Genomic DNA, 57027 nt, shown 5'->3' on the forward strand with positions numbered 1-57027 from the left:
GCCATGACGGTCACGAGATCCGCCGGACAGGCCCTGGCGGCCACTTCTCCGATCCGGCGGTGCGCAACGGGTTTTGGGAACGCTTTACGCGACACACGCAACTGCGGGCCGCGCCCGTGATGTCTGACTGGGCGTCGGGCCCGTCAGGGCCGGAGAGCGAGAGAGCGGGGCGGGTCGTGGGACGGCGCATGGGCGGCATAGGGATCGCAGTCGTCACTGGTGCGATGCTGGTGGGCGTGAGTGCCTGTGGCGCGGGCGGCAGTGGAAAAGCGGGCGGGGACGACGCGAAGGCGCCGGGCAAGCAGAGTGCGAGCGCGTCTCCGTCGCCGACGAAGCCCGCGGGCCCCCCGATGCTGCTGGAGACGATCACCCCGCAGACGGGCACCAAGGTCGGCGTGGCCATGCCCATCTCGGTGGTCTTCACCGACCCGGTGGCGGCGAAGGCTCGGGCCGCGGTGGAGAAGCACATGAAGGTGAGCGCGTCGCAGCCGGTGGCCGGCGCCTGGCACTGGTTCGGCGACAAGCGCGCCGACTGGCGGCCGAAGACGTACTGGCCCTCCGGTACGAAGGTGAAGATCGACGCCGACCTGACGGGTGTCAGCAACGGCAACGGGCGCTACGGCGTGCACGGCTACACCCACACCTTCACGATCGGCGACGACGTACGAGCGGACGTCTCCGTGACCGGCCACACCATGAAGGTGACCCGGAACGGCAAGCCGGTGCGCACCCTGTCGATCAACGCGGGCAGCCCCCAGTATCCGACGTGGAACGGCACGATGGCCGTGATCGACAAGCAGGAGAAGGTCCACATGACCTCCTGCAGCGTCGGCATCAGCTGCGACAAGGGCAGCCCCAACTACTACGACCTGACGCTGCCCTGGGACGTGCACCTGACCCAGTCCGGCACGTACGTGCACTACTCGACCGGCGACCCGAACCCGGGCAGCGGCAGCGCCCGCGGCTCGCACGGCTGCGTCCACCTGTCCATGTCGGACGCCAAGTGGTTCTACGGTCAGGTGAAGCAGGGCGACCCCGTCACCATCACCGGCTCCTCCCGCGCCAAGGCCCCGGCGGACAACGGCTACGCCGCCTTCAATCTGGACTGGCAGCAGTGGCTCTCGGGCAGCGCCACCGGTGAGGGCACGACCGGGACGCTGTGAAGCACCTCCGGCGGCGGGCAGCCCGGCCGTCGCCGGGCCTGACATCGTGATGCCGTGACCTGGCGCCCCGGTCCTGTCGAGGGTTGGGCCGGGGCAAGGGTGGTTCCCTGGCATCGAGGCCACGACCGGTCTCGGCATCGACACCGCCGTCCTCAACGCGACGCACCGCTCGATGGCAGAGCCGGGAACAGGCGAGGAACAGGAACCGGACGCCTGGAACGGCGGCGTCGCGACAACGTGGAGCCGCCCGCGGTTGCACATGCCGGGCGGCTCCGCCGTTCCGTGGCGCCTACTGCCTGGGACGACACGGGCAGCCCGGTCGCGCGCCGCTGAAATGGTTGAACCGTCATCCCGGCCGGGCGTGCGGCCGGTGGCGCCTTCGCGCAGGTCGTGGCCTCCCCCGCCCCGCAAGGACCGGCCTGTCCGGAACACGCGCCGGATGTTGCGGTGCACGCCCGCCACTGGAACCTTCAGGTCCTGAACACACCAAGGGCTCGTTCACGGCGAATGCCCAGAACCGTGTTGACTTTCCGGACACACTCTCACGGAGCCGATCCATGAAAAAGCGGATGAAGCACGCCCTCCTGACCGCCAGTGTCGTCATTGCTTCAAGCATCCCGCTGACGCTCGCGGCACCCACCCCGGCCGCGGCCCAGACCCTGTCACCGGCCCCCGCCTGCGTCTCCCTGTACGAGAGCTGGCGGTACGTCAACGCGTCCAACGACTGCGCCGACACCGTGAGCGTGGCGACCGTCTACCAGGACGGCGCGACGGGCCTGTGCTACACGCTTCCTTCCGGTGCCTTCAGTACGGTCGGCGAGGGATACCTCGGCCTGCACGGCCACGCGGACCACCTCGCCCTCTGCCAGCCGTGACCGGCAGGTCGGCAACGAACGACGCCTGAGTCTGCCGGACTACGGCATGCTCCCGCCGGGACGGACCTGCGACCATACGGGCGACGCGATCAGCGGTGTCGATCCGAGGAGCGGCTGTGGCGTGGTTCGTGGGAGCCGGCGTGGCACTCGGGGCGCTGCTCATCGCCTCCGGGATCGCCTCCCTGCGTACGGGGTGGGTGCCGCCCTGGGTACGCCGTCGCGTCACCCGTCCCCGGCTCTTCGGCGTGGGCGCCCTGCTGGTGGGCACGCCCGAGGTGGTTCAGGGTCTGCTCTACTTCCAGAGCGCGTTCGCGCTGTCCTGGGAGGTCCGTTTCCTGGGCGGCAACCTCCTCACCTTCGCCGGACTGGCGCTCCTGGTCGCCGGCCACATGCTGCCGCCGAAGGCAGCCGGCCACCGGGACGGTCACTGATCGGCTGACGTCCGGTCACCTGGCGACACACCCGGCGTGTCACTGTCCATTTTGAGCTATTTTCACTCTAATCTCCACAGCAGTCGGTGGATGATCTGTGACGGAACACCATCCACGCTCACATTTTGGAGATTTCATGCGCAAGCTTCGCAAGGCTGCCGTCCTGGTCGCGGCCCTGGGTACCGTCGGGCTGCTGACCGCCGGAACCGCACACGCGGGCGAGGGGGGCAAGGACGGCGGCAACCACGTCCTGCAGAGCACCAGCTGCAAGTCGCACGACTTCAACCTCGACCTCCTCGGCGAAGTCGGTCTGCTCGACGGCGCGCTGGGCAACGCGCTCAACGGCGAGGGCAACCCCGGCGCGCAGAAGACCCACAACGGCTCGACCATGGGCTGCAGCAACAGCGCCTGGTAGGGGGCCGGTTCGCGCCCATCGATGGTGGAGAGGCCGAGCGGGGCCCGGAGGCTACGATGCCTCCGGGCCCCGTCGGCCGCGTCTGCCTCCCTGTGCCCGCGACTGTTTGACGGATCTTCACTTCCCGGCACCTGAAGACCTCCGGAGTGGACCCCTACGCTCCTTCCTGCCCGAGCAGAAGGCGACCGCCCGAGGAGAGACACCTCCCCGCGGTCGGCACCGCTCCCACAGGAGGTCCACCGTGTCCCTGCTGTCCCGCATCAAGCGCTCGCGCCAGGCGCTCGGCCTCGTCGCCGCCCTCCCCGCCGCCCTGGTCGGGGTGTGGGCCGCAGCCCCGGCGGCGCAGGCCGCCGCGCTGCCGACCCCCGACCACGTGGTCGTGGTGGTGTTCGAGAACCACTCCTACGAGCAGGTCATCGGCAGCTCCAGCGCCCCGTACCTGAACAACACGCTGAAGGCGGGCGGCGGGAACCTCACCAACGCCTACGGCGTCACCCACCCCAGCCAGCCGAACTACCTGGACCTGTTCTCCGGCAACAACCAGGGCGTCACGACCGACAACTGCTACATCCCGCAGTTCAGCAGCGCCGCGAACCTCGGCTCCGAGCTCATCGCCGCCGGCCGGACCTGGGGCAGCTACAACGAGGGCCTGCCCTCCGCGGGCTCCACGGTGTGCACCAACTCCGCGACCAAGTACGCCCGCAAGCACAACCCGTGGTTCGCCTTCAGCAACGTCCCGCTGAGCACGGCGCACACCGTGGCCCAGTTCCCGACGGACTACACGACCCTGCCCAAGGTGTCGTTCGTCATCCCCAACCTCTGCGACGACATGCACGACTGCTCGATCACCACCGGTGACACCTGGCTGAAGAACAACCTCGGCGCCTACGCCTCCTGGGCCCAGACGCACAACAGCATCCTGGCCGTCACGTTCGACGAGGACGACAGCTCGCACAGCAACCACATAGCCACCGTGCTCTACGGCGCGCACGTGGCTCCGGGCAGCTCCACCTCGACGCATTACACCCACTACGACACGCTGCGCACCCTCGAGGACCTGGCCGGGCTGACGAGCCACGCCGGGGCCGCGGCCGGCGCCTCCGACATCAGCGGCATATGGAACTGACGGCCGGTCGACCCGCACACCGGGCCCGGCCGCGACACTGACCCGCCGCCGGGGAGCGCCCCCTCGCCGGAGGCGGCGCTCCCCGGTGTACGGCCTCAACCGGCGGCGGTGCCGAACCACTTGGGCAGCTGACGGAGCAACTCCCGCCGGTCCTCGCCGGCCCACACCACGTGGCCGTCCGGCCGCAGCAGCACGGCGGGCACGTCCAGTTCCTCACTGACGTCGACGACATGGTCGACCCGGTCCGTCCAGCCGGCCACCGACAGCCGGCCGGTCTGGTCCAGCAGGATGCCGCGGCCGCCGTGCATCCGCTCGTAGAGACTCCCGCGCTTCAGACCCACGTTCCGCAGCCGCCGGCCGAGCAGTCCGTGGCCGTCGCCCAGGTCGTAGCGGACGCCGATCGCGATGATCTTCTCGATCAGACAGCGGTTCACGTCCTCGAACTCCATGAGTTCCGCCAGCAGCCGGCGCACCGCCTGCGGGCCGGGCTCGGTGGACATCAGCTCCATCTGGGCGCGGGTGTTGTCCAGCACGTCGGCGGCCACCGGGTGCCGTTCGGCGTGGTAGCTGTCCAGGAGGCCCTCCGGTGCCCAGCCGGCCACCTCGGCGGCCAGCTTCCAGCCGAGGTTGAAGGCGTCCTGGATGCCGAGGTTGAGGCCCTGGCCGCCCGTCGGCGGGTGGATGTGGGCCGCGTCGCCCGCGAGCAGGACCCGGCCGGCCCGGTAGCGCTCGGCCTGCCGGGTGGCGTCGCCGAAGCGGGAGAGCCAGCGAGGCGAGTGCACGCCGAAGTCGGTGCCCGCGTACACCCGCAGCTGCCGCTCGAAGTCCTGGAGGGTCGGCGGGACCGAGCGGTCCTCGGCCACTCCCCCGGCGGGCACGACGACCCGGTACACCCCGTCCCCGAGGGGGCCGAGACCGAACCGCTTGTGGGTTTGCCGGACTTCGGCGACCACGGCGGCCACCGTCTCCGGTGGCACGGACACCTCCATCTCGCCCAGCAGCGTCTCCACCCGGCTGGGCTCGCCGGGGAAGCCGATGCCGAGCAGCTTGCGCACCGTGCTGCGGCCGCCGTCGCAGCCGACGAGGTAGCGCGACCGCAGCCGCGAACCGTCGCCCAGCTCGGCGGTCACCCCGTCCTCGTCCTGGCTCAGCCCGGCCAGTGCGCAGCCGCGCCGGATCTCGACGCCGAGCTCGGTGGCGCGCTCGGTCAGCAGGCGCTCGGTGACGGGCTGCGGGATGCCGAGGACGTAGGGATGCGTGGTGTCCAGGCGTTCGGGCGCGGGCCTGGTGATGGCGGCGAAGAAGCCGCCGAGCGGGTACTGCCGGCCGTGTGCGAGGAAGCGCTCCAGCAGACCGCGCTGTTCCATCACCTCGATGCTGCGCGCGTGCAGGCCGAGCGCGCGGACCACCCTGGTCGGCTCCGCCTCCTTCTCCAGCACGAGCACGCGCACGCCGTGCAGGCGCAGCTCGCAGGCCAGCATCAGACCGGTCGGTCCGCCACCGGCGACGATCACGTCGAACATCCAACCCCCATGGGAAAAGGTCACTCCGCGACAAAGGCGCGCATACCGCGTGGATCGAGGAATTCCGCAGGTTCTGGCCTCGGGCGGAGATTCTGTGGCATGACGGGGGTCTTGCCGCAAGGCCCCATGTGCGCTATACGTTGAGAGTGGCAAGGAGTGGACGACTCCTTGCCTTTGTCTTTGTCCGGCCGTGGGGCGTCAGGAATCCGCAGCGAGGTCGATCAGGTGCCGGGCCGTTCCCGCGGGGTCGACGATCTGGTGGAGGTGGGCGCCGGGCAGGTGTGCCACGCGCCAGCCGCGGTCGCGCGCCTCGGCGGCGCAGCCGTCGTACGGCGGGCCGAACAGCAGGTACGAGCAGGGGTGGTCGTCCCAGCCGTCGGGGACCGGGATGTGCTGCTCGTAGTAGGACAGCGGCAGGCTGGGCTGCTCCTCGGTGACGGTCCGGCGCACGACCGGGTCGGAGAACATGGGGGCGACGTCCGCCTCGTCCCACCAGTCCGTCCAGCGCGGCAGCCTGCCGTTCACCGCCAGCGGTGACAGGAACTCCAGCAACTCGGGCGGGGCCACGGGGGTCGGCCCGACCCGGGCCGGCAGCGGGGCGTCGACGAAGACCGAGCCGGTCACCGGACGGTCGAGGGCCGCGCGGACGACCGGGAGGAAGAGGCCCGCGTTGCTGTGTGCCACCAGCGTGACGGGGTGGTCGGCCGGGACCTGCCGGAGATCGTCGCGGACGGCGTCGGCGACGCGGGGCCAGAAGGGCGGGTCCCCGGCGCCGATGTGCAGCAGGGACGGCACCCGTACCCGGAATCCCGCCGCCGTCAGGTGCTCTGCCACGGAATGCCAGCTGGAGGGGCCCATGGACGGGCTGTGCAGGAGAAGGAAGAGCGGTTCCATGGGGTGAGCCTGCCGCGTCCGCGCTCCCCGATGCCACCGTCTCGGCCGACGGCAGAATCGCGTGGCCGGATCGGGACGGTGGGGCCATCAGGGTGGCTCCAGGCCGTGTCGGGCGGCCGGTGCGGGTCCGGTTCGCCATGCTGGCCCGGAGCGGGACCCTTCCAGCGACAAGGAGCACGGCATGCCGACGGACCCGGTCGCACGATTCCTCGCGGCCCTGGACCCAGCACACCGGGAGGCCGTCGGTGCCAGACCGCAGGAGGAACAGCGGCAGCTCGCGGCGGCGTGGGAGCGCGAGCTGGAGGCGGACGACGAGCTCGACACCCTCGACGAGCTGTCCCCGGCGGCGGCCGAGGCGGAGGCGGCCCGCCGCGTCCTGGACCGCGAGGCAGGCTGACCGGCGCCGCCCGCTCCGGCGGGCGGTGCCGCGCTTCGTACGGTGACGGGTGGCGTCCGGACCATGCCGCTGTTCGCGGTGTGCGCCGGGTACTTCATGGTGATCCTGGACGTGACCGTCATCAACGTGGCCGTGCCGGTGATCGGCCGTGAACTGGCCGCCTCGCTGACCGGAATCCAGTGGATCACCGACGGGTACACGCTCGTCCTCGCCGGGTTCCTGCTCACCGCCGGAGCACTGGGCGACCGCCTGGGCAACCGGCGCGTGTTCTGCTGGGCGCCGGGGTGTTCGTGCTGGCCTCGGCCGGGTGCGCGCTCGCGCCGAACGCCGCGTCCCTGGTGGCGGCCCGGCTGGTCGAGGGGCTCGGCGCGGCGCTGATCGTGCCCGGGTCGCTCGCGCTGCTCCAGCAGTCCTACCCCACGCCGGCCGCGCGCTCACGGGCCTTCGGGTTGTGGGGTTCGATGGCGGGCATCGCCGCCTCGGCCGGGCCGCTGCTCGGCGGGCTCCCGGTGTCGACGATCGGGTGTCGGTGGGTGTTCCTCGTCAACCTGCCGGTGGGTGCCGCCTGCCTGGCGCTGACCCTGCGGTGCGTCGCCCCGTCGCCGCGGCGCGCGGACCGGGCCCTGGACGTGCCGGCTCAGGGTGCGGTCGTGGCCGCGGTCGCGTTGCTGACGGCCGCTCTGAACGAGGCCGGGCGGCGGGGGTGGTCCGACGCCGCCGTGCTCGCCGGACCGGGCCTGGCCGTGGTGGCCGCCTCCGCGTTCGTCCTGCGGGAGCGGCTGGCCCCGGCCCCCGCCCTGCCCCCTGGGCCTGCTGCGCTCGCGCGCGATGAGCGGCGGAGCGGTCATCGGCATGCTGTTCAACTTCGCCTTCTACGGCATGGTGTTCACCGCCAGCCTGGATTTTCAGCAGCAGCGCGGGTACGGCGCGCTGCGCACCGGGGTGGCGCTGTTCCCCGCGGTGGCGATGACCACGTTCGCCTCGGTGCTGTCCGGGCGGCTCGCCCGGCGGACCGGGGACCGGCCGCTGGTGACGTCCGGCATGCTGCTGGCCGCGCTCGGGCTGGCCGGCTGGGCCGCGGCCGGCGTCGACCCGGCGTATCCGCTGCTCGTGGCCCCCATGATGGCGGCGGGGTTCGGTACCTCCTTCGCCCTGACCGGCTCGACCGCCACCATGATGGGTGCCGCGCCCGCGGCCTACTCGGGTACCGCCTCGGGGCTGTTCAACACGGCGCGGCAGATCGGCAGCGCCTGCGGGGTGGCGCTCGGCGGCAGCCTCCTCGCGACGGCGCACGGCTACGGCAGCGGGCTGCGCACCAGCATGGCGGTCGGCGCGCTCGCCTACCTGACCGCCGCGGGCCTCGCCTGGTTCTGTGTGCCGGCCAGGTCCACGCCGCCGTAGCGCGGGCGACGGCGTCAGCGGGCCGCCAGGCAGGACACGGTGGTCGTCGCGGCGGAGACGGCGAGCAGCGCGCACGCGCAGAGGGCGTGGCGTCTGAGCAGGGCCCCGCGCAGTTCGGCGTAGCGGGCCTCGTACTCCCCGCGCAGGCGCTTGGCCCGGTCGGCCGTGGCCTGGAGCGCCTGCCGGGTCAGGCCGAGGCGCTGCTCCAGGTAGTGGCGCGTCAGGTCCTCGGCCTGACCGTCCGTGAGCCAGGGCAGGCGGGCGCACAGGGCGGCGGCCTCGTGCTGTGCCTGCTCCCGCTCGGCGTGCAGGAGCAGGTAGCCCTCGACCTCGTTGGCGAGTGCGCCGGCCTGCCGGTCCAGCGGTGTGTCCCGGCCCGTCCCGGGACCGGGACGGTTCGGGGTGGTCACGGCCGGTCGCCTTCGCGCCCCGTCCGCTCCACCGGGCCACGGGCGCCGGAGTAGGCCTCGTGTTCGACTTCGGCGATCTCGGGGTGGTGCAGGTCGAACGCCGGGGACTCGCTGCGGATGCGCGGCAGGGTGACGAAGTTGTGCCGGGGCGGCGGGCAGGACGTCGCCCACTCCAGCGAGCGGCCGAAGCCCCAGGGGTCGTCGACGCCGACCGGCTTGCCGTACTTGGCCGTCTTCCACACGTTGTAGAGGAACGGCAGCATCGACAGGCCCAGCAGGAAGGATCCGATGCTGGAGACCGTGTTCAGGGCGGTGAAGCCGTCGGCCGCCAGGTAGTCGGCGTACCGGCGCGGCATGCCCTCCACGCCCAGCCAGTGCTGGACGAGGAAGGTGGTGTGGAAGCCGACGAACAGCGTCCAGAAGGTGATCTTGCCGAGGCCCTCGTCCAGCATCTTGCCGGTCATCTTCGGCCACCAGAAGTGGAACCCGGCGAACATCGCGAAGACGACCGTCCCGAAGACCACGTAGTGGAAGTGGGCCACCACGAAGTACGAGTCGGACACGTGGAAGTCCATGGGCGGCGAGGCCAGGATGACACCGGTGAGACCGCCGAAGAGGAACGTGACGAGGAAGCCCAGCGCCCACAGCATCGGGGTCTCGAAGGACAGGGAGCCCTTCCACATGGTGCCGATCCAGTTGAAGAACTTCACTCCGGTCGGGACGGCGATGAGGAACGTCATGAAGGAGAAGAACGGCAGCAGCACACCGCCGGTGACGAACATGTGGTGCGCCCACACCGTGGCGGACAGGCCGGCGATCGAGATCGTGGCCGCGACCAGACCCATGTAACCGAAGATCGGCTTGCGCGAGAAGACCGGGATGATCTCGGTGATGATGCCGAAGAACGGCAGGGCGATGATGTACACCTCCGGGTGCCCGAAGAACCAGAAGAGGTGCTGCCACAGCAGTGCGCCGCCGTTGGCCGCATCGTAGACGTGGGCGCCGAACTTGCGGTCCGCCTCCAGCGCGAACAGCGCGGCGGCCAGGACCGGGAAGACCAGCAGGACGAGGACCGCGGTCAGCAGCACGTTCCACACGAAGATCGGCAGCCGGAACATCGTCATGCCCGGGGCCCGCATGCAGATGATCGTGGTGACGAAGTTGACGGCGCCGAGGATGGTGCCGAAGCCGGAGAACGCCAGACCCATGATCCACAGATCGGGGCCCAGCCCGATGCTGTGTTCCGCGTCCGACAGCGGCGAGTAGGCGAACCAGCCGAAGTCGGCCGCGCCGTCCGGGGTGAGGAAACCGCTCACCGCGACGAGCGAGCCGAACAGGTAGAGCCAGTAGGCGAACATGTTCAGCCGCGGGAACGCCACGTCGGGCGCGCCGATCTGCAGCGGCATGATCCAGTTCGTGAAGCCGGCGAACAGCGGGGTGGCGAACATCAGCAGCATCACGGTGCCGTGCATCGTGAACAGCTGGTTGTACTGCTCCTTCGAGATGATCTGCAGGCCCGGCCGGGCCAGTTCCGCGCGGATCAGCAGCGCCATCACGCCACCGATGAGGAAGAAGGCGAAGGACGTCGCCAGGTAGAGCGTGCCGATCGTCTTGTGGTCGGTCGTCGTCAGCCACCTGACCACGACGTTGCCGGGCTGCTTGCGCCTGAGGGGCAGCTCGTTCTCGTACGAGTCCTCAGCCGTCGGGGCACCCTGGGGTTCGTTGAGGATACTCACCAGTCGCTTCTCTTTCGGTGGTCGCCGTTCGCCGACGTCAGTCACCGGCCATCGTTGCGGTACCGGTGGCAGGGCCCACCCCCGGAACGAGCGACACACGGCCGATCGGATGACACAGCCACACCAACGGAGCAGTCCGGCCGGTACCTCCCGTGCCGGCGGGCGCCTCGTCCTCCGATCCGTCGTCGGCGCCGGTGTGTGAGAGCCTGGTGACAGGGTCTGCCGGAAAGGGGACCAGGTGATGGGCGTGTCGGGCCTGCCTCACAGCGACAGCGTGACTGATCCGTTCGACCTCGCGACCGCCGCGCTGGTGATGGTGGATGCGTCGGGGCTGATCGAGTGCTGGACCCCGCAGGCCGAGAAGCTGCTCGGCCACGCGGCGGCGGACGTGGTCGGCCGACCGGTGTCGGCCGTACTGCCCAGTCCGGAGGGGTTGTCCGCGCTCCTCGACGGGCGGCTGGTGGCCGACGGCTGGGAGGGCCGGGTCACGGTCCGCGACCACGGCGGCCACGACGTCCCGCTGGGCCTGCGGGTGCGCGCCGTACCGGCGCGGGACGGGGACTGCCACTGGCTGGTCGCCCTGTGCGGGGCGGACGCCCTGAACCGCTGGGAGCTGGGCCAGGCGGCCCTGCGCGGGCTGCTCACCCAGTCGCCGATCGGTGTCGCCGTACTCGACACCGGACTGCACTACGAGTGGCTCAACGAGGTGCTCGCCACCATGGAGGGGGTGCCGCAGGAGGACGGCGGCACCCGGCCGGGCCGGGAGCGGGCCCCGCTCGGGCCCGTCGAACGGCAGGCGGGGCGGGCGCTGACGACGGGGCACGCCCTGTCGTCCGTCGAGCACGTGGCGCCCCTGCCCGAGACCGCCGGGCAGCCGGGCGCGGACCATCTGCGGCTGCGCTCGTCGTTCCCGCTGCACACCAGGAGCGGTGCCACCGTGGGCGTGTGCCAGACCGCCGTGGACTTCACCGATCACGACCCCTCGCGCAGGCGGCTGCTGCTGGTGAACGAGGCCAGTGAGCGGATCGGCACGACGCTGGACCTGGGCCGTACCGTCCAGGAACTGGTGGAGATCCTGGTGCCCCGGATCGCCGACTTCGCGGCGGTGGACCTGCTGGACGGCCTCGGCCCCACGGCGGATCCCGCCCGCCGGACCCGCAGCGGCGGCGGTCTGTACCGGGCGGCTCATCTGTCGATCCGGCCCGACCACCCCGAAGTGGTCGTGACGACCGGTGCACCGGCGCGCTACCCGGACCAGTCACCGCAGAACCGCTGCCTGGCCACGGGCCTGACCATCCGGGACGCGGCCCTCACCACCACGACGCCCTGGCTCGCCGCCGATCCGCTGCGCCGGCGCAAGCTGCTGCCGCTGGGAGTGCACTCGCACATGGTGGTTCCGCTGCGCGCGCGGGGTGTCACGGCGGGCGTGGTCACGCTGCTGCGCTGGGAGACCCCCGAGCCGTTCGACGACGACGACCAGCTCCTGGTCGAGGAGCTGGCCGCCCGGGCGGCCGTGTGCGTCGACAACGCCCGGCGGTTCGCCCGCGAGCACAGCGCGGCCCTGGCGCTGCAGACCAGCCTGCTGCCGCCGGTGCTGCCGGACCTGAGCGCGGTCGAGGTCGCCTACCGGTACCTGCCGGCCGACGCCGAGGCCGGGGTCGGCGGGGACTGGTTCGACGTGATCCCGCTGTCCGGCGCGCGGGTCGCGCTGGTGGTGGGTGACGTGGTGGGCCACGGCATCCACGCGGCGGCCAGCATGGGCCGGCTGCGGGCGGCCGTGCAGACGCTCGCCGACATCGACCTGCCGCCCGAGGAGCTGCTGACCCACGTCGACGACCTGGTCCTGCGGCTGTCGGAGGAGGCGGAGGCGGCCCAGGACGGCCCGCTGGTCATCGGCGCCACCTGCATCTACGCCGTGTACGACCCGATCGTGCGCAGGCTGCGGGTGGCGCGGGCCGGGCACCCCGGTCCGGCGATCGCGCACATGAGCGAGCCCGTGGAGATCCTCGACGTCCCGGCCGGCCCGCCCCTCGGGCTCGGTGGCCTGCCGTTCGAGTCGGCCGAGTTCGAGGTGGAGGAGGGCAGCGTCATCGCCCTGTTCACCGACGGCCTGATCGAGGCGTCCGACCACGACGTGGACGCCGGGCTGGAGCGGCTGTGCTTCGCCCTGGCGCATCCGGACCGGCCGCTCGAGGAGATCTGCGACACGATGGTCCGCACGCTGCTGCCCGACCGCCCGCCCGACGACGTGGCCATCCTCGTGGTGCGGGCCCGCAGCCTGGACGAGGAGCGGGTGGCCTCCTGGGACATCCCGACGACCCCGTCGGCGGTCTCCGAGGCCCGCCGCGAGGCGGTGGAGCAGCTCGCCCGGTGGGGCCTGGACGACATGGTGTTCACCACCGAGCTGATCGTCAGCGAGCTGGTCACCAACGCGATGCGGCACGCGCACGGGCCCATCGGCCTCAGGCTGATCCACGACCGGATCCTGGTCTGCGAGGTGTCCGACGCCAGCAACACCTCGCCGCGGCTCAGGCGGGCCCGCTTCTCCGACGAGGGCGGCCGCGGGCTGTTCCTGGTGGCCCAGCTCGCGCAGCGCTGGGGGACGCGCTACACGACGCACGGCAAGACCATCTGGGCGGAGCAGCCGCTGCCCGCCCGGGCCGTGAACCTGCTGGACTGCCCCGGCCCCGACCCCGCCCCGGGGCCGCTCTGAGAAGAGCGGTCACGACGGCGGCCTCGTACATTGGACACGTGGGCGTCACAGCAGCCGAGGGGCAGCCGACCGCGGAGCACATCGACTACGCGGCCCTGTTCGCCGCCACGCCCAGTCCCTACCTGGTGCTCAGTCCCGACCTGCACATCGTCGGCGTCAACGAGGCGTACTGCCGGGCCACCGGCCGCGACCGCGACGACCTGCTCGGGCAGTTCCTCTTCGACGCCTTCCCCGACAACCCGGCCGACCCGCAGGCCGACGGGGTGCGCAACCTGTCCGCCTCGCTGCGGCGGGTGCTGGCCCGGCGGGAACCGGACACCATGGCCGTGCAGCGCTACGACATCCCCGTCGCCGGCCGGGCGGGCGGCTTCGAGAAACGCTGGTGGTCCCCGGTCAACACCCCGGTGCTCGGGCCCGACGGGCAGGTGGCGTGGATCATCCACCGGGTCGAGGACGTGACCTCCTTCGTCAGCGAGCGGGAACAGCGGCAGCCGGACGGCACCCGGCCGCCCCGCACCCGGCGGCTGAAGGGCATGGAGGCCGAGCTGTACGCCCGCGCCAAGGAGCTGGAGCGCCTGAACGAGGAGCTGCGGCGTGCCCACGCCCGCGAACGGCAGGTCGCGATCACGCTGCAGGAGGCCATGCTGCACTCCCCCGACCTGGCCCGGCACTCCGACGTGGCGGTGCGCTACCTGCCGGCCGTCGGCTCGCTGAACGTGTGCGGGGACTGGTACGACACCGTGGACCTGCCCGAGGGGCGGTTCGCCCTGGCCGTCGGTGACGTGGTCGGCCACGGCCTGGGGGCGGCCACCGTGATGGGCATGCTGCGCAGCGCGCTCTCCGCGGCCAGCAGGGCCGTCGCGGGCCCCGCGCAGGCCCTGGAGGTGCTGGGCCTGTACGCCCGCTCCGTCGAGGGTGCGCTCGCCGCCACCGCCGTGTCGGTGCTGGTCGACCCGCGGGCCCAGGTGGTCGTGTACTCCAGCGCGGGCCACCCGCCGCCGGTCCTGATGCATCCCGACGGCACGTGCCGGCTGCTGGACCAGGCGACCGATCCGCCCCTGGGCGCCCGGCCGGTCCATGTCTCGCGTCCGCAGGCGGGCGTCCCGTACCGCTCCGGTGACGTGCTCGTGCTCTACTCCGACGGCCTGATCGAACGCCGGGACGAGGACATCGACGTCGGCCTGCACCGTCTGACCAGCACGCTGGCCGGGTGCCTCGGGCTGGATCCGGAGCGGCTGGCCGACACCCTGCTGGCGCGGCTGGGCCTCAGCCAGGGTGCGCCGGACGACATCGCTCTGGTCGTCGTCCAGTTGTGACTCCTGCCGTGGAGGGCCGCCGATCGGGTGATTGGTGGCGGGCCGCGCTGCCGTGGAAAACCGGAAAACACCGGGTCACCGGGCGTTTGGCAATCGCTTGGTGATCGATTCGAAGTGGCAGGCCGACGGTGGCGGGCCGAAACTGAATCCGGCGGTTCGTGATCGGGAATGTGCGTCCGCCCCGAGTTTTCCATGGCTCGGCAGCCGTTGGTCCGATGCATCCGCCGGCGGCCATCGGCGATTCAGGAGCCCTTCGGGAGGTCCCATGGCGGAGCAGTCCTCCGGAGTCCATTCCGAGGTCCCTTCAACGGTCCCCTCCGAGGCGGATTCCGAGGTCGGCACAAGCGGTCCGGACGACGGCGCCGTCGCCGCACGGATCGGCGCCGGCGCGGCGGGCACGGGGACCGAGCGGGAACTCGCGGACATCCTCGCGGACGTGCTGGGCACCGAGCGGGTGCCGGGTGACAGCCACTTCTTCACCGACCTCGGCGCCAACTCCCTGGTGATGGCGCAGTTCTGCGCGCGGGTCAGGAAGCGGACCCACCTGCCGTCGCCCTCCATGAAGCACATCTACCGGCATCCCACGATCCGGAGCCTGGCGGCGGCCCTCACGGAGACGGCCGCGGAGACCCCCGCCGCTCCGGTGCCCGACGCGCCGTCGGCGGGGGCCGTGGAACCGGCCGCGGTGCCGCGCACGGGCCGGCGCGCCCATCTGCTGTGCGGTACGGCGCAGTTGCTGGCTTTCCTGGCCTATTCGCTGGTCGCCGGACTCGTCACCTCCCGCGGATACGAATGGGTCGCGGCCAGTCCGGGACCGGTCGACGTCTATCTGCGGTCGACGCTGTTCGGGGGCCTGGCATTCCTTGCCCTGTGCGCGTTCCCGGTCGCCGCCAAATGGCTGCTCGTCGGCCGCTGGAAACCGGGCGAATTTCCGGTGTGGGGGCTGACGTACTTCCGTTTCTGGTTCGTGAAAGTGCTGCTCCACGCGAATCCGATGATCCTCTTCGTCGGAAATCCCCTGTACGTGCTGTATCTGCGGGCGCTGGGCGCCCGGATCGGCAGGGACGTCACGATCCTCTCCCGCTCCGTGCCGGTCTGCACCGACCTGCTCACCGTCGGCGCGGGGACCGTGATCCGCAAGGACTCCTTCTTCCTCTGCTACCGGGCCCACGCGGGGCGCATCCAGACCGGCCGGGTCACGCTCGGCCGGGACGTGTACGTCGGCGAGAAGACGGTGCTGGACATCGACACGTCGATGGGCGACGGCGCGCAGCTCGGGCACGCGTCGGCCCTGCACCGCGGCCAGGGTGTCCCGGCGGGCGAGCGCTGGCACGGGTCCCCGGCCGAGCACACGAGCACCGACTACGTCCGGGTCCCGCCGGCCGGGTGCGGCACAGCGCGCCGGGCCTGGTTCGCCGCCGTCGCGCTCGTCCAGTTGTTCCTCGTGTACATCCCGCTCGGTGTGGGCGGGACGTACCTGCTGTTCACGGCGGTTCCGGCGATCGGCGAGCGACTGGATCCGCGGGCGAACTCGCTGACGGCGGCGCAGCTGCTGTCCGACGCGCTGCTCCTGTCCCTCGTCCTGTTCTTCGGCTTCGTCGTCGGGGGCCTGCTGGTGCTGTGCACCGTGCCCCGGCTGGTGGGCCTGGTCGTCAGGCCGGACCGGGTGTATCCGCTCTACGGATTCCACTACGCGCTGCACCGGGCGACGGCGGGCCTGACGAACGTCAAGTTCTTCGCGTGGCTCTTCGGCGACAGCTCCTACGTCGTGCACTACCTGCGCGGCATCGGGTACGACCTGTCGCGGGTGGAGCAGACGGGGTCGAACTTCGGCACCGAGGTGCAGCACGAGAGTCCCCTGCTGGTGTCCGTCGGCAGCGGCACGATGGTGGCCGACGGGCTGTCCGTCGTCAACGCGGACTTCTCCGCCACGTCGTTCCGGCTGTCCCGGGCGTCGATCGGCCCGCGCAACTTCCTGGGCAACAACATCGCGTATCCCGCGGGCGGCAGGACCGGCGACAACTGCCTGCTCGCGACGAAGGTGATGGTGCCGCTCGACGGGGAGGTCCGCGAGGGCGTCGGCCTGCTCGGTTCGCCGTGCTTCGAGATCCCCCGGTCGGTGGAGCGGGACACGCGGTTCGACCACCTGCGGACCGGGGACGCGCTGCGCCGCGCTCTCGCCGCGAAGAACCGCTACAACCTGCGCTCGATGGCCCTGATGCTGCTGGTGCGGTGGCTGCACACCTTCGTCCTCACGGTCTTCGGACTGGCGTCCGTGGACCTGTACGGCGTGCTCGGGCACGTGGTGATCGCCGGGTACCTGGCCCTCACCCTCGTGTTCAGCACCGGCTACTTCGTCCTGCTGGAGCGGTGCATCGCGTCGTTCCGCGCGCTGCGGCCCCGGTTGTGCTCCATCTACGACCCCTACTTCTGGTGGCACGAGCGCCTGTGGAAGGTGCCGGACCACTACCTCGACCTCTTCAACGGAACCCCGTACAAGGCGCTGGTCTGGAAGCTGCTGGGCGTGCGGATCGGCAGCAGGGTGTTCGACGACGGCTGCTACCTGACGGAGCGTTCGCTCACCACCATCGGCGACGACTGCACGCTCAACGTGGGCAGCAAGCTCCAGTGCCACTCGCAGGAGGACGGCACGTTCAAGTCCGACGGCACCACGCTCGGTGCCGACTGCACGCTGGGCGTCGGCGCCCATGTGCACTACGGCGTGACGATGGGCGACGGCGCGGTCCTGGCACCGGACTCCTTCCTGATGAAGGGCGAGGAGGTACCGCCGCACGCGCGGTGGGGCGGCAACCCCGCCGTGGAGATGCCGGACACCGACGACCGGCCGGGCGGCGGCGGGCGCGCGGCGAGCGCCGCCGCGGTGACGGTGAGCTGAGGAAGGCCATTCGATGGGAGCGCGCGTGGAAGCGGACCGGGAGTTCTGGAGCCGGGTGCTGACCTCCGGCGGTGTCACCGCGGTGCCGCGGTGGACCGGGGAGCCGGCTCCGGGCGTGGCCGGGCACGAGGTGCCGGTGCCGGACGAGGTGGCGGCCGGGGTGCGGGACCTGGCGCGGCGCTGCGGCGTACCGGTCAGCGCCGCGCTGCTGGCCGCGCACGCCAAGGTGCTGGCCGCGCTGTCCGCCGAACCGGAGGTCGTGACCGGGTACGTGGCCGGGGAGCGGGGCGAGCCGCTGCCGTGCCGCCTGGTGGTGCCGGCCGGGTCCTGGACCGCGCTGGTGGCGGCCGCCGCCGCGGCCGAGGCGGAGCTGCTGGCCCACCGGGAGTTCCCCGTGGAGCCGTTGCGCCGGGAGCTGGGGCTGACGGAGCCCTCGTACGAGGTCGTGTTCGCACCCGAGGACGGGGAGGCGGCGGGGGACGCTGTGCTGCGGGTGTGCTGGTCCGACCGGGACGGGCGGTCGCGACTGCGGCTGCGGTACCGCACCGATGTGCTGGACGCCGCCTGCGCGGAGCGGATCGCCGGCTACCACCTGACGGCGCTCCGCCTGATGACGGCGGACCCGGACGCCGGGCACACCGGGCAGAGCCTGCTGTCGGCCGACGAGGTGCGCGAGCAGCTGGAGGGCCTGGCGGGTCCCCACCGGCCGCTGCCCGACGCGCGGGCGCACGAGCTGTTCGAGCAGCGGGTGCGGGAGCATCCCGACCGGGTGGCGGCCGTGCACGGCGCACGGCGGTGGACGTACGGGGAGCTGAACGCGCGCGCGAACCGACTGGCGCGGGCGCTGCTGGCCCGCGGCCTGGGACGCGAGGACGTGGTCGCCGTGGTCACCGAACGCGGCCTCGACTGGCTGGCCGCGACGCTGGCGGTGTTCAAGGCGGGCGGCGCGTACCTGCCGGTCGAGCCGGGCTTCCCGGCGGGCCGCATCGCCGCGATGCTGGCCCGGGCCGGGTGCCGGCTGGTGGTGACCGAGTCCGGCAGCTCCCGGTCCCTCGACGAGGCCCTGGCCACGACGGCGGGCATCGAGAAGGTGCTGATCGAGGCGGCGTACGCGGAAGAGCACGGCGACGGCGATCCCGGCGTGCGGGTGGACGCGGAACAGCTCGCCTACATCTACTTCACGTCCGGCTCCACCGGTGAGCCGAAAGGGGCGATGTGCGAGCACGCGGGCATGCTCAACCATCTCCACGCCAAGATCGACGACCTGGGGATCGGCGAGGGGTGCGTGGTGGCGCAGACCGCGCCGCAGTGCTTCGACATCTCGCTGTGGCAGCTGGTGTCCGCGCTGCTCGTGGGCGGGCGGACGCTGCTGGTCGGCCAGGACGAGATCGTGGACGTGGAGCGGTTCGTGGACACCCTGGCGCAGGGCCGGGCCGCGGTGGCCCAGCTCGTGCCGTCCTATCTGGAGGTCGTGGTCTCGTACCTGGAGCAGCATCCGCGGGCCCTCGCGGATCTGCGGTGCGTGTCGGTCACCGGTGAGGCGCTGAAGCGGGAGCTGGTCCAGCGCTGGTTCGCCGTCCGGCCGGGCGTCCGGCTGGTCAACGCCTACGGGCTGACGGAGACCTCCGACGACACCAACCACGAGGTCATGGACGCGGTGCCCGAGCGGGTGCTGCTCGGGCGCGCGGTCAACAACGTGCGCGTCCTCGTCGTCGACGAGGACCTGTCGCTGGTGCCGCTGGGGGCGCCGGGGCTGATCGCCTTCTCGGGCGTGTGCGTGGGCCGGGGGTACGTCAACGATCCCGAGCGGACCCGTGAGGCGTACCGGCAGGACCCGTACCGGCCGGGCGAGCGGCTCTATCTCGGGGGCGACTGGGGGCGCTGGCATCCCGGCGGGAAGCTGGAGTTCCTGGGCCGCCGGGACAACCAGGTCAAGATCCGCGGCTTCCGCATCGAGATCGGCGAGATCGAGAACGCCCTGCTGCGGGTGGCGGGCGTGCGCGACGGCGCGGTGGTCGTGGCGGAGCTGGCCGGGCAGAGCAAGCACCTGATCGCGTTCTACACGGGCCGGCGGATCGAGGAGCGCGCGCTGCGCGAGGAGTTGGGGGCGGTGCTGCCCGGCTACATGGTCCCCTCGGCCTTCCACTGGGAGTCCGCCCTGCCGCTGACCGGCAACGGCAAGATCGACCGGAAGGCGCTCGCCGCGTCGGCACGGCGGACCGGGGCGCAGGCGCCGGTGTCCGGCGACCGGGGCCCGCTCAGCCCGGCCGAGCGGAAGCTGGCGGCCGCCTGGGCCGGGCTGCTGGGCGTTCCCGAGCACGGGATCGGCCGCGGGGACGACTTCTTCGCCCTGGGCGGCACGTCGCTGACGGCGGTCAAGCTCACCCTCGCGCTCGACCGCGCGGTGTCCCTCAAGGACATCACCCGGCACCCGGTCCTCGCCGACCTGGCCGCGCTGCTCGACGGCGCCGCCGGGCAGCGCGCGGAGCTGCTCCAGCCGCTGTCGGACGCGGGCGGGGCGGGGCAGGGCGTGCTGGTGTGCTTCCCGTACGCGGGCGGCAACGCCGTCAACTACCGGCCGATGGCCGCCGCGCTGGCGGACAGCGGCACGGCGGTCCTCGCCGTCGATCTGCCCGGTCACGACCTGGCCGCCTCCCCCGAGCCGTTCGCGCCGATCGAGCAGGTGGCGGAGCGGGTCGCGCAGGAGATCGCCGCGCGCGGGCTGACCCGGGTGATGCTGTGGGGCCACTCCTCGGGCGCCGCGCCGGCCCTGGAGACGGCCCGGCGACTCGAGGAGCGCGGTGTGGAGGTGGCGCGGGTGTTCCTCGGCGCGCAACTGCTCGGCACCGCGGGCGAACGGCACGCCGCCGCCGGCGAGCTGACCGCCCGCAGCGACGCCGAGATCGCCGCTCGGCTGACCGCGGACAGCGGATACACCGAACTCGCCGAGCTGAACGCGCGCCATGCCGAGCACATCGGCGCCGCCTACCGGCACGACTGCGTGGCCGCGCACCGCTGGTTCTGCCGCGCCCTGGAGACTCCCCCGGCGGCGAAGCTGTCCGCACCGGTCACGGTGGTCGTCGCCGCCGACGACCCGCACACGGCCGGCCACGCCGACCGCCACCGCGACTGGCTGCTGCTCGCCGAGCACGTGGAACTGCACGAACTCACCGACGGCGGCCACTACTTCACCCGGACCCGGCCGGACGCGGCCGCACGCGCCGTGCTGGGTGCCGTGGCACCGGTCGCGTCCTCCTGATCGTTCACCCCCTCGCTCAACCTCGCGCACCACTTCCCGAAGGGAGAACCGAGATGCCGTCCTCACCCGTGGCAGCAGCCCTCGACGTGGAGCTGCGGCCCGACCGGCCCGCGGTCCTGCACGTCGAGCCCCCAGGCGACCCGGCGAGCTGGGCGGCCGCACACCGCGAGTCGCTGCGGGCCCAGGTCACCGAGCACGGGGCGCTGCTGGTCCGCGGCCTGGACCTGCGGGAGACCTCCCGGGCCGGTGCCGTCTTCGACCGGCTGGCCGGTGAACTCATGCCCGAGCGCGAGGCGTTCGCCCCCCGTGAGGCGTACGGTCCCGGCCTGTACGGCTCCACGCCCTGGCCGGCGAACCAGCCGATGTGCATGCACCACGAGCTGAGCTACGCGCTGGAGGTGCCCGGGCTGCTGCTGTTCGCGTGCCTGACCGCGCCCGGCGAGGGCGGGACGACCGCGGTGGCCGACGCGGAGGAGGTGCTGCGGGCGCTGCCCGCCGCGATGGTGGAGCGGTTCGAGCGGGAGGGCTGGCTGCTGACCCGCACCTACAACGACGAGATCGGGGCGTCCCTGACGGAGTCGTTCGGCACCGACGACCGCGCGGAGATCGAGCGCTACTGCCGGGCCCACGCCATCGACTTCACCTGGCTGGCAGACGGTTCGCTGCGCACCGAGCAGCGCCGCGGCGCCGTGGTGCGCCACCCGCTCACGGGCCGGCGCTGCTGGTTCAACCAGATCGCCTTCCTCAACGAGTGGACGCTCGACCCGGAGGTGCGCGCGTACATGGTGGACGTCTACGGCGAGGAGGGGCTGCCGTTCAACACCCGCTACGGCGACGGCAGCCCGATCGGCGAGGAGGTGGTCCAGCTGCTGAACACCACCTACGAGGAGCACACCCGGCGCGAGCCGTGGCAGGCCGGCGACCTGATGCTCGTCGACAACATCCGCACCGCGCACAGCAGGGAGCCCTTCGGCGGCGAGCGGCACATCCTGGTCGGCATGGCGGAGCCCCACCGCCTGGCGGACTCCGCCCCGATGCCGGAGGCGAGCCGGCGATGAACCCTTCGTCGTCCGCCCCCGCCCGGCCGGCCGCGCGTCCCCCGGCCGACGTGCCGACGTTCGCGGTGATCTCCGGCGCCCAGGTGCAGCAGCTGCTCAGCGGGCGCGAGAAGCAGATCGTGGAGCTGGTCGAGGCCACGTACCGGCTGCACGGTGCCGGGGACTCGGTCAACCCGCCGTCGTACTTCCTGCGCTTCCCCGACCGTCCCACCGCGCGGATCATCGCGCTGCCGGCCTCCGTCGGCGGGTCGGTGCACGTGGACGGCCTGAAGTGGATCTCCAGTTTCCCGGACAACGTGCGCTCCGGGCTGCCGAGGGCCTCCGCGGTCCTCATCCTCAACGACCCCGCCACGGGCTACCCGTTCGCCTGCCTGGAGAGCTCGGTCATCAGCGCCACCAGGACCGCGGCGTCCGCCGCGCTGGCCGCCGACTGGCTCAGCCGCGGCCGGACCCGCCCGACCCGGGTCGGGTTCTTCGGCACCGGACTGATCGCCCGCTACATCCACACCTTCCTGGCGGGCACCGGCTGGTCGTTCGACACGATCGGCGTGCACGACCTGTCCGCCGACAGCACCGGCGGCTTCTGCGGCTACCTGCGGCAGGCGGGAACCACGGCGCGGGTCGTCGTGCACGACGACGCCGAGGACCTCGTGCGCTCCAGCGACCTGGTGGTGTTCGCCACCATCGCCGGTGAACCGCATGTCACGGAGCCGGCCTGGTTCACCCACAATCCGCTGGTCCTGCACGTCTCCCTGCGCGACCTCGCCCCCGAGGTCCTGCTGGCGTCGGCCAACTTCGTCGACGACGTCGAGCACTGCCTGAAGGCCGACACCTCCCCGCATCTGGTCGAACAGCGCACCGGCAACCGGGACTTCCTGAACGGCACGCTCAACGACGTGATGCTCGGCAGGGCCGCGCCCCCGGTCGACCTTCCGGTGATCTTCTCCCCCTTCGGACTCGGCGTCCTCGATCTCGCGGTCGGCAAGTACGTCTACGACGAAGCAGCATCGGCGGGCGACCTCCGCCTCATCGACGACTTCTTCCACGAACTGCGCCGCTACGGCTGAGGCCACAGCCCCGGCCCTGGCACCAGGAGGCCCACGTGCCCGTCATCTCAGCTCCCCATGAGTTCAACGAAGAACGGCTCTTCGTCGACCTGGAGTCGATCGTCGGACAGCCCTTGTATCTGAAGTGCGAGGGCTTCAACTTCGCCGGCTCCATCAAGCTGAAGGCCGCGAACGAGATGGTGGAGAGCGCCGAACGGGACGGAGTCCTGAGGCCGGACTCCGTCCTCGTCGAGTCCTCCTCCGGGAACCTGGGCGTGGCGCTCAGCATGATCGCCGCGAGCAAGGGCTACCGGTTCCTGTGCATTACGGACGCCCGGTGCAACCTGTCGACAAGGCTCCTGATGGAGGCGCTGGGCAGCCAGGTGCACGTCGTGGCCGACCTCGACGCGAACAACGGGTTCCTGGGCACGCGGATCGCGTACGTCCGCGAGCTGTGCGCCTCCGACGACCGGTACGTGTGGCTCAGCCAGTACACGAACCCGGGCAACTGGCGGGCGCACCACCGCACGACGGCACCGGAGATCGCCGCCGACTTCCCGCAGCTGGACGTGCTGTTCGTCGGGGCGGGCACCGCCGGCACCCTGATGGGCTGCGCGCGCTACTTCCGCACCTGGCACCGGCCGGTGCACATCGTCGCCGTGGACGCCGTGGGCTCGGTGGCCTTCGGCGGGGAACCGGGCCGCCGGATGATCCCCGGGCTGGGCATGAGCATGCGCCCGCCGCTGCTGGACGAGTCCTACGTGGACGAGGTGATCCTGGTGGAGGAGGCGGACACCATCCGTACCTGCCACCGCCTGGCCCGCCGCGGCTTCCTGTTCGGCGGCTCCACCGGGACGGTCGTCAGCGGCGCGGCCGAATGGCTGGCGCGGCACGGCGCGCGCGACCTGACGGCGGTGGCCATCGCCCCCGACCTCGGTGAGCGCTACCTCGACACCATCTACCAGACCAACTGGCTGCAGGACCTGTACGGCGATCTCGTCCTCGACGACGAGCGGATGAGCACCGCCGCCCGCACGGACGAGGCCGCCACCCGCACGCCGGACCGGCAGCGGCGTGCGTGACGGCCGGGTCAGGGCCTGCCGGCGTCCAGCCCGGCCCTGTCGCAGGCCGGCCGGACGGCGCGGGTGCAGATCTGGGCGACGGTGTACACGCCGTCCTTGACCAGGGTCTGCCGGACGGTGGCGGCCGTCACCTCCCGCGGGGTGAGCAGGCGCGCGGGGATGTGCCGGGTGGTGGGGCTGTCGACCGTCGTCGTGGCGGCGCCGCCCGGGCGCCCGCCGCGCGCGAGGGCGACGGCCATCTCGGCGGCCGCGGCGGCTTCCAGCCGGAACGGTTTGTAGACCGTCATGGTCTGCTCGCCCTTGACGATGCGCTGTACGGCCTCCAGGTCGGCGTCCTGGCCGGTGACGGGCGGCAGTCTGCGGACGCCGGCGCTCTTGAGGGCGGAGACGACGCCCGCGGCGATGGCGTCGTTGGCCGCCAGGGCGCCGTCGATCCCCCGCGGGCCCAGCGCCGCTATGGCGGCGGCCATGGCGGCGTGCGCGTTGTCGGTGCTCCAGCCCGGGGTGTCGTAGGACCGGGCGATCCTCACCCGGCCGGTGAGGACGGACAGCGCGCCCTGCCGGAACCAGGCCGCGTTGGGGTCGCCGAGGTCGCCGTTCATCATGACGATCCGCCCCCCGCGCGCCCGGTCGCCCATGGCGGTGAGCAGGGCCCTGCCCTGGAGCCGCCCGACCTGGCCGCCGTCGAAGCTGACGAAGCCCGAGACCGGGCCCTCGGCGAGCCGGTCGTAGGCGACGACGGGCACCCCCGACCGGTGCGCGTCCCGGATGGAGGAGCGCAGCGCCCTGGTGTCGGCGGCGTCCAGGACGATCACCTTCACCCCCTTGGTGATCATCGAGGTCATCTGCTGCCGCTGCCGTGCCGGGTCGTCGTCGGCGTTGGCGTACTCCACGGCGCAGCGGGGGCACAGCTCCTTCACCCGCTTCTCGATCAGCGGTCTGTCGGCGTGCTCCCAGCGGGGCAGGATCCGGCTCGGGAGCAGCACGCCGACGGTGAAGCTGTCCGCGCCGGTCCGTTCGGTGCCGGCGCAGGCGGCCGCGGGCAGCGCCATGAGCCCGGCGGCGAGCGCGGCGAGGAGGTGGCGTGTACGGCGTCTCATGGCACGTCCCTCTGGTTCGGGCGGGGCCCCGGGTCCGAGGGGGACGGCTCGCGCCGGGGTACGGCTATCTCGCTCCACACCTGCTTGCCGCTCGCGACCGGCACCGAGCCGAAGGACTCCGACATCGCCTCGACCAGCAGCAGCCCCCGGCCGCCGGTCGCCTCCCAGTCGTCGATCACCGGCTTGGCGGGGGCGCGCGGCGAGGCGTCGCTCACGCTGACGCGGACGCGGTCCCCGCGGAGCGTGAGGTCGACGTGGACGGGGCCCTGGGTGTACACGAGCGCGTTGGTGACCAGCTCGGACACCACCAGCAGGACGGCGTCGGCGACGTCCTCGACGTGCCACCGGCGCAGCGTGCGGGCGGTGAACCGGCGGGCGTGCATGACGGCGTCCGGCAGCCGCCACACCGTCCAGCCGGCGCGGATCGGCCGGGTCGTCATGCCGTCGTAGCGCAGGAGCAGCAGGGCCACGTCGTCCTCGCGCCGGCCGGCGGCGCCGAGCAGCTGGTCGGCCACCCGGCCCGGATCGGACGGATCGGCGGCGGCGAGCGCGCTGCGGACGCGCCGCATGCCCTCGTCCACGGGCAGGTCGGCGGCCTCGACCAGGCCGTCGGTGACCAGGGCGAGCAGGGCGCCGGGGGCCAGGGCGACGGCGGTCATGGGGAAGTCGGCCTCGGCGGAGATGCCGAGCGGCAGGGCGCCCTCGACCGACACCTCCTCGGTGCCGCCGTCGGGGTGGCGGACCAGCGGGGCGAGGTGCCCGGCCCGCACGAACAGGGCGGTGCCCTCCTCCAGGTCGAGTTCGGCGTAGCAGCAGGTGGCGAAGAGGTCGGTCTCCATGCCGACGAGCAGCCGGTTGGCGTGCGCGACCACCACGTCCGGCGGGTGTCCCTCGACCGCGTACGCCCGGACCGCGGTGCGCATCTGGCCCATGATCGTGGCCGCTCCGGCGCTGTGTCCCTGCACGTCGCCGATGACGAGGGCGACCCGGTCCTCGGCGAGGGCGATGGCGTCGTACCAGTCGCCGCCCACCTGCAGCCCGCGCCGGGCGGGCAGGTAGCGGGCGACGGCCGTCGCGCCGGACAGGTCGGGCAGGCGCCGGGGCAGCAGGCTGCGCTGCAGCATGGTGGCGAGTTCCTGCTCGGCGTCGTGGGCGTGGGCGCGGGTGAGGGCCTGGCCGACCAGGGCGGCGGTGGCGGTCAGCAGGGACCGCTCCTCGGCGGCGAACACGTGCGGCTGGTCCCAGCCGATCAGGCAGAGGCCGGCGGTCCGGCCCTTGGCGGGCAGCGGCAGGACGGCCAGGCCGCCGGGGCCGACGCCGGCGAGCCCGGGTTCGAGGGCGGTGCCGGCGGGCCACAGCTCCATGCGCCCGTCCCGCAGCGCGGACCGCAGCGTGGGCAGGGCGCCGACCGGTGCGTCGGGGCCCTCCGCGCGCCGTTCGGCCTGCCACGCCGACGGCCAGGCGGCCGCGTCCGGCGGGTCGAGGACGGCGACCTGGAGCCGGTCGTCCCGCAGCTCCGCGAGTGCCACCCGGTCGGCGCCCAGCGGCTCGCGCAGGGCGGTCACCACGACCCGGCCGACGTCGGCGACCGTGGTGGCGTCGTCGAGGGCGACGGTCAGCCACTGGATGCGGGAGACGTCGTCGGTGCTCCGGGGCAGCACCGGGGTCGCCGTGACCACGCCCAGCACCTGCTCCGGCCGGCCCGCGGCGCCGGCCACGGCCCGGCAGTGCAGGCTCAGCCAGCGGGTCCCGCCGCTGGGCCGGCGGACCCGGAACTCCAGCCTGCGGCCGCCGAGCACCCGGGGGGTCGGCTCCAGGACCGACAGCAGCACGTGCATGTCCTCGGGGAGGGCGTGCGCCAGCAGGGTGTCCACCTTGCCGTCGAAGTCGTCGGGCGCGATGCCGACCAGCTCCAGCAGGGTCCGGTCGGCCTCGATCAGACCGGTGTCGGGCACCAGGGCGAACGAGCCGGCGCGCAGACTGCGCAGGGCGGGGCACAGCAAAGGCGGGGACGCCTGTCCCCCGCCGGTGCCGGCGGGGAGCAGGCCGGTGACGGCGTCGGCGTAGCGCTCCAGGAAGCGCTGCTGCTCGGGGTCGAAGCCGTCCGCGCCCTCGCCGACGACGACGAGACAGCCCAGCGCCCCGCCGCCCCTGCGCAGGGGCAGCGCGCCGAGCGACGCCTGCGCCGGTGGTGTGGGGGCGCCCTCGGAGAAGGCGGCGAGGGCGGCGTGGTTGAGCCACAGAGGCCTGCCGGTGCGGACGACGTGGGCGGCGGGTGAGTCGCCGGACAGCGGCAGGCGCTCCGGCAGGGCGTACGCGGCGACGGCGGAGCCGGTGATGTCCGCCAGACGGAGTTCGCCGGAGGGGCCGGGCGCGTAGACCGCCGCCAGGGCCGCTCCGGTGAACGCCAGCACGCGGACGCTCGCGGCGGCCTCCGGCACCGGGGGCGGGGTGCCGGAGGCACCGGGACCGGCCCCGGTGGCGCGTGGCTTGGCGACGCGGGCCCGGGCACTGCCGTCGTGAGGCATCGTCCGCACCTACCTCCCGTCCAGGCCGAGGTGCGACAGGTCGAGCTGAGGGCCTTGTCCCAGAATCGCACACGGGGACATAGGAGACAGAGCGGCTCGGGCGCCGTCACCGGCGGGTCCGGGCGGCGCGTTCGCGGATCACCGTGGCCGGTGTCACACTGACGACGTGCCGCCCGGGTTCCCACGCGCGTCTTCCCGCCCGGCCCACGTCGTTGCGGGCCTGTGCCGGCCGCGCCGTTCCGGCCGGAACCGGCGGACCGGGGGCCCGCGGCGCACGGGACGTGAGGACGAGGGAGGTCCGTCCCATGAAGGCCCTCGCACGGCAGGCGGTCCTGGTGGTGGCGGCGGTCTCGACGACCGTGGCCGTCGTGGCCTGCGGTACGGACGCCCGCCGGAGCGTGGACGGCCCGCGCGCGCCGAGGATCGGCGTGCTGCTGCCGGACGCCGTCACGGCCCGGTGGGAGACGCGGGACCGTCCCCTGCTGGAGAACCGGATCAGGGAGCTGTGCGGCACCTGCCGGATCGAGCACGCCAACGCCCGCAACGACGTGGCCCTGCAGCAGGAGCAGATGGACTCGCTGATCACGAAGGGGGTCGACGCCATCCTGCTGGTCGCCGTGGACGCCAAGTCGCTCGGCCCGTCGGTGCGCAAGGCCCATCAGGCGGGCATCCCGGTCATCGCCTACGACCGGCTCGCCGACGGCCCGATCTCGGGCTACGTCTCCTTCGACGGCGAGGAGGTGGGCAGGGAGCAGGGCAGGGCCCTGCTGACGGCCATGGGCGACCGGGCGCACGACGGACGGATCGTCATGATGAACGGCGACCTCAGCGACCCCAACGCGGTGGCGTTCAAGCGCGGCGCCCTGTCGGTGCTGCGGGGCAGGGTGCGGATCGCCAGGTCGTACGACACGGAGCAGTGGAGTCCGGAGGCGGCGAACAAGAACATGTCGGCCGCCATCTCCGCGCTCGGCGCCGACGCCATCGACGGGGTCTACGCCGCCAACGACGGCCTCGCCGGCGCCAGCATCTCCGCCCTCAAGGCGAACAAGGTGCGCCCGCTGCCCCCGGTGACCGGGCAGGACGCCGAACTCGCGGCCGTCCGGCGCATCGTCGCCGGCGACCAGTACATGACGGTCTACAAGCCCTTCGGGCCCGAGGCCGCGGCCGGCGGCGCCCTGGCCGTGGCCGCGGTCCGCGGGGACAGCATCGCCCGGGCGGCCACGGACACGGTGCGCACCAGCGACGGACGGACCGTGCCCGCGGTCATGCTGACCCCGGTGCCCGTCACCGTCTCCGGCATCAAGGACACCCTGGTGAAGCGCGGCGCGTACACGGTCCGGCAGATCTGCACCCCCCAGCTGAGGGCCGCCTGCCGGCGCGCGGGGCTGACCTGACCGGCCGGCGCCCGGCACGGACCGGCCCCGGGAAGGAGATGGTTGTCGTGCCGACCCCCTTGCTGGCGCTGCACGGCGTGTGGAAGCGCTTCGGCGTGGTGGAGGTGCTCAAGGACATCGAGCTGGAGATCCACGCCGGCCAGGTCCTCGCTCTGCTGGGTGACAACGGGGCCGGCAAGTCCACCCTGGTCAAGGTGATCTCCGGGGTCGCGCCCGCCGACCGGGGCGCCCTGGAGTGGGAGGGCCGGCCCGTGCAGATCAGGCGCCCCCACGACGCCCGCGACCTCGGCATCGCCACCGTCTTCCAGGACCTCGCGCTGTGCGGGAACCTCGACGTCGTCGGCAATCTCTTCCTCGGCCGGGAGATCCGCAGGTTCGGTCTCCTCGACGAGGTGGAGATGGAGCGCCGCAGCCGTCAGCTGCTGGAACGCCTGACCCGGGGCATCCGCGACCTGCGCGGGCCGGTGGTCTCCCTGTCCAGCGGCCAGCGGCAGACCGTCGCCATCGCGCGCTCCCTGCTCGGCGACCCGCGGGTCCTGCTCCTGGACGAGCCGACCGCGGCCCTGGGGTTCGAGCAGACCACCGAGGTGCTGGACCTGGTGGACCGGCTGCGCGACCAGGGTGTCGGCGTCCTGCTCATCAGCCACAACCTGGGCGACGTGAAGGCCCTCGCGGACCGGGCGGCGGTGCTGCGGCTCGGGCGCAACAACGGCTTCTTCGACGTGAACACCGCCTCCCAGGAGGCGATCATCTCCTCCATCACCGGTGCGACGGAGAACGGGCCCCGCCGGACGGCCCACCACGAGGCGAGGTGAGGAAAGCGATGCACGACATGGCGGACAACACGCGCGCCGCGCCCCCCGCGCCCCCCGGACCGGGCCGGCGCCTGCGCGCCGGGGCCGCGGGCCGCGCCGTGGCCGGCTGGGCCGCGTCGTTCCGGCACAGGCTGCGCGCCGGCGAAGCGGGCTCACTGCCCGTCCTGCTCGTCCTCGCGCTGGTCTGGATCGTCTTCCAGTCCCTGAACCAGAACTTCCTCTCCCCCCGGAACCTGTCCAATCTCGGCGTGGACATCGTCGGGACGGGACTGATCGCGGTCGGCGTCGTCTTCGTGCTGCTGATCGGCGAGCTGGACCTCTCGGTGGGCTCGGTCAGCGGTCTGGCGGCGGCGGTGTTCGCCGTGCTGAACGTGTACCACGGCGTGCCGGAGTGGCTGGCGCTCGTCGTCGCGGTGCTCGCCGGCACGGCGGCGGGCACGGTCCAGGGGTTCTCCTTCGCCCGCACCCGGGTGCCGGCGTTCGTCGTCACCCTCGCCGGGCTGCTCACCTGGAACGGCGTGATGCTCGCCGTCCTCGGGACCAGCGGCACCGTCAACCTCGACGAGAACGGGCTGGTGGCGATGCTGACGAACTACTACTTCACCGACGACGCCGTCGCCTACGCGGTGGCGGCGCTCGCCACGGGCGCGGTCTTCCTCTCCTCCTACCTGGAGCGGCGGCGGCGCCTGGCCGTCGGCATGCCGCACCGCTCGCTGCACGACATCATGGTGCGCACGGCGGGGGTGGCGGTGCTCGCGTTCGCCACCGCGTACGTGCTCGACCGGTTCCAGGGGCTGCCGCTCGCTCTGCTGATCTTCCTCGTGCTGGTGGCCGGGCTCGACGTGCTGCTGCGCCGCACCCACTACGGGCGGCAGGTGTACGCCCTGGGCGGGAGCGTCGAGGCGGCACGGCGCGCCAGTCTCAGCGTGGCCCGGGTGCAGACCGCCGTGCTCGCCGCCTCGGGCACCCTGGCCGCGTGCGGCGGCATGTTCCTGGCCTCGCGGATCACCTCGGTCAGCCAGAGCTCGGGGTCGGGCGTGCTGCTGCTGAACGCCGTCGCGGCCGCCGTCATCGGCGGCACCAGTCTGTTCGGTGGGCGCGGGACGACCTGGTCGGCGGTGCTCGGCATCCTGGTCATCCAGTCGATCGCCTCCGGCATGGCGCTCACCGACACGCCCACGGCCGTACAGCTGGTGATCACGGGCGGGGTGCTGTTCGCCGCGGTGGTCATCGACTCGCTGTCGCGGCGCTCGCAGGAGGCGCACGGCCGGGCCTGAGGGGCGCGGCGGTCAGAGCTTGGCGCCGAAGTCCTGGGTCCACCAGGGGCCGCCCGTGCCCCGGTGGACGCCCACGCCGATGTCCTTGAACGCGCAGTTGAGGATGTTGGCGCGGTGGCCGGGGCTGTTCATCCAGGAGTCCATCACGGCCTGCGGGGTCTGCTGGCCCTGGGCGATGTTCTCCCCGTAGGTGGACCAGCGGTAGCCCGCTGCGGTGATGCGCTGCCCGGGGTCGGCCCCGTCCGGGTTGGTGTGGTCGAAGAAGCCGCGGGCGGCCATGTCGTCGGAGTGGCCCTGCGCGGCCTGCTCCAGCTGGGGGTCCTCCGTGAGCGGACCGCAGCCGGCGGCGGCGCGTTCCTTGTTCACCAGCGCGACCACCTGCGTGACGGTGTCCGAGGGGGTCGCGCTCAGCAGGGCCGTACGGGTCGGCCGGGGAGCCGACGGCGAGGTGGAGGGCTGCTGGGCGGCCGGTGCGGTCGCCTTCTTCGTGGGGCGGTGGGTCTTCGCGGTGGCGGCCGTCTTCCTCGCCGCGGGCGTGGACGGGGCGGGCGAGGCGGGGGCCGACGGCGGGCTCGTGGCGGCGCCGGACTCGGAGAGGTCCACGACGGGGTCGCCGGCGGTGCGTGTGGCGGCCGCCCCCTCACCACCCGCGCCGGCATCCGTGCCGAAGTACCACAGGCCGCCGCCCGCGACACAGGCCGCCACGACGGCGCCGCCGACCGCCCGGCGCCGCCGGGTGCGCCGGCGCCGGCGGGCCTCCCCGCGGGTGGCCGACCGGCCGCCGGACGCGCGGTGACCGGGCGACCGGCCCCCCTCGGCGGCGCGCCCGGACGGGTCCGGCCGGGACGCCGAGCCGGCCGCGGACATCCGGCCGGCGCCCGGGCCCGTCTCGGCCAGGAGCGCGGGCGACACGGCGACCAGGGCCAGGCCGGCCAGCAGGCCCTCCGCGGGCACGAGGCCGCTCCACAGGCCGGAGCAGCGTCCGCAGCCGCGGGCGTGCCGGGCTATCCGCTTGCGCCACAGCGCCGAGGGCCGGCCGTCCCAGGGAAGCAGTACGGTCCGCAGCTCCTCGCACGGCGGTTGCGCGTCGAGCGCGCGCACCACGACGCGGGCCGCCTCCAGTTGCGCCTTCATCCGCTGCACCCGGACGGCCGTGTGCTGCGGCGACAGCTCCAGCGCCGCGGCGACCTCGCCGCGGGTCAGCTCACCGGCGCACTCCAGCCACCACAACGACAGCAGGCCGCGGTCGTCGGGCTCCAGCCAGCGGGTGGCGCGGGCCGTCTCCCGGCGCTGGCCGGAGAGCTGGAGCTGCACCAGGGTCAGGTCGACGAAGTCGGCGCCGGGGTCGGCGAGTTCCTCGGCCTCCTCCACGGTGCCGGGGGCGAACCGGCGGTCCTGGCAGTGCGCCCGGACCTGGTTCATGGCGATGGCCACCAGCCAGGAGCGGAAGCTCGCCGGACTGCGCAGGCCGCCCAGGCCGTCCAGGGCCCGGAGCATGGTGTCCTGTACGACGTCGTCGACGTCGACCGAGCCGTTCAGAGCACGTCCCACGATGTTGTAGACCAGCGGGAGGTAGGCGCTGACCAGGGCGTCCTGCGCCTCCGGGTCACCTCCCCGGGCAGCGCTCACCAGTGCCGCCGGGTCCACCGTGTGCTGTGTGCTCATCTCAAGCTTCCCTGTCGTCGATACCGAACGGTGCTGTTCGATCTGGGAGACCGTTCGGCGAGCCCCGGATAACAGTTCTTCGGGAACCCGTTCGACGAGAGGTTGGTCGTACGAGGTGCGGCGCCGCAAGGATGAAGGTCACAGCGGGGCCGGTGAGGCCCGTCCGGGATCGGCGGGCGGGGCTAGCGGCAGAGTGCGTCGCCCAGGGACGTGCGGCGGTAGCGGACCGTGCGGCCGGCGCGGGTGCGGCTGAGCAGGCCAGCGTCGTAGAGGACCGCCAGGTGCTGGCTGACCGCCCCGGGGGTGACGTCCAGACGGTGGGCGAGTTCGGTGGTGGAGGCCGGTTCGGCCAGCAGGCTCAGTAGCCGGGCCCGGGGGCGGCCGAGGAGGCGTACCAGGGCGCGGTCGGTGACCGGCGGCGGGGCCTCGGAGAGGACGGCGCGGCCCCGGGCCGGATACACGAGCATCGGCGGGCGCGACGCGTCGATCACCGTCTGGGCGCCCCGCGCGAACAGCGTCGGGATCAGCACCAGCCCGCGTCCCGCGATCCGGATGTCGGCGGTCGGCCAGGGGGCCGTGTCGCCGTGCCGCTCCAGCAGCAGCTGGTCCCCGGTCCACACCAGCCGCGGGTCCAGTCCGGCGAACAGCGCCGCCGCCCCCTGTTCGGCCAGCACCCGTGCCTGGTGGGCGAGATCGGCCTCCAGGATGCTCTGCACGCGCGGCCACCAGCCGTCGCCGAGGCAGGTGTGCCAGTAGGCCTCGAGGGCGTCGGCGACGCGGTCCAGGAAGGCCGCCGGGTCGGCGATGCCCCGGGCGACCACCGGCGGGAGCGCCTCGTCGGTGCGGTAGGTGGCACGGAAGTCGGCGGCGACGGTCCCGGGCGGGGTACGGCGGACCGCGCGGAGCTCGTCGGCGAATGCCGGGCGGGCCCGCGACGGGCGCGGGGTGAGGAAGTCGGGCACCCACAGCCAGGGCGCGACGAGCGCGGTGAGCAGTTCGCGGTCGAGGCTCTCCAGGCGCGGCCGGAAGCGGCGCAGCCACGGCCGGTGGTGCGGGTAGCGCGCCGGATCGTGCAGGCAGCGCAGCGAGAACACCGCCTCCTGCAGCGGCGAGTAGGCGAAGGAGGTGCTGGCGAGGTCGTCGACGACGAACCTGAACTCGATCATTGAGCGCCACGCTAAATCATTGTCGGCCGCCGCAGAAGACCGAGTTGGCTGTCGGGCATGACCACGACACCCGTTTCGCCCGCTCCCGGCAAGCCCGGCAGTGCCGGACCGGCCCGCGCCACCCGCGCCGGCGGCCTGCTGCCCGCCGACCCGGTGCTGCGCCTCGCCACGGTGCTGACCGCCGTCAACTCCCTCGGCAACGGCCTGTACTTCCCGCTCGGCGTCCTGTACTTCACCCGGATCGTCGGCCTGGACCCGACCGCGGTGGGCCTCGGCCTGACAATCGCGGGCCTGGTCGGCGTGGCCGCCGGGGTGCCCGCCGGGCGGGCGGCCGACCGGTGGGGCGCCCGCCGGGTCGGGGCGCTGCTGTGGGGCGGTACGGGGATCGCGACGGCCGCGTACACCCTGGTGCACTCCTACGCCGGGTTCCTCGCGGCGGTGATCTGCGCGACGGGGCTGCAGATGGCGAGCCGCGGGGTGCAGGGCGCGCTGTACGCCGATGTGCTGCCGGCGGCGACGCGAGTGGAGGCGCGGGCCTACCTGCGGACGGTGACGAACATCGGCATGGGGCTGGGCGGCGCGCTGGGCGCGGTGGCGCTGCAACTGGACACGCGGGGCGCCTATGTGACGGTGATCCTGCTCGACGCGCTGTCCTTCGCGGGTCCCGCCCTGCTGCTGCCGCGGCTGCCGCTGGCGGAGCATGTCCGCGAGCGCGCCCTCGCGGAGGCGGGCGCCCCGGCCGCCGGCCGCTGGCGCGCGGTGCGTGACCTGCCGTTCCTGGCGGTGACCGTGCTGAACGCGGTGCTGGTCGTGCAGTACACGCTCGCCGAGGTCGGACTGCCGCTGTGGATCGTGGAGCGGACCGGGGCGCCGCGCTGGACGGCGGCCCTGCTGATGATCGTCAACTGTGCGCTGGTGGCGCTGCTCCAGGTGCGGGCCGCCCGCCGCGCCTCGCAGGTGCCCGGTGCGGTGCGGGCGATGGGCTGGGCGGGACTGCTGCTGGCGGTGTCCTGCGCGGTGTACGCGCTCTCCGCGGGCCTGTCCCCGGTATGGGCGGTGGTGGCGCTGACCGCCGGTGCGGTGGTGCAGGTCCTCGCGGAGGTGCTGTCGGCGGCCGGCGGCTGGACCCTGGGGTACGAGCTGGCCGACGCCCGCGCGCACGGCGTGTACCAGGGGGTGTTCGGCGCGGGCATGTCGGCGGGGATGACGGCGGGGCCGGCGCTGGTCACGGTCACCGCGATCGCCCACGGCGCGATCGGCTGGGCGGTGCTCGGCGCGGTGTTCGCCGCGGCCGGTCTGGCGGTGGCACCCGCCGTGCGCTGGGCCCGGCGGGACGGCGACTGGCGCGGCGAGCCGGCCGCCTGAGGGCGGCCGGCTCGCCGTACGTCGAAGCGGGGTTTCGTCAGCCGGTGGCGAGCATGCCTTCGCGCAGGCGCTTGAGGACGCGGGAGAGCAGCCGGGAGACGTGCATCTGGGAGACGCCGAGCCGCTCCCCTATCTGCGCCTGGGTCAGCTCCTCGACGAAGCGCAGGTGCAGGATCAGCCGGTCCCGGTCGTCGAGTTCGCTGATCATCGGGGCCAGGGCGTGGAAGTCGTCCACCAGGGACAGCGCCGCGTCCTCGGTGCCGATGAAGTCCGCGAGCGCGGCCTCGCCTTCCTCGCTGCCGTTGATGGTGGCGTCCAGGGATGCCGAGTTGTAGCCGTTGGCCGCGAGGCGGGCCTCGATGACCTCCTCCTCGGACAGGCACATCAGCTCGGACAGCTCCCGGACCGTGGGGGTGCGGCCGAGCCGGCTGCGCAGTTCCTCGGTCGCGCGCGCCAGCTGGACGCGGGCCTCCTGGAGCCGGCGCGGCACGTGCACGGCCCACGAGGTGTCGCGGAAGAAGCGCTTGATCTCGCCGACGATGTACGGCACGGCGAACGAGGTGAACTCCACCTCACGGGTCAGCTCGAACCGGTCGATCGCCTTGATCAGCCCGATCATGCCGACCTGGACGATGTCCTCCATCTCCTCCGGACCCCGGCTGCGGAACCGGGCCGCGGCGAAGCGGACCAGGGACATGTTCATCTCGATCAGCGTGTTGCGGGCGTACTGGTGCTCCCGCGTCCCCTCCTCCAGGACCGCCAGCCGGTCGAAGAACACCTTCGACAGCTGCCGGGCGTCCTGGGGAGCGACACTCGCGGGGTCCGCGACCTCCGGCAGCCCGGCTGCGCGCGTGTGAGTCGTGGCCGTGGTGACCGCCGTCATGCTGTTCCCCTCCTGGACCCGGTGAGCCGTTCCTGGCGCGCTTACCCGGAACCTCGCGGGGCATGCACCTCAGTGCGGAAAAAAACCCTGCCGGTCCCGTGAGGGTCCGGCAGGGCTGTTCCCCGGCGTGGGTGGTGTCACCCGCGGCGGCCCGCCGGGTCCTGGGGGACCGCGTCGTGGTCCTCCCCGGCGGAGGCGGGGCCGGATCCGGTGGACCCGGGTCCCGTGCCGGCCTCCGTACCGGTGGCCCGGTCGCCGTGTCCGGGCCACCAGGCCGCGTGGCCGATCAGCGCGGTGAGGCTCGGCGTGAAGAACATCGCCATGACGAAGGCGGCGACGGCGATGCCGAAGGAGACCGCGAAGCCCATCTCCGACAGCAGCGAGTTGCCCGCCAGCATCATCGTGGCGAAGGTCGCCGCCAGGATGAAGCCGGCCGCGGCGACGGTCGGTCCGGCGTGGCGCAGGGCCATGCCGGCCGCCTCGCGGGGTTCGCGGCCCTCACGGGCCTCCTCCCGGAGCCGGGCGATCATGAGGATGTTGTAGTCGGTGCCGATGGCGACCACGAACAGGTACATGATCACGGGCAGCATGAACATCAGGCCGGAGTGCCCCTGCGCCTCCTGGAAGATCCAGACCGTGGCGCCCAGGGTGGCGCCGAAGCCGAGGCCCACCGAGGCGATCAGGTACCAGGGGGCGACCACGCTGCGCAGCAGCAGCCCGAGGATGACCATGATCAGCAGGGCGGCGACCGGGAAGACCGTGCGGTAGTCGTGGGACACCGCGGCGTCGATGTCCTTGAAGATCGAGGACATGCCGCCGACGAGGGCCTCGGTGCCGTCGGGGGCGTCCGCGTGGGCCACGTCCCGTACCTCGCCCACGACGTCCAGCGCCTTGTCCGAGGAGGCCTCGTACTTGAGCGTGACGGTGAAGTCGGCGGTGGTGCCGGCCTTGTTGAGCTGGGTCATGCGGGCGTTCGCGACGCCGTCCACGGCGCCGAGCCTCTTCGCGTACCCGTCGAAGGCGGCCTTGTCCAGCGGCTTGCCGTCGGTGCTGGACAGGTAGACGTCGGTGGGTGCGGCCGCGCCCGCCGAGTAGGCCTTCTGCATCTCGTCCTGGACGACCATGGACTCCTTGGTCTTGGGCATGGAGCCGGAGGCCAGGTCGAAGGTGGCGTTGAAGCCGAACGTGCCGAGCGAGAGCACGAGCAGGACGAGGCCGGACAGGGCCGCGGTCAGCGCCGGGCGGCGCTGCACGCCGCGGCCGAGCGCGGCGAACCGGGCGTTGGCCGGCTCGTGCTGCCAGGACTTGGAGGGCCAGAACACCTTGGGGCCGATGAGCGAGACCACGGCGGGGATCAGGGTCAGGCCCGCGACCAGGGTGGCGGCGACGGCGATGGCGAGCGCCGGGCCCATCTGCTTGAGGAAGCCCAGCGTGGACAGCACCAGCGCGAGGAAGGCGATGATGACCGCACCGGCGGCCGAGGCGATGGCCTCGCCGACCCGGCCGACCGCGTTCACCATGGCTTGTTTCGCCTCGTCGCCGGCGCGCAGGCGTTCGCGGTAACGGAACATCAGGAACAGGAAGTAGTCCGTGCCGACGCCGAAGAGCACGACGATCAGGATGGACGAGATGGAGCTGTTGGCCTGCAGGTCGAACAGCTTGGTGGCGTAGGCGATCAGCCCGTTGGCGACGGCGGACACCAGGCCGATCAGGATCAGGGGCAGCACGGCGAGGATCGGCGCCCGGAAGATGATCAGCAGGGTCACCAGGATGATCGCGAAGGTGCCGAACCCGATCAGGGCCTGGCCGCGTTTGGAGGAGTCCTGCTGGTCGAGGGCCTGTGCGGCGGAGCCGCCCAGCTTGACGTCGAGGTGCGTGCCCTTGGCCAGCCGCTTGACGTCCTCGCGCAACACCTTGGCGGCGTCGGCCTGTTTGGGCTGCCCGGCGTTCTTGCTGTCCATCTGGACCAGGGTCATGGTGTACCTGCCGTCCTTGGACGGCTGGCCGGGGACGACCTTCTGCACCTGGTCGATGTGCTTCCGGCCCAGTTCCGTGGTGATCCGGGCGACGTCCTTCTGGTCGGCGGCGGTGAGCCTGCCGCCGTCGGTGCGCTGGTAGAGCGCGATCGCGGACGGCGTGAAGGCGCTGGGGAACGCCTTCTGCTGGAGGTCCGCGGCCTTGATGGACTCGTAACTCTTGGGCAGGAAACTGCTCTCGTCACTGTTGGAGGGGAGGCTGGGAGCGGTGGCGACGATCGCCACCGCGGCGATCAGCCAGGCCACGATCGTCCAGACCGGATGCCGGACGACAGCGTTGCCAATACTTCGGAACATGCGGGAGGGTCCTCCTGGGCAGGAAGATCACCGCAGCCCGGGGAGCGGTCCCTGGCATCGGCGACCCCGGGCGGCCCGCACCGAACGGGCCGCCCGAATGGTTGTCTTGGTGTCACATCGTAGTGACTCGCCGGAAGATCATTTCATTTCGCGGCGCGTCGGCACGAGCGGTTTTGCGGCAGATGCGGCCTACACCAGGAAGGCGTTGACGCGGCCTGCGGCGATCTGCTTCTTGCCGGTGACCGGCTGGGCGACCGCCGGCTGCGGCGTGGCGGAGTTGACGCTCCACCGGTATCCGGCGAAGAGGTCCGTGCCGGGGTCGGCGTAGAAGACCATGTGGCCGTACCCGACGCCGCTGTGCTCGGTGTACGTGCTGTTGTCGTCGGCGATCTCGGCCCGGCTGTCGGGGTAGGCGCGGTAGCGGTCGATGCTGCTCTGGCTGGCCAGGTCGGGGCCGCCGTGCGGGCTGTTGGTGCAGTCGACGATCTGGAAGAGGTGCGGGACCACCCCGGTGATGCCGAGCTTGCTGTCCACCGAGGAGGAGAAGGTGCCCAGGCAGGAGCGGATCATCACCGTGTGACCGGTGTACGGGGTGCTCTTGACCGCCGGGTCGTAGTCCCAGGCGACGATGTCGCCCGGGCGCAGGTTGACCGGCTTGGTCACCGGGTCGAAGTGCGGCACGGCGGAGGCGTTCAGGAACCCGGCCTGCAGGTCCTCGGCGTTGGGGTACGAGGAGGTGCGGGTGGAGCCGTCCTTCGGCGGGAAGTACTGGTCGAAGTATGCGGACGTGGCCCAGCCGTACGCGGTGCCGGTGCCGTAGGAGTGCTCCAGCAGGGCCGTCATGAAGGACGCGCACTGGGAGAGGTTCTCGAACTCCTCCGGGTGTCCGGCACGGCCCCAGGTGACCTGGGTTCTGCCGAGGTTCTCCCCGTCGGCCTGCTCGACGTTGTACCGGTTGTGGTCCCACTGGCCGGTGCGCAGCCGCAGGTACTCCACCAGCGTCTCGGCCTCCAGCAGGTGCGGCGGCTTGAGCTTGAACAGTTCGGCGGTCGCGGGTTCGGCCGCGGCGGCGCGCGTCGGTGACACCAGGGAGGCGGCGGACGCGGCGAGCGCCAGGCCGGCGCTCCCGGCGAGCAGGTGACGGCGGGACGGGCGTGCGGAAGAGGCGGACAACGCGGCTCCTGGGATCGGGCTTCCGGTACGGCGCGGGGGAGCCTGACCCGACGCGGTGCGGGACCGGCCCGGGGCGTGCGGCCGCAGGGCGCGCCGAGGCGCGCACCGGTGCCGTGCACGGCCTGCCATGGACCCCCGTCCGTCGCGTCGACTCCCCGCGGTCTCCCCCGTCCCGCGGTGAGTGCCGGCGTCCGCCGGAGCGGACCGCCGCCTGATCAACATACGCGGTGTCAGCGGGAGTCGGCCCGCCGGGGCAGGTTCCGCCCGAGGTGGACGCCCACGGCCGCGACGAGCAGGACGGCGCAGCCGGTGAACACCAGCCCGGCCACGCGCAGGCCCAGCGTCACCGCCATCGCTCCCACGCCGACCACGGGCAGGGAGATGCCCACGTAGGCGACGACGAAGAACGCCGAGATGGTGGCGCCCCGGTGCTCCGCCGGCGCGGCGCCGCCCACCTCGGTCAGTCCGGCGCGGAACGCCATCCCCTGCCCGACGCCGCCGATCGCCGCGCCGGCCAGCAGCACCGGGAACGACTTCAGGTACAGGGAGGCGCCGATGAGCAGGAGCCCGGCGACGAGCACCGCGCAGCCGAGCGGCAGGGACCGTCGCGCACCCACGGTCGCCATGAGCATCTGCCCGCAGGTGGAGGCGCAGAACACGGTGAAGACGACGGCGCCGGCGACCGCCAGGTTGCGCTCCCCCAGCGTCCGGGCGAGGAAGGCCGGGGCGACGGCGGTGAAGAGGCCGAGCATGGAGAAGCCGGCGAAGGCGGCCAGGGCGCACGGGGCGAACACCCCGCGCACCTCGGGTGGCACCGTCATGCCCTGCGGCCTGAGGGAGGGCCGGGGGCCGGTGTGGTGGACCGTCTCGGGGAGCAGGAGCAGGACCACCAGGGCGACGGCCAGGAGCACCAGGTGGACGGCGAACGGCAGCTTCAGCGGCCACGGCGCGTACTCGGCCAGGATGCCGGAGACCAGGGGGCCGAGCCCGAGGCCGCCCATGTTGGCCGCGGTCGCCGCGAGGCCGGCCCGTCCGCGCCGCCCGGGCGGGGCCAGGTCGAGGACGGCCGCGGTGCCCGTGCCGCTCAGCAGCCCCGCCGACAGGCCCGAGAGCACCCGGCCGGCGTACAGCAGCGGAAGACCGCTCTCGCACAGGAAGCACACGGCGCTGAGGGCGGACAGGCCGAGCGCGGCCGTCAGCACCGGCCGCCGGCCCAGCACGTCGGACCAGCCGCCGGCGACCAGGAGGGCGACGATGACGCCGACCGCGTAGGCGGCGAAGACCACCGTGACGATCAGTTCGGAGAACCCGATCTGCTGCCGGTACAGGCCGTACAGCGGTGTGGGCAGTGTGGTGCCCATCATGCCCACGGCGAAGACGCCCGCCGCCGCCTTGTACCCCGGCCGTCGTCCGCGCCGCCGGCGCGGCTCCGTGTCGCTGCTGATCACACCCCACCATAGGCATCCGCGTCGCGCACGGTGCGCGACCGGGGTACCGCGCTGAGCGGTCACCGTGCGCCGGCCGTCGTCCGTGGTGCTTCGGGCGCACGCTTGGCTGTGATCCCCGCCGGGGCATATCGTCCTGGTACGGCTGCATTGGCACCAGGAGTGAAAGGGACTGCCGCGAGGGAAGCGGAGGGCGCCATGGGGCCCCGGGATCTGCCGGACGCTGGTGGATCACTGGACGACGCGCTCGGGGCGGGCCTGACCGATGTCATGCGCCGCACCGGCGCCTCGATCGGCGGGCTGTTCCTGATCGAGGAGCCGGTGCCGAGGCTGCGCCTGGTCGCCCTGTGCGCACTGCCGGCCGAGTTCGCCGAGCCGTGGCTGCGGCTGCCGCTGACCGCCCCGCTCCCCCACCGCGACGCGATCCGGGACGACCGGCTGGTGTGGATCGGCAGCCAGGAGGAGATGACCCGCCGCTACCCGCGGGCCGCGGCCGTCCTGCCGTACGACTTCGCGCTCGCGGCGATCCCGCTGAGCGGGGCGCGCCGCTGCTGGGGCGCCATGGTGCTGCTGTGGCCCGGCGACCACCCGTGCGAGGCGTCCCCGCGCGAACGCGGGGAGATCACCGCCGGCGCCCACCGGGTGGCCCGGCTGCTGGACGAGTCGTCCCGGCCGCCGGCGCTTCCCGAGCGGCCGCTGCTCTTCCCGCTCGAGACCGTGCGCCACCCCGCGCAGACCGGTATCGCCGCGCTCGACTACGTCGAGCGTCTGCCCGAGGGTGCCGTCGCCCTGGACCTGGAGGGCCGGATCACCTTCGTCAGCGGCACCGCCGCCCGTCTCCTCGGCCGTCCCGCGCAGCAGCTGCTGGGCACCCGTCCCTGGCGGGCGCTGCCCTGGCTGGACGACCCCCGCTACGAGGACCAGTACCGCACGGCCGTCGTCAGCCGCACCGCTCTGACCTACGACGCCCTGCGGCCGCCCGACCAGTGGCTGACCTTCTCGCTCCACCCGGACAGCAGCGGCATCAGCGTCCGGATCACGCCGTCGGGCCGGTGCGCCGCGCGGGAGGCGGCGCCCGCCGGGCAGCACCCGCCGGCGGCGCCGACCGGGCGCCTGTACCAGCTGGTGCACCTGGCGGCGGCGCTCACCGAGACGGTCACCGTGCGCGACGTGGTCGCCCTGATCGCGGACCAGATCCTCCCCGCCTTCCAGGCGCAGGGCATGGTCCTGTCCGTGGCGGACGCGGGCCGCCTCAGGATCACCGGGCACCGCGGCTACCGCCACGAGATCATCGAGCACCTCGACGGGCTCGCCCTGGACACCGACCTCACCCCGGCCGGCGCCGTCCTGGCCAGCGGGACGCCGGAGTTCTTCGCGAACCCCGCCGACCTGGCACGCAGCCATCCCCGGGCGCCCCGGGCCAGCGACAAGCGGGCGTGGGTGTTCCTGCCCCTGGTCATCACGGGACGGCCGGTGGGCTGCTGCATCCTGTCGTACGACCGTCCGCACACGTTCACGGCCGACGAGCGCGCCGTCCTCACCTCGCTGGCCGGCCTGATCGCCCAGGCGCTGGACCGGGCCCGTCTCTACGACGACCGGCACCGCCTGGCCGAGGAACTCCAGCAGGCCCTGCTGCCGCGCACCCTGCCGCGGACGCGCGGGCTGGAGGTCGCCGCCCGCTCGCTGCCGGCCGGTCACGGGCTCCCCGTCAGCGGGGACTTCTACGACCTGCTGCGGCTGGACGCCACCACGGTCGCCGCGGTCATCGGCGACGTGGAGGGCCACAGCATCGCAGCGGCGACGCTCACCGGCCAGGTCCGCACCGCCGTCCACGCCCACGCACGCGCCGGGGCGACGCCGGACCAGGTGCTGTCCCGCACCAACCGGCTGCTCGCGGACCTGGACTCCGAGCTGCTCGTCACGTGCCTGTGCGCGCAACTGGACCTGGCCCCCGGCCGGCTCACGCTGGCCAGCGCCGGCCACGTACCGCCCCTGCTGCGGGGGGCGCACCACGACGGGCGGATCCTGGAGATCGAGCCCGGCCCCCCCGATGGGCGTCGGCCCGGATCCGGACTATCCCGTCACCGAGGTGGCGCTGCCCGAGGGCGCCGTGCTGGCCCTCTACACCGACGGCCTGGTGGAACGGCCCGGTCACGACTCGGCGCGCGCCACCGCCGACCTCCTGAAGCACTTCGCGGACAGCGACGAGGCGTGCCTGGAGCGCCTCGCCGACAGTCTGCTGCGGCGCGCCTGGCCGACGGGCCGGTACACCGACGACGTCACCCTGCTGCTCCTGCGCGCGACCCGCAACCACCCGCAGTGACACGGCAGTTGATGTGCGAAGCTGTCGTCCACCGCAGGCGGGGGCCCGTGGCGGTCGTCGAGAGGAGCGCAGGGTGAGTCAGGACGGCGGCTTCGGCCTCGGGGAGATCGACACCAGCAGGCCGCACCCCGCCCGGATCTACGACTACCTGCTGGGCGGCAAGGACAACTACGAGGTGGACCGGCAGGCCGGCGACCGGCTCGCCGAGGCCGCGCCCGAGGTGCGCGCCGGACTGCGGGCCAACCGGGCCTTCATGCGGCGGGCCGTCCGGTACGTCGTCGGCAGCGGCGTGCGGCAGGTCCTCGACATCGGCACCGGGCTGCCCACCTCGCCCAACGTGCACGAGGTCGCGCAGGCGCTGGCGCCGGACGTGCGCGTGGCGTACGTCGACAACGATCCGATCGTGGCCGCGCACGCCAACGCGCTGCTCAGCAGCTCCGGTACGACCAGCGTGATGCTCGGCGACCTGCGCGACCCGCGCTCCGTCCTGGACGATCCGGTGGTCCGCCGGACGATCGACTTCGACGAGCCGGTGGCGCTGCTCCTCGTCGCCGTCCTGCACTTCCTCTCCGACGCGGAGGATCCGGCCGGGGCCGTCGCGACCCTGCGGGACGCGCTCGCGCCCGGCAGCTTCCTCGTGCTCTCCCACGCCACCGGTGACTTCGCCGACCGCACCGCCGCCCAGGCCGTCTACAGCAAGGCCACGGCCACGCTGAACCTGCGCTCCCGCGCCGGGGTGGAGCGGTTCTTCGACGGCTTCGACCTGGTCGAACCCGGCCTGGCGCAGGTCCCGTTCTGGCGCCCGGACGGCCCGCCGGAGCCGGGGTCCGACGGGATCGGCTTCTACGGCGGGGTCGCGCGCAGGGCCGGCTGAGCGGACGGACCGGCCTCCCGGGGTGAGCCGGCGACTGTGGTGAACGTCGCCGGTGTGGGCGGCAGATGACGGGATATCCGCAGCTCATGAGAGTGCGCGCTGGTTTCCATGGGGTCGATCGGGTCCTGACGCAGCAGGCGGCTTCCCGCATACCGAAGCGTGCCGGCAGGGTGCTGTCGGCGGTGGAGGAGGCGGCGGAGTCCAGCAAGCTGTGGTGGGGCGCCGCCGCGGTGATGGCCGCGGCCGGAGGGAGGCGGGGGCGGGCGGCGGCGGTCGCGGGCGTGTCCGCCGTCGCGGTGGCGCAGCTGGTCTCGAACGGGCTGTGCAAACAGCTCGCCGACCGGCCCCGGCCGCCCAAGGAGTGGATCCCGCACGACGAGGTGTACGACCGGCCCGACTCCTCCTCGTTCCCCTCGGGGCACACGGCGGCCGCGGTCGCCTTCACCGCCGCCGTCACGCCCGCCTGGCCCGCGGCCGGTGCCGTGTGCGCGTTGCCGGCCGCGATGGTCGCTCTGGAGCGCGTCCAGTCCGGTGCCCACTACCCCAGCGACGTCGCAGCCGGCGCCGTGATCGGTGCGGCGAGTGCCTGGCTCGTGCGGCGCGCACCGTACCCGCTCCTGCGCCGCACGACCTGAGCGGAGCCCTCGTAGCAAATTTGCGAGTGCGTGCGTGCGGGGGATGTGAGTGGGTAGGTGGGCCGACCGGAAGCTTCGACGGGCCGAGCCCAGGAGGTAGATCATGAAGCTGACGCGACGTATCGCGATGGCGGGCGTTTCCGCGGCGATCGCCGGAGGTGCGGTGCTGGCCACCGGCGGCGCGGCGACGGCCGCCCCCACGCCGGCGCCCGGACACGTGCCGGCCCCGCACGCCGCGGTCCGCACCGACACGCACTGCCAGGGTCACGGGACGGCCCGGCAGGCCACGGATCCGTGGATCGAGGGCCAGATCGCGACGTTCTACCCCTCGGCCGCCCACCGGCTCGCGGTGTTCGACCCCTGGGTCAAGGACCAGCTCGCCACGTTCGGCACCGCCGGCCAGTGAGCTCCGCCGGTGGGCGGAGCCCCGCTACAGGCCGAAGTCGACCTGTTCGATGTCGGTGAACTCCACCTCGAGGCCGTGGGCACGGCGGCCGCTGTCGCGGAAGTAGACCTCGCCCAGCGCCTGCGCGGCGATCTGCCGCAGCTGGTCCTCGGTGGCCCCCGCGTCCTGCGCCTCGAAGAGGCGGGCGGCGCGCCGGGGAGGCAGGGCCGGCCGCCCCGGACTCGGTCTTGCACGGCGGCCGGGCGACCGTGCCGGGCCCGCATCCCACGTCCAGCAGCCGTCCCGTCCCGTCGAGCCCCAGTACGCCGGCGAGCACGGGCACGAGGTCGGGGGCGTACGGCAGTCTGCCCCGTGTGTGGAAGGCGGCCGTGCCCGCGAACAGCGTCTCGACCCACACCCAGCCGTCGGTCACGGCGCTCTCCTCGCGCACGACACCCGGCCTCAGGGGGACCCTTCCGCGCGCCGGTGCGCCGCTCGACGGTAGGTTGATCGCCATGAGTGACAACGTGTACTTCGACATCACCATCAACGACGAGCCGGCCGGCCGGATCGTGTTCAAGCTCTACGACGACGTGGTCCCCAAGACCGCCAAGAACTTCCGTGAGCTGGCCACCGGCCAGCACGGCTTCGGTTACGCCGGTTCCTCCTTCCACCGCATCATCCCGCAGTTCATGCTGCAGGGCGGCGACTTCACCCGGGGCAACGGCACCGGTGGCAAGAGCATCTACGGCGAGAAGTTCGCCGACGAGAACTTCGACCGCAAGCACGACCGTCCCTACCTGCTGAGCATGGCGAACGCGGGCCGCAACACCAACGGCTCGCAGTTCTTCATCACGACCGTCGTCACGGACTGGCTCGACGGCAAGCACGTCGTCTTCGGCGAGGTCGTCGAGGGCCAGGACATCGTGGACCGCGTCGAGTCCCTCGGCAGCCGCAGCGGGACCCCCAGCGCCAAGGTCACCATCGCCTCCAGCGGCACGGTCTGACCCGGCACGGGCTACCGGGGCCGCGGACGCGGCCCGGTGCCGGCGCCGGCCGGTCCTTCCGGCCGGCCCGGGCGCCGGGCGCCGGGCCCGCCCGGTTTGCCGGGGCCTGACTGGGCTGGCGCTCCGGGCCGTTCCGGGCCCGCTGGCGGCGTGGCCGCCGTGGACGGCCGTGACGGACCTGCCCGCGCGGCTGCTGCTGGGGGTGCGCACCCGCGGCAGTGCCGGCGGGGGCCGCCGGGAGTGGTACGGCGCCCGCGACCTGCACCGTGTCACCGCCGTCGCCGCCACCCACGAGGGCCGGGACCTCGGCTCGCCGGCACTCGTCGTACCTCCGGTGCGCTTCGGTTTCGGCTCGACCCCGCGCCGTCCCGCGCTCGTGCGCGTCACCACCACGGTGGGGCCCGAGCGGGCGGGCACCGGCATGTCCGGCCGGGCACGGCGGGGTGTCTCGTCCGATCATGGCAGCGGGGACCCGGCCGGGGCCTGGTCCCGCGGCGGCGAGCACGGGAGGGCCCGGTGAGACAGTGGTGGCGCGGCCCGCACCGCGCGTGGGAGTGGCTGCATCTGCGCGTCCTGTTCCGGCACGGACGCGACCTGGAGCTGATGCACCGGGCGATGGGCTTCGCCACGCTGGCCCTGGTGACCCTGGCGCCGCTGCTCATCGTGGTCGCGGCGGGCGATCCCCTGGGGCGGGGCGGCTTCGCCACCTGGCTCACCGACGGCATGGGCCTGTCCGGCCGGTCCGCCCGTGCCCTCACGGACATCATCAGTCCGCCGCGGAAGGTCATCGACACCACCAGCGTGCTGAGCCTGGTCCTGCTGGCCGTGTTCGGCGTGTCCTTCGCGGGCAGCGTGCAGAACGGCTACGAACGCGTCTGGGGCGTTCCCGCCGGTCCCTGGCACCGGGTCTGGCGGCAGGCGACCTGGCTGGTGGTGCTGACCGCCTACCTCTACCAGGAGGTGCAGACCCGCGGCGCGCTGCACGGGTGGCAGCGGGTCGGGCTGTCCGCGCTGAGCGGGCTGCTGTTCTTCTGGTGGGGCCAGTGGTTCCTTCTGGGCGGCCAGGTGCGCTGGCGGTCCCTGCTGCCGGGCGCGCTGGCCACCATGATCGGCCTGGGCGGTCTGCGGGCCTTCTCCTACCTGGTCTTCACCCCGATGATCGTCACCAACGCGCTCAACTACGGCGCCGTCGGGACCGTGCTGGTGGTGGAGTCGTGGCTGATCGGCGTCGGGTTCGTGGTGTACGGGGGTGCCCTGTTCGGCCGCTGGTTCTGCGACCACCACTGGACGTCGCAGGAGAAGTGAGCGGGCGGGGGCCTCAGTGGCCCGGGACGGGTTCCCTGGGGTCCGGTGCGAGCAGGGCGGGCCAGTCCTGGGCCGCGGCCCAGTCGGCGAAGGTGTGCCAGCGCACCTCGGGGTGGGCGCGGCGCAGCCCGGTGACGTCGACGTCGAGGCCGGTGGTGCCGAGGTAGGCGAACATCGCGGCCAGGTCGTGCGAGCGGGTGCGGACGTGGGAGAGGGGCACCTCGCGGTGCCCGACCGGGCGGCCTGTCGCGGCGGACAGGGCGGCGGCGATCTGCGTGGCGGTCAGTGCGTCGGAGGCGAGGTCGATGCGGCGGCCGGTGAAGTCGTCGCGCCGGCGCAGGGCCAGGGCCGCGAAGGAGCCGATGTCCTCGGCGGGGACGAGCGTCAGGAGGCGGTCGGCCGGCATGGGCCAGGCGAAGGTGTCCTCGCGCAGGCCCCGCAGGGTCCAGCCGGAGGCGAAGTTGTCCATGAAGGCCGCCGGCGCGATGACCGTCCAGGGGACGCCCGTCGCCCGGAGATGGCGCTCGATCTCGGCCTTGCTGTCGTAGTGCGGGACGCCCGTTCCGCGGTCGGCGTGGGCGGCCGACGTGAACACGATGTGCCCGACGCGGGCGGCCGCCGCCGCGTCGAGCAGGGCCCTGCCCTGCCGGACCTCGGTCGCGGTGTCCGTCCCGAACGGCGTCGTCACCGCGAACAGCGAGCCGGCGCCCGCGAGCGCGGCGTCCAGGGAGGCGCGCTCGTCGAAGTCGGCGTGGCGCACGTCCGCACCGAGCCGGCGCAGTTCCTCGGCGGCCGGGCCGGCGGGGTCGCGGGTGAGCGCGCGGACGCGGTGCCCGCCGGCCAGCAGGGCACGGGCGGTGGCACCGCCCTGGACACCGGTCGCGCCGGCGACGGCGATGGTGGTCACGGAGGCTCCTTGTGAAGCGGGTCGGGGACGGACAGGATTATCACTGCGTTGCACATTGTCTGCGCTACGCAGAGGACAGGCTATCGGAATCTCGCTGCGTCACGCAGCTGATTAGGGCGCGGTGCGTCAGGGCTCGCGGTGCTCCCGGGCGGCCTGTTCCAGGGCTGCCGCCTCTTCCCGGGCCAGGCGGGTCTCGGCCTCGACGTCGATCGAGCGGGTCAGCCACCAGTACAGCAGCGCGGAGACCGGCAGGCCGATGAACAGGGAGATGTCGGCTCCGCCGAGCGCCTTGGCGGCGGGGCCGGCGAACATCGTGCCGACGGAGAAGAAGGGGACCATGGCGGCGAAGCCGACCAGGTAGGAGACGATGCCCTGCCATCCCCAGCGGCCGTAGATGCCGTTCGGGTTGAAGATCTCGGCGATGGCGTAGTGCCCCCGGCGCACCACGTAGTAGTCCATGAGGTTCACCGCCGTCCACGGGATGAACAGGTACAGCACGACGAGCAGGAAGTCGTTGAAGTTCCGCAGGAAGTGCGAGGTCGCGGCCAGCGCGCCCACCAGGGAGAGCCCGGCGGTCAGGCCGAGGGTCAGCAGGCGGACGCCGAGGGTCGGCCGGACCCGTTTGAAGGAGTCGATGCCGCTGATGAGGGTCAGTGAACCCCCGTACATGTTCAGCGCGGTGACCGAGATCAGGCCCAGGGCGGCGAAGAGCAGCACGATGGCGCCGAAGCCGGTGAACACCTTGTCGCCGGCGGCGTTGATGGACGGGATGGTGTCGAAGTTCTTGCCGGCCCAGGCGGCGAGCAGCGTGCCGAGCACCATCAGCCAGATGCCGCCGAGCGCCGAGCCGAAGTAGGTCCAGTAGAAGGTCTTGCGGACCGTCACGTCCGGCGGGAGGTAGCGCGAGTAGTCGGAGACGTAGATGGCCCAGCTGATCTGGTAGCCGGCGACCACGCCGAACTGCGCGAGGAACGGGGTCCACTTGAAGGCGCCGAGGTCGAAGGAGCCCGCCGGGTAGTGCAGGGTGACCAGGACGCCGACGGTGAAGATCCCGAAGATGACCAGGAAGGTGTACGTCAGGTAGCGCTCGGCCCTGTGGATGATGTCGTAGCCGACCAGCGCGATGAGCAACGCCACCGCGGTGACCACGACGACCCACAGTTTGACGCCGCCGTGCAGCGTGGCGTGCAGGGAGTCCGCGGCGAGGATGCTGTTGAAGACGTTGAACCCGGCGTACTGCACGTAGGCGAAGAGCCACACCAGCAGGGCGCCGACGTAGCCGAACTGGGGCCGCGACTGGATCATCTGCGGCAGGCCCAGCTGGGGGCCCTGGGCCGAGTGGAAGGCCATGAAGAAGGTGCCGATGACGGTGCCGGCCACGATCGCCAGCAGCGACCAGATGAGGTTGCCGCCCTCGGTGATGCTGATCAGCCCCACCGCCAGGGTGGCGATCTGGGCGTTGGACATGAACCACAGCGGCCCGAGGTGCCAGAGCTTGCCGTGCCGCTCGTCCAGCGGGACGTAGTCGATGGACCGGACCTCCAGGCCGGACACTCTGGGCTCCGCTGATGTGCTCATGACGCCTCCCGAGGCCGGTCCGCCTCTCCGGTCATCATCTTCCCCCCGCGCGGACACGGGCAACAGCGGGCGCCCGGCGGAGCCGGGGCCAAGTTCCCGCGATCTGTCGTTCTGCTCACAAACGGCGCCCGGAGGGGCCTGAAGTGGCACCGGTCACCTCGCCGGGCGGGCGTTTTGTTTAGGTTCGCAGTTCTGTGTCCCTGCCGTCTGCTCCGCCGAGGCCCCGCACCATGCCCTACCGAACCCTGTCCGCACGCCTGCGCCGGAACCCGCGCGGACGTACCGCCGTCCGCGGAGTGCTCATGGCCGCGACGGCCGCCCTGCTCGGGTCCGGTGCCCTCGCCCCGGCACCGGCCTCGGCCGCTCCGCGGGCCACGGCCCGTGTGACGGCGGCGGTGCTCGACCTGGACGCCACGGGCCGGACCCCGGCGGTGTACGGCGACGACTCCCCCTACGACACGGCCAGCATCATCAAGGTCGACATCCTCGCCGCGCTGCTGCTGCGGGCGCAGGACTCCGGGCACCCGCTGACCGCGCAGGACCGCGCCCAGGCCGAGAAGATGATCGAGCACAGCGACAACGCGGCGGCCAACGCCCTGTGGCGGCGCGTCGGCCTCGCCCCGGGCCTCGCGAAGGCGAACAGGCGGCTGGGGCTGACCTCCACCCAGGGCGGCCCGGGCGGCCGCTGGGGGCTGACCCGCACCACGGCGAGCGACCAGATACGGCTGCTGCGCGCGGTCTTCGACACCGCTGCGGCGGGCTCCCGGCCCGCCGCGCTCAGCGACGGCTCCCGCGCCTACCTCCGCACGCTGATGAGCCGGGTCGCCGCCGAGCAGTCCTGGGGCGTCTCGGCCGCCTCCGGCGCCGGCTGGGCCCTGAAGAACGGCTGGCTGCAGCGCGACACGACCGGCCTGTGGGACGTCAACAGCGTCGGCCGGATCACGTCCGGCGGACACCACTACCTCGTCGCGGTCCTCTCCGACGGCAACGCGTCGATGAAGGACGGTGTCGCGCTGGTGGAGCGGACGGCGCGGGCCGCCGTCTCCTCGGCGGCCCGCTGACCGCGTCCGTCAGGATGCGGCACGGCGCGTTCAGGCCGGCTTCACCGTCGAGACCGCTGTCGCGGTGACCTTGTTGTCGCACTCCGCGAACAGGCCGTCGTCCAGGGCCACCTGCTGGGCACCCGAGCCGGGCAGGCCGACCACCAGCGTCGGGTAGGCGACGGGCCGGGCGCCGGACGCGCAGTAGCCGTCGCCCTCGCCCTGCACCTGGACGAAGGTCAGCTTCACCCACGCCTTGCCGCCCGGCGCGAGGCGCACGGCGGTGGCGGCGCCGGCGGGGGTCACCGTCAGCGGCTTGTTGCGCTCGGGCGAGCCGTTGCCCGCCCCGGCCACCGTCGGGTGGCCCGTGACGGTGCAGGGCCGCGCGGAGACGTTGGTGAACTCGACGACCGCCGCTCCGGTGCCGGTGCCGTCCGGGCGGTCGGCGGCCTGGCGCGCCGTCGCCTTCAGGGCGGTGGCCGCGCACGTCGGTGCCGTACCGGCCGACGTGGCGGACGCCGGGGAGGCGGGGGCGGCCGGGGCGGTCGCCGTGCCGCCGGAGGAGGGCCGCGAGGTGGCGGGAGCCGGGCCCTTGGGCGAGGAGACCGGCGTGGACGGGCTCTTGCCGGCCGGGGCCTTGCCCGTGGGCGTGCTGTCGCCGGGCTGGCAGGCCGAGAGCGACAGGACGGCGGCGACGGCGGTCAGTGCCGACGCGGTGACGCGGACGGCGGTGCGGTTCTGCATGGGATCCCCCGAGGTCGTGGATGTGCGAGGACGCCGGCTCGGTGCCGGTGTCATCGACGGAGACCGGTCCTCCCGGTCGGGGGTTTCCGCTGTGGATCACCTGTGACACGCCGGTGACAGGAACCGGGCGGGACCGGCACGCGGAAAAGCCGGGCCGCACCCCCGGCGGCGTGGCGTCCGGGGGGCGGCCCGGTTCGCGGTCACGATGGCTGTCCGGGCGAGCCGGCTGGGAGGCGGTGGCGGGTATGACGGTGAACCGTGTCGGCCTGGTCGTGCACGAGGGACGGGCGGAGGCCGTGGCCGCCGCCGACACCGTGCGCGCCTGGTGCGCCGAGCACGCGGTCGGATGCGCCGACATCGACGTGTGGCAGGAGGGGGCGCGGCGCAGCGCCCGGGAGGAGATCGACGCGGCGGGCGGCCCCGACCTCATCGTCACCCTGGGCGGCGACGGGACGTTCCTGCGCGGGGCCCGGCTGGCCGCCGAGAACGACGCCCTGGTGCTGGGCGTCGACCTCGGCCGGCTGGGCTTCCTGACGGAGGTGCCGGCCCCGTCGGTGCGCGCGGCCCTGGACGCCGTACGGGAGGAGCGGATCACCGTCGAGAGCCGGATGCTGCTCACCCTGCGGGCGTCCTGCCGGCTGGAGGTGCCCCCGCACATGGAGGCGCTGCTGCACTACAGCCATGAGCCGACGCTGCCCCCGCCCCGGGTGCGCGTGGAGTGCGAGACCGGTGACGACTGGGGGGTCGCCCTGAACGTCGTCGCGCTGAACGACGTGGTCGTGGAGAAGCTGGCCCGGGACCGCCAGGTGTCGGTCGGCGTCTACCTGGCCGGCCGGCTCCTCGCGTCGTACTCCGCCGACGCGCTGCTGGTGGCCACGCCCACGGGCTCGACCGCGTACAGCTTCGCCGCCGGCGGTCCGGTCGTCTCGCCGCGCGCGGAGGGCCTGGTGTTCACGCCGGTGGCCCCGCACATGGCCTTCGACCGCTCGGTCGTGGCCGCTCCGGACGAGCCGATCGCGCTGCGGGTGCTCGAACGGTCGGGGCAGGCCGCCGTCAGCATCGACGGCCAGGTGCGGGGCGTCCTCGACCCGGGCGACTGGATCGGCGTGTACGCCGCTCCGCGCCGGCTCAGGGCGGTGCGGCTGGGCCCCACGGACTTCTACGGCCGCCTGCGCGAACGCATGAACCTCACCGACGCGCCGGCCGCGGTCGCCGACGGCACCGCCGCTCCCCTGTGGCCGGTGAGGTCTCCCCCGCCCGGCGACCTCGCCCACCTCGCGCTGCCCCCGGCTCCCGACGAGGCCCCTCCCCCGTTCTGAGCCCGATCCGGCGGGCGTCCCGGGACGGGGATGCAACCATTCGCCATACCCGCATGTCTCACCCCATAAGAGCATGGCGCGACCAAGGGGGTCATCATGCGACGAACATGGGCGATCGGGGCGGCGTTGCTGCTGGCGGGCGGCGCGGCGGGTGCGACGGCGACGGCGGCGCAGGCCGCTCCGGCGGCCGCCGTCCGGGCCACCGCCTGCCCGACCGGCTGGGGCAGCGGCGCCAAGGGCGGACCGTCCACCGGGACCCAACCGCTGACGGACGTCAGGGCCGGTCGGCACGACTGCTACGACCGGCTGGTGTTCGACGTGCCCGGCGGCGGCCGGTCCGTCGGCTTCTCCGTCCGGTACGTCGACCGGCTCCGGGCGATCGCCACCGGCCGTCCGATTCCGGTCGGCGGCGGTGCCGTACTGGAGATACGGGTGGGCGCTCCGAGTTACGACCCGGGCAGCGGCGCGCCGACGTACCCCGGCCGGGTGGGCCGCGCTCTCCCGGGCGTGGACGTGCGCGGGTACCGCACCTTCCGGGACACGCGGTTCGCCGGCAGCTTCGAGGGCGAGACGCAGGTGGGGCTGGGGGTCCGCGCCCGGCTGCCGTTCCGGGTGGTCCAGGTGCCCGGCCGGGTGGTGGTGGACGTGGCCCACGACTGGACCGGCAGCCGCTGACCGGGCGGCGGCGTCCTACTCCCCGTGACGGGTGGCGCCGAAGTGGCTCTCGTGCGACCAGACGTGGCGGCAGGAGGGGCACTGCAGGTGCAGCAGGCTGCCGGTGTTGGAGAGCAGGTAGCGCCAGTGGGCGTGGCAGGCTCTCCCCTCCTGGCACGTGGTGCACCTGCGGTGGTCGGCGCAGTTGGGGCAGGGCACCCAGGCGCGGCGCCCGATGTCGGCCTGCGGGTCAAGAGGCAGCACGGCCGCCCCCGGGTCCGGGCAGCACCCCGGCCGCGACGAGCTCGTCGTACAGGCGTTGCTGCTCCGCGTCGAGGCCGGAGTACAGCAGGGCGTAGGCCTCCTCCTCGCCGCGCAGCGCCGCGACCGGGTCCCAGCCGGGGCCCAGCGCGGCCATGGTGTGGGTGCGCCGGAGCATCTCGTGGGAGGTCAGGTCGACCGTGAAGGGGAACGGCTCGGGGGCGGGGCCGGAGGAGGACATGCTTCGAACGTAAGGACGTCCCGGAGGCCGCGGCAAGGGCAGGTGGGGGAAGTCACAGCAGGTCAGCGCGGGCCGGGGCGGTGGCCGGGCGGTCACTTCAGGATGTTGACGGCCCGCGCGACGACGAGGACGACGGTCACCAGGGACACCGAGGACTGCACCATCATCAGCATCTTGGCCCACCGCGACAGGGGCATCACATCGGTCGGGCTGAAGGCGGTGGAGTTGGTGAACGACAGGTACAGGTAGTCCAGGAACGCCGGTTCCCAGTCCGTCGGGGCGAGCTCCGGGCTCTGCATCTGCACGAAGAGGAAGTCGGCGAACTGCTGCCGGCCGAGGACCCGGTTCATCGGGCCGCCGCGGTCCAGCTCCCAGTACCACAGGGCGAACACGATGACGTTGGTCAGCCAGATGCCGCCGCCGGTCACCAGCAGCGGTACGGCGTCCGTCCCGGCGCGGCCGCGCGCCAGGTCCGTCACGAGCCGGACCGCCGCCCAGCCGTTGGCCAGGCTGATGACGGCGGTCAGGACCAGTCCCAGCCAGCGCAGCGGGCGGGTGCGCGGCTCGACGCGCCGGGGGTTGGCGGCGATCAGCCCGGCCAGCAGCAGCAGTTCCAGGAACGGCAGCGCCCAGTACGGCGGGAGCGCGAGCCGGTGCGGCAGCATCAGCTGGAGGGCCACGGCGGCCAGGATCACGGCGGTCACCGCCCAGCGCGGCTCACCGCGGGTGGCGCGCCGCCAGGCGGGGGCCAGCTCGCGTTCGCGGTCCTCCACCAGCCGCTCGATGCGGGCCAGGCGGCCGCGGGCGTCGTCGTCGCTGTCGTCGGTCATGGCGAGGATTGTCCCGGGCCGGATCACCGGGTGGGGTGCCGGGTGGGTCAGCGGCCGAGGAGCGCGGCGAACCGCTCGCTGTCGATGTTGCCGCCCGAGGCGATCACGCCGATGCGCCGCGGCGGGTTGTCGATCCGTCCGGCCATGAGGGCGGCCAGGGCGCTGGCGCCGCTCGGCTCCAGGACGATCTTCAGACGCTCGAAGGCGAACCGCATGGCGTCGACGATCTCGTCGTCGCCGACCAGGGCCACGGCGTCGACCAGGCGCTGGTTCACGGGGAAGGTGAGCGCGCCCGGGGTGTCGAGTGCCTGGCCGTCCGCGATGGTCCGGGGCACCGGGATGGTGACGCGTTCGCCCTGTTCGAGGGAGCGCTTGGTGTCGTCGCCCGCCTCGGGTTCGACGCCGATCACCCTGATGCGGGGGCACAGTGCCGTGGCGGCGGTGGCGCTGCCGGCGATGAGCCCGCCTCCGCCGACGGGGACGAGGAGGGCGTCGAGGTCCCCGGTGTCCTCCAGGAGTTCCAGGGCGGCGGTGCCCTGCCCGGCGATGACGTGGGGATGGTCGTAGGGCGGGATCAGGGCCAGCCCGCGGTCCTCGGCAAGGGCCTCGCCGAGCGCGGTGCGGTCCTCGGTGTAGCGGTCGTAGGTCACGATCTCCGCCCCGTACCCGGCGGTCGCCTCCCGCTTGGAGCGGGGGGCGTCCTCGGGCATCAGGATGACGGCGCTGGTGCCGAGTTCGCGGGCGGCGAGGGCGGTGGCCTGGGCGTGGTTGCCGGAGGAGTAGGCGGCGACACCCTTGGCGAGCTGTGCGGGGGTGAGCTGGGCGGCCGCGTTGTAGGCGCCGCGGAACTTGAAGGCGCCGACCCGCTGGAAGTTCTCGCACTTGACGAACACCTCTGCGCCGACGAGGGAGTCGAGGGTGCGGGAGGTGAGGACGGGGGTGCGGTGGGCGATGCCCGCGAGGCGTGCGGCGGCCGCACGGACGTCGTCGAACGATACGGGGGAAGCGGCGGCCATGGTGTGTCCTCGGAGTCATGGGAGGCGGGGTGGTGGGAGCGGGGTGCCGGCCGGGGCGGCTGGTCACCAGCCGGTGACGCGCGGCCAGTAGGCCTGGATCTCCGGTGCGCGTGCGGTGGTGCGGGTGCCGTCGACGACGTGGTAGCCGTGGTGCTGGGCGGCGGTGGCGCAGGCGTGGTTGGGCAGGACGCGCAGGCGGGTGCCGACGGGCAGGTCGGGCAGCGGCGCGCCGTCGCGTGCGGTGAGGGTGCCGTGCTCCTGGCTGGCGCCGGTCATCACCAGGCCCGGGATCGGCCGGCCGGTCAGATCGGTGACCAGGCCGTAGCCCTGGTCCTGGGGCTGGGCGGACGTGCCGCGGTCCCGGGACAGGGCCATCCAGCCGCCGTCGGTGATGATCCAGCCGTACTCGGGGCGGTGCCCGATGACGGTGACGGTGACCGACAGCGCCAGGTCGTCGAGGTCGCAGACGCCGAGCCCGGCCATGACGAGGTCGAAGAACAGGTAGTTCCCGGCGCGCAGTTCGGTGACGCCGGTGAGGTCCTCGGCCGCGTGGGCGGTGGGTGTGGAGCCGACGCTGACGACGTTCACGGGCAGGCCGGCGCGGCGCAGCCGGCCGGCGGCGGCGACGGCGCTGTCACGTTCGTTCTCCGCCGCCAGGCGCCGTTCCCCGGCGGTGTAAGCGAAGTAGGACTCGCCCGCGTGGGTCAGCACGCCGTCGAGGCAGCCGGCGTCGTGCAGCACGCGGGCGACGACGGGCAGTTCGGGCGCGCCGGGCGTCAGGCCGCCGCGGTGGCCGTCGCAGTCGATCTCGATCAGGGCGGGTACGGCGATGCCCGCCTCCCGCGCGGCCTCGGCGACGAAGGCCGCCTGCGCGGGGCTGTCGAGCAGGACGCGCAGGGTGACACCGCGGCGCAGCAGGGCGATCACGCGGGGCAGTTTGTGGCGGGCGATGCCGACGGCGTAGGTGATGTCGCTGTGGCCGCCGTCGGCGAACGCCTCGGCCTCGGCGAGGGTGGAGACGGT

45 protein-coding genes and 3 pseudogenes (1 of these 48 only partly in view) are annotated in these 57027 nt (G+C 73.2%); 28 read left to right on the forward strand and 20 right to left on the reverse strand.

All coding sequences use genetic code 11. The features are described from left to right. Positions 1–188 precede the first annotated feature (188 nt). The 5 genes from AQJ66_RS34240 (at position 189) to AQJ66_RS34260 (ending at position 4010) form a co-directional block, all read left to right on the forward strand. On the forward strand, positions 189–1163 hold the full coding sequence (locus AQJ66_RS34240; protein WP_061930029.1) for a L,D-transpeptidase: 975 nt from the start codon (positions 189–191) through the stop codon (positions 1161–1163). A gap of 557 nt (positions 1164–1720) precedes the next feature. Then, the gene (locus AQJ66_RS34245; protein WP_079060588.1) at positions 1721–2038 is read left to right on the forward strand and encodes a hypothetical protein; all 318 of its coding nucleotides are present in this window, start codon (positions 1721–1723) and stop codon (positions 2036–2038) included. 116 nt (positions 2039–2154) lie between these two features. Further along, on the forward strand, positions 2155–2469 hold the full coding sequence (locus AQJ66_RS34250) for a hypothetical protein (protein WP_244163017.1): 315 nt from the start codon (positions 2155–2157) through the stop codon (positions 2467–2469). 136 nt (positions 2470–2605) lie between these two features. Continuing rightward, on the forward strand, positions 2606–2884 hold the full coding sequence (locus tag AQJ66_RS34255) for a hypothetical protein (protein ID WP_061930035.1): 279 nt from the start codon (positions 2606–2608) through the stop codon (positions 2882–2884). A 241-nt stretch (positions 2885–3125) separates the two neighbouring features. Next, on the forward strand, positions 3126–4010 hold the full coding sequence (locus AQJ66_RS34260; RefSeq protein ID WP_061930038.1) for an alkaline phosphatase family protein: 885 nt from the start codon (positions 3126–3128) through the stop codon (positions 4008–4010). 95 nt (positions 4011–4105) lie between these two features. Here the strand turns inward: AQJ66_RS34260 and rox are convergent, their stop codons facing one another. Together rox and AQJ66_RS34270 are read right to left on the reverse strand one after the other, a co-directional pair. Next, entirely contained in the window at positions 4106–5533 is a 1428-nt protein-coding gene (gene rox, locus AQJ66_RS34265) for a rifampin monooxygenase (protein ID WP_061930041.1), read from the reverse strand. Between the two features lie 198 nt (positions 5534–5731). Next, positions 5732–6427, reverse strand: coding sequence for an alpha/beta fold hydrolase (locus AQJ66_RS34270; protein ID WP_061930044.1), 696 nt, complete (start codon positions 6425–6427; stop codon positions 5732–5734). A gap of 181 nt (positions 6428–6608) precedes the next feature. Between AQJ66_RS34270 and AQJ66_RS34275 the strand changes: the two genes are divergently transcribed. Both AQJ66_RS34275 and AQJ66_RS41090 read left to right on the forward strand, forming a co-directional pair. Next, the gene (locus AQJ66_RS34275) at positions 6609–6824 is read left to right on the forward strand and encodes a hypothetical protein (RefSeq protein ID WP_061930047.1); all 216 of its coding nucleotides are present in this window, start codon (positions 6609–6611) and stop codon (positions 6822–6824) included. 63 nt (positions 6825–6887) lie between these two features. Beyond that, positions 6888–8225, forward strand: a pseudogene (locus AQJ66_RS41090) (MFS transporter). A gap of 14 nt (positions 8226–8239) precedes the next feature. Here AQJ66_RS41090 and AQJ66_RS34285 read toward each other — a convergent pair. Beyond that, positions 8240–8635 carry a hypothetical protein gene (locus AQJ66_RS34285; protein ID WP_341849437.1) on the reverse strand — a complete coding sequence of 132 codons (396 nt, stop codon included), beginning with the start codon at positions 8633–8635 and terminating at the stop codon, positions 8240–8242. Beyond that, a complete protein-coding gene (gene ctaD, locus AQJ66_RS34290) occupies positions 8632–10371 on the reverse strand; it encodes an aa3-type cytochrome oxidase subunit I (RefSeq protein WP_061930050.1) in 1740 nt (579 codons plus the stop codon). The genes AQJ66_RS34285 and ctaD overlap by 4 nt, the downstream gene beginning before the upstream one ends. Positions 10372–10645: 274 nt before the next feature. Here ctaD and AQJ66_RS34295 point away from each other — a divergent pair, with 274 nt between their 5' ends. The 7 genes from AQJ66_RS34295 (at position 10646) to sbnA (ending at position 23741) form a co-directional block, all read left to right on the forward strand. After that, positions 10646–13084 (forward strand): SpoIIE family protein phosphatase, encoded by a 2439-nt coding sequence (locus AQJ66_RS34295; RefSeq protein WP_341849438.1) that lies wholly within the window; start codon positions 10646–10648, stop codon positions 13082–13084. Positions 13085–13122: 38 nt separating this feature from the next. Continuing rightward, the gene (locus AQJ66_RS34300) at positions 13123–14400 is read left to right on the forward strand and encodes a PP2C family protein-serine/threonine phosphatase (protein ID WP_079060589.1); all 1278 of its coding nucleotides are present in this window, start codon (positions 13123–13125) and stop codon (positions 14398–14400) included. 265 nt (positions 14401–14665) lie between these two features. Further along, positions 14666–17296 carry a Pls/PosA family non-ribosomal peptide synthetase gene (locus AQJ66_RS34305; RefSeq protein ID WP_079060590.1) on the forward strand — a complete coding sequence of 877 codons (2631 nt, stop codon included), beginning with the start codon at positions 14666–14668 and terminating at the stop codon, positions 17294–17296. Positions 17297–17309: 13 nt separating this feature from the next. Continuing rightward, entirely contained in the window at positions 17310–20555 is a 3246-nt protein-coding gene (locus tag AQJ66_RS34310; protein WP_061930052.1) for a non-ribosomal peptide synthetase, read from the forward strand. A 53-nt stretch (positions 20556–20608) separates the two neighbouring features. Beyond that, positions 20609–21613, forward strand: coding sequence for a TauD/TfdA family dioxygenase (locus tag AQJ66_RS34315; protein ID WP_061930054.1), 1005 nt, complete (start codon positions 20609–20611; stop codon positions 21611–21613). After that, positions 21610–22680 carry a 2,3-diaminopropionate biosynthesis protein SbnB gene (sbnB, locus tag AQJ66_RS34320; protein ID WP_061930059.1) on the forward strand — a complete coding sequence of 357 codons (1071 nt, stop codon included), beginning with the start codon at positions 21610–21612 and terminating at the stop codon, positions 22678–22680. Before AQJ66_RS34315 ends, sbnB begins: the two co-directional genes overlap by 4 nt. 35 nt (positions 22681–22715) lie before the next feature. Continuing rightward, positions 22716–23741 carry a 2,3-diaminopropionate biosynthesis protein SbnA gene (gene sbnA / locus AQJ66_RS34325; protein ID WP_061930061.1) on the forward strand — a complete coding sequence of 342 codons (1026 nt, stop codon included), beginning with the start codon at positions 22716–22718 and terminating at the stop codon, positions 23739–23741. Positions 23742–23749: 8 nt separating this feature from the next. On the opposite strand, the gene AQJ66_RS34330 is transcribed toward sbnA, so the two are convergent. Further along, complete coding sequence (locus tag AQJ66_RS34330) at positions 23750–24841, reverse strand: sugar ABC transporter substrate-binding protein (protein ID WP_061930064.1); 1092 nt, start codon at positions 24839–24841, stop codon at positions 23750–23752. Further along, the gene (locus AQJ66_RS34335) at positions 24838–27369 is read right to left on the reverse strand and encodes a SpoIIE family protein phosphatase (protein ID WP_061930067.1); all 2532 of its coding nucleotides are present in this window, start codon (positions 27367–27369) and stop codon (positions 24838–24840) included. The genes AQJ66_RS34330 and AQJ66_RS34335 overlap by 4 nt, the downstream gene beginning before the upstream one ends. A gap of 305 nt (positions 27370–27674) precedes the next feature. Between AQJ66_RS34335 and AQJ66_RS34340 the strand changes: the two genes are divergently transcribed. From AQJ66_RS34340 to AQJ66_RS34350, 3 genes are read left to right on the forward strand one after another with little or no spacing between them, the layout of a single operon-like run. After that, the gene (locus AQJ66_RS34340; RefSeq protein ID WP_061930070.1) at positions 27675–28763 is read left to right on the forward strand and encodes a sugar ABC transporter substrate-binding protein; all 1089 of its coding nucleotides are present in this window, start codon (positions 27675–27677) and stop codon (positions 28761–28763) included. 38 nt (positions 28764–28801) lie between these two features. Then, the gene (locus AQJ66_RS34345; RefSeq protein ID WP_061930073.1) at positions 28802–29578 is read left to right on the forward strand and encodes an ATP-binding cassette domain-containing protein; all 777 of its coding nucleotides are present in this window, start codon (positions 28802–28804) and stop codon (positions 29576–29578) included. A gap of 8 nt (positions 29579–29586) precedes the next feature. Beyond that, complete coding sequence (locus tag AQJ66_RS34350; protein WP_061930076.1) at positions 29587–30855, forward strand: sugar ABC transporter permease; 1269 nt, start codon at positions 29587–29589, stop codon at positions 30853–30855. A 12-nt stretch (positions 30856–30867) separates the two neighbouring features. Here the strand turns inward: AQJ66_RS34350 and AQJ66_RS34355 are convergent, their stop codons facing one another. Then, positions 30868–32520, reverse strand: coding sequence for a sigma-70 family RNA polymerase sigma factor (locus tag AQJ66_RS34355; RefSeq protein ID WP_061930079.1), 1653 nt, complete (start codon positions 32518–32520; stop codon positions 30868–30870). 182 nt (positions 32521–32702) lie between these two features. Continuing rightward, on the reverse strand, positions 32703–33686 hold the full coding sequence (locus AQJ66_RS34360) for an ArsR/SmtB family transcription factor (protein ID WP_063804112.1): 984 nt from the start codon (positions 33684–33686) through the stop codon (positions 32703–32705). 57 nt (positions 33687–33743) lie between these two features. Between AQJ66_RS34360 and AQJ66_RS34365 the strand changes: the two genes are divergently transcribed. After that, the gene (locus AQJ66_RS34365; protein WP_061930082.1) at positions 33744–35051 is read left to right on the forward strand and encodes an MFS transporter; all 1308 of its coding nucleotides are present in this window, start codon (positions 33744–33746) and stop codon (positions 35049–35051) included. Between the two features lie 37 nt (positions 35052–35088). Here AQJ66_RS34365 and AQJ66_RS34370 read toward each other — a convergent pair whose 3' ends face one another. The 4 genes from AQJ66_RS34370 to AQJ66_RS34385 all read right to left on the reverse strand — a co-directional run bounded on the left by AQJ66_RS34370 (position 35089) and on the right by AQJ66_RS34385 (position 40888). Beyond that, on the reverse strand, positions 35089–35934 hold the full coding sequence (locus tag AQJ66_RS34370; RefSeq protein WP_061930085.1) for an RNA polymerase sigma factor SigF: 846 nt from the start codon (positions 35932–35934) through the stop codon (positions 35089–35091). A 137-nt stretch (positions 35935–36071) separates the two neighbouring features. Then, positions 36072–38267, reverse strand: a complete 2196-nt coding sequence (locus tag AQJ66_RS34375; RefSeq protein WP_061930089.1) for an MMPL family transporter — start codon at positions 38265–38267, stop codon at positions 36072–36074. 189 nt (positions 38268–38456) lie between these two features. Further along, positions 38457–39440, reverse strand: coding sequence for a hypothetical protein (locus AQJ66_RS34380; RefSeq protein WP_061930092.1), 984 nt, complete (start codon positions 39438–39440; stop codon positions 38457–38459). Positions 39441–39670: 230 nt separating this feature from the next. Beyond that, complete coding sequence (locus tag AQJ66_RS34385; RefSeq protein ID WP_063804113.1) at positions 39671–40888, reverse strand: MFS transporter; 1218 nt, start codon at positions 40886–40888, stop codon at positions 39671–39673. A 195-nt stretch (positions 40889–41083) separates the two neighbouring features. On the opposite strand from AQJ66_RS34385, the pseudogene AQJ66_RS34390 reads away from it, so the two are divergent. The 7 genes and pseudogenes from AQJ66_RS34390 to AQJ66_RS34420 all read left to right on the forward strand — a co-directional run bounded on the left by AQJ66_RS34390 (position 41084) and on the right by AQJ66_RS34420 (position 47414). Beyond that, positions 41084–43208: pseudogene (locus AQJ66_RS34390) on the forward strand (SpoIIE family protein phosphatase). A gap of 73 nt (positions 43209–43281) precedes the next feature. After that, a complete protein-coding gene (locus AQJ66_RS34395) occupies positions 43282–44082 on the forward strand; it encodes an SAM-dependent methyltransferase (RefSeq protein ID WP_061930094.1) in 801 nt (266 codons plus the stop codon). Between the two features lie 86 nt (positions 44083–44168). After that, a complete protein-coding gene (locus tag AQJ66_RS34400; RefSeq protein WP_061930096.1) occupies positions 44169–44717 on the forward strand; it encodes a phosphatase PAP2 family protein in 549 nt (182 codons plus the stop codon). 103 nt (positions 44718–44820) lie between these two features. Then, complete coding sequence (locus tag AQJ66_RS34405) at positions 44821–45123, forward strand: hypothetical protein (protein ID WP_061930099.1); 303 nt, start codon at positions 44821–44823, stop codon at positions 45121–45123. 494 nt (positions 45124–45617) lie between these two features. Next, positions 45618–46109: a peptidylprolyl isomerase gene (locus AQJ66_RS34410; protein ID WP_061930185.1), complete on the forward strand. Its 492-nt coding sequence runs from the start codon at positions 45618–45620 to the stop codon at positions 46107–46109. Between the two features lie 100 nt (positions 46110–46209). After that, positions 46210–46629, forward strand: a pseudogene (locus tag AQJ66_RS34415) (hypothetical protein); the annotation flags it as partial. Next, positions 46626–47414 carry a ribonuclease BN gene (locus AQJ66_RS34420; RefSeq protein WP_061930104.1) on the forward strand — a complete coding sequence of 263 codons (789 nt, stop codon included), beginning with the start codon at positions 46626–46628 and terminating at the stop codon, positions 47412–47414. The pseudogene AQJ66_RS34415 and the gene AQJ66_RS34420, both read left to right, overlap by 4 nt. Before the next feature lie 13 nt (positions 47415–47427). Here AQJ66_RS34420 and AQJ66_RS34425 read toward each other — a convergent pair whose 3' ends face one another. Next, positions 47428–48321 (reverse strand): NmrA/HSCARG family protein, encoded by an 894-nt coding sequence (locus tag AQJ66_RS34425; RefSeq protein ID WP_061930107.1) that lies wholly within the window; start codon positions 48319–48321, stop codon positions 47428–47430. Positions 48322–48447: 126 nt separating this feature from the next. Beyond that, a complete protein-coding gene (locus AQJ66_RS34430) occupies positions 48448–49899 on the reverse strand; it encodes a purine-cytosine permease family protein (protein WP_208611521.1) in 1452 nt (483 codons plus the stop codon). A gap of 230 nt (positions 49900–50129) precedes the next feature. On the opposite strand from AQJ66_RS34430, the gene AQJ66_RS34435 reads away from it, so the two are divergent. Then, positions 50130–50960, forward strand: a complete 831-nt coding sequence (locus AQJ66_RS34435; RefSeq protein ID WP_107119128.1) for a serine hydrolase — start codon at positions 50130–50132, stop codon at positions 50958–50960. Between the two features lie 30 nt (positions 50961–50990). Here the strand turns inward: AQJ66_RS34435 and AQJ66_RS34440 are convergent, their stop codons facing one another. Beyond that, on the reverse strand, positions 50991–51683 hold the full coding sequence (locus AQJ66_RS34440) for a DUF4232 domain-containing protein (RefSeq protein WP_061930113.1): 693 nt from the start codon (positions 51681–51683) through the stop codon (positions 50991–50993). A 245-nt stretch (positions 51684–51928) separates the two neighbouring features. Here AQJ66_RS34440 and AQJ66_RS34445 point away from each other — a divergent pair, with 245 nt between their 5' ends. Beyond that, on the forward strand, positions 51929–53002 hold the full coding sequence (locus AQJ66_RS34445; protein WP_061930116.1) for an NAD(+)/NADH kinase: 1074 nt from the start codon (positions 51929–51931) through the stop codon (positions 53000–53002). A 96-nt stretch (positions 53003–53098) separates the two neighbouring features. Then, positions 53099–53677 (forward strand): AMIN-like domain-containing (lipo)protein, encoded by a 579-nt coding sequence (locus tag AQJ66_RS34450; RefSeq protein WP_061930119.1) that lies wholly within the window; start codon positions 53099–53101, stop codon positions 53675–53677. Between the two features lie 15 nt (positions 53678–53692). On the opposite strand, the gene AQJ66_RS34455 is transcribed toward AQJ66_RS34450, so the two are convergent. The 5 genes from AQJ66_RS34455 to AQJ66_RS34475 all read right to left on the reverse strand — a co-directional run. Beyond that, a complete protein-coding gene (locus AQJ66_RS34455; RefSeq protein ID WP_061930122.1) occupies positions 53693–53920 on the reverse strand; it encodes a hypothetical protein in 228 nt (75 codons plus the stop codon). Further along, positions 53907–54158, reverse strand: coding sequence for a DUF6400 family protein (locus AQJ66_RS34460; protein ID WP_061930125.1), 252 nt, complete (start codon positions 54156–54158; stop codon positions 53907–53909). Before AQJ66_RS34460 ends, AQJ66_RS34455 begins: the two co-directional genes overlap by 14 nt. Positions 54159–54250: 92 nt before the next feature. After that, positions 54251–54988, reverse strand: a complete 738-nt coding sequence (locus AQJ66_RS34465; protein ID WP_061930128.1) for a DUF1345 domain-containing protein — start codon at positions 54986–54988, stop codon at positions 54251–54253. A gap of 47 nt (positions 54989–55035) precedes the next feature. After that, positions 55036–56004 (reverse strand): threo-3-hydroxy-L-aspartate ammonia-lyase, encoded by a 969-nt coding sequence (locus AQJ66_RS34470; protein ID WP_061930131.1) that lies wholly within the window; start codon positions 56002–56004, stop codon positions 55036–55038. Positions 56005–56067: 63 nt separating this feature from the next. Further along, positions 56068–57027, reverse strand: the 3' portion of a protein-coding gene (locus AQJ66_RS34475) for an alanine racemase (protein ID WP_061930134.1). It continues 243 nt past the right edge of the window; 960 of the gene's 1203 nt are visible here — the last part of the coding sequence; the start codon falls outside the window, past its right edge; its stop codon occupies positions 56068–56070.

It is taken from the genome of Streptomyces bungoensis, assembly GCF_001514215.1.
Classification (GTDB): Bacteria; Actinomycetota; Actinomycetes; order Streptomycetales; family Streptomycetaceae; genus Streptomyces; species Streptomyces bungoensis.

What these genes read in the sequence shown, in the direction of transcription:
- AQJ66_RS34315 (WP_061930054.1), top strand. Translation starts at nt 20,609, where the DNA reads ATGCCGTCCTCACCCGTGGCAGCAGCCCTCGACGTGGAGCTGCGGCCC.
- AQJ66_RS34430 (WP_208611521.1), bottom strand. Translation starts at nt 49,899, where the DNA reads ATGAGCACATCAGCGGAGCCCAGAGTGTCCGGCCTGGAGGTCCGGTCC.
- AQJ66_RS34460 (WP_061930125.1), bottom strand. Translation starts at nt 54,158, where the DNA reads ATGTCCTCCTCCGGCCCCGCCCCCGAGCCGTTCCCCTTCACGGTCGAC.
- AQJ66_RS34355 (WP_061930079.1), bottom strand. Translation starts at nt 32,520, where the DNA reads ATGAGCACACAGCACACGGTGGACCCGGCGGCACTGGTGAGCGCTGCC.
- AQJ66_RS34310 (WP_061930052.1), top strand. Translation starts at nt 17,310, where the DNA reads ATGGGAGCGCGCGTGGAAGCGGACCGGGAGTTCTGGAGCCGGGTGCTG.
- AQJ66_RS34330 (WP_061930064.1), bottom strand. Translation starts at nt 24,841, where the DNA reads ATGAGACGCCGTACACGCCACCTCCTCGCCGCGCTCGCCGCCGGGCTC.
- AQJ66_RS34270 (WP_061930044.1), bottom strand. Translation starts at nt 6,427, where the DNA reads ATGGAACCGCTCTTCCTTCTCCTGCACAGCCCGTCCATGGGCCCCTCC.
- AQJ66_RS34240 (WP_061930029.1), top strand. Translation starts at nt 189, where the DNA reads ATGGGCGGCATAGGGATCGCAGTCGTCACTGGTGCGATGCTGGTGGGC.
- AQJ66_RS34435 (WP_107119128.1), top strand. Translation starts at nt 50,130, where the DNA reads ATGCCCTACCGAACCCTGTCCGCACGCCTGCGCCGGAACCCGCGCGGA.
- sbnB (WP_061930059.1), top strand. Translation starts at nt 21,610, where the DNA reads ATGAACCCTTCGTCGTCCGCCCCCGCCCGGCCGGCCGCGCGTCCCCCG.
- AQJ66_RS34345 (WP_061930073.1), top strand. Translation starts at nt 28,802, where the DNA reads ATGGTTGTCGTGCCGACCCCCTTGCTGGCGCTGCACGGCGTGTGGAAG.
- AQJ66_RS34255 (WP_061930035.1), top strand. Translation starts at nt 2,606, where the DNA reads ATGCGCAAGCTTCGCAAGGCTGCCGTCCTGGTCGCGGCCCTGGGTACC.
- AQJ66_RS34400 (WP_061930096.1), top strand. Translation starts at nt 44,169, where the DNA reads ATGAGAGTGCGCGCTGGTTTCCATGGGGTCGATCGGGTCCTGACGCAG.
- AQJ66_RS34365 (WP_061930082.1), top strand. Translation starts at nt 33,744, where the DNA reads ATGACCACGACACCCGTTTCGCCCGCTCCCGGCAAGCCCGGCAGTGCC.
- AQJ66_RS34245 (WP_079060588.1), top strand. Translation starts at nt 1,721, where the DNA reads ATGAAAAAGCGGATGAAGCACGCCCTCCTGACCGCCAGTGTCGTCATT.
- AQJ66_RS34350 (WP_061930076.1), top strand. Translation starts at nt 29,587, where the DNA reads ATGCACGACATGGCGGACAACACGCGCGCCGCGCCCCCCGCGCCCCCC.
- AQJ66_RS34445 (WP_061930116.1), top strand. Translation starts at nt 51,929, where the DNA reads ATGACGGTGAACCGTGTCGGCCTGGTCGTGCACGAGGGACGGGCGGAG.
- AQJ66_RS34440 (WP_061930113.1), bottom strand. Translation starts at nt 51,683, where the DNA reads ATGCAGAACCGCACCGCCGTCCGCGTCACCGCGTCGGCACTGACCGCC.
- rox (WP_061930041.1), bottom strand. Translation starts at nt 5,533, where the DNA reads ATGTTCGACGTGATCGTCGCCGGTGGCGGACCGACCGGTCTGATGCTG.
- AQJ66_RS34410 (WP_061930185.1), top strand. Translation starts at nt 45,618, where the DNA reads ATGAGTGACAACGTGTACTTCGACATCACCATCAACGACGAGCCGGCC.
- AQJ66_RS34340 (WP_061930070.1), top strand. Translation starts at nt 27,675, where the DNA reads ATGAAGGCCCTCGCACGGCAGGCGGTCCTGGTGGTGGCGGCGGTCTCG.
- AQJ66_RS34450 (WP_061930119.1), top strand. Translation starts at nt 53,099, where the DNA reads ATGCGACGAACATGGGCGATCGGGGCGGCGTTGCTGCTGGCGGGCGGC.
- AQJ66_RS34305 (WP_079060590.1), top strand. Translation starts at nt 14,666, where the DNA reads ATGGCGGAGCAGTCCTCCGGAGTCCATTCCGAGGTCCCTTCAACGGTC.
- AQJ66_RS34370 (WP_061930085.1), bottom strand. Translation starts at nt 35,934, where the DNA reads ATGACGGCGGTCACCACGGCCACGACTCACACGCGCGCAGCCGGGCTG.
- AQJ66_RS34470 (WP_061930131.1), bottom strand. Translation starts at nt 56,004, where the DNA reads ATGGCCGCCGCTTCCCCCGTATCGTTCGACGACGTCCGTGCGGCCGCC.
- AQJ66_RS34275 (WP_061930047.1), top strand. Translation starts at nt 6,609, where the DNA reads ATGCCGACGGACCCGGTCGCACGATTCCTCGCGGCCCTGGACCCAGCA.
- AQJ66_RS34360 (WP_063804112.1), bottom strand. Translation starts at nt 33,686, where the DNA reads ATGATCGAGTTCAGGTTCGTCGTCGACGACCTCGCCAGCACCTCCTTC.
- AQJ66_RS34375 (WP_061930089.1), bottom strand. Translation starts at nt 38,267, where the DNA reads ATGTTCCGAAGTATTGGCAACGCTGTCGTCCGGCATCCGGTCTGGACG.
- AQJ66_RS34465 (WP_061930128.1), bottom strand. Translation starts at nt 54,988, where the DNA reads ATGACCGACGACAGCGACGACGACGCCCGCGGCCGCCTGGCCCGCATC.
- AQJ66_RS34335 (WP_061930067.1), bottom strand. Translation starts at nt 27,369, where the DNA reads ATGCCTCACGACGGCAGTGCCCGGGCCCGCGTCGCCAAGCCACGCGCC.
- AQJ66_RS34405 (WP_061930099.1), top strand. Translation starts at nt 44,821, where the DNA reads ATGAAGCTGACGCGACGTATCGCGATGGCGGGCGTTTCCGCGGCGATC.